This window comes from Zoogloea sp. GDB6, assembly GCF_056724105.1.
In genome coordinates this window covers 2114959-2172346 of record NZ_CM161497.1, presented here as the reverse complement: position 1 = coordinate 2172346, position 57388 = coordinate 2114959, and the positions used below count along the sequence as shown (strand labels likewise).

Annotated in this window: 49 protein-coding genes and 1 riboswitch (2 of these 50 running past the window's edge); of the genes, 29 read left to right on the top strand and 20 right to left on the bottom strand. The window is 66.7% G+C overall.

Annotated features, from left to right (window positions below):
• The 4 genes from AC1PQG_RS09860 to AC1PQG_RS09845 form a co-directional block, all read right to left on the bottom strand.
• Positions 1 to 385, bottom strand: partial view of a VOC family protein gene (locus AC1PQG_RS09860; RefSeq protein WP_481122388.1) — the 5' portion only. The gene continues 164 nt to the left of window position 1, outside the view; 385 of the gene's 549 nt are visible here — the first part of the coding sequence; the start codon lies at positions 383 to 385; its stop codon lies beyond the left edge, outside the window.
• A 5-nt stretch (positions 386 to 390) separates the two neighbouring features.
• Positions 391 to 1467, bottom strand: coding sequence for a 4-hydroxyphenylpyruvate dioxygenase (gene hppD, locus AC1PQG_RS09855; RefSeq protein ID WP_481122387.1), 1077 nt, complete (start codon positions 1465 to 1467; stop codon positions 391 to 393).
• A gap of 99 nt (positions 1468 to 1566) precedes the next feature.
• Entirely contained in the window at positions 1567 to 2802 is a 1236-nt protein-coding gene (locus AC1PQG_RS09850) for an MFS transporter (RefSeq protein ID WP_481122386.1), read from the bottom strand.
• A 70-nt stretch (positions 2803 to 2872) separates the two neighbouring features.
• On the bottom strand, positions 2873 to 3724 hold the full coding sequence (locus tag AC1PQG_RS09845; protein ID WP_481122385.1) for an IclR family transcriptional regulator: 852 nt from the start codon (positions 3722 to 3724) through the stop codon (positions 2873 to 2875).
• A 143-nt stretch (positions 3725 to 3867) separates the two neighbouring features.
• On the opposite strand from AC1PQG_RS09845, the gene AC1PQG_RS09840 reads away from it, so the two are divergent.
• Genes AC1PQG_RS09840 through AC1PQG_RS09830 form a run of 3 tightly spaced genes read left to right on the top strand, consistent with a single transcriptional unit; the run spans position 3868 to position 7391 of the window.
• On the top strand, positions 3868 to 4638 hold the full coding sequence (locus AC1PQG_RS09840; RefSeq protein WP_481122384.1) for an enoyl-CoA hydratase: 771 nt from the start codon (positions 3868 to 3870) through the stop codon (positions 4636 to 4638).
• A gap of 4 nt (positions 4639 to 4642) precedes the next feature.
• Positions 4643 to 6157 (top strand): 3-hydroxyacyl-CoA dehydrogenase, encoded by a 1515-nt coding sequence (locus AC1PQG_RS09835; RefSeq protein ID WP_481122383.1) that lies wholly within the window; start codon positions 4643 to 4645, stop codon positions 6155 to 6157.
• A gap of 31 nt (positions 6158 to 6188) precedes the next feature.
• Positions 6189 to 7391 (top strand): 3-oxoadipyl-CoA thiolase, encoded by a 1203-nt coding sequence (locus AC1PQG_RS09830; RefSeq protein ID WP_481122382.1) that lies wholly within the window; start codon positions 6189 to 6191, stop codon positions 7389 to 7391.
• A gap of 93 nt (positions 7392 to 7484) precedes the next feature.
• Here the strand turns inward: AC1PQG_RS09830 and AC1PQG_RS09825 are convergent, their stop codons facing one another.
• The 9 genes from AC1PQG_RS09825 to AC1PQG_RS09785 all read right to left on the bottom strand — a co-directional run bounded on the left by AC1PQG_RS09825 (position 7485) and on the right by AC1PQG_RS09785 (position 15136).
• A complete protein-coding gene (locus AC1PQG_RS09825; protein ID WP_481122381.1) occupies positions 7485 to 8810 on the bottom strand; it encodes a voltage-gated chloride channel family protein in 1326 nt (441 codons plus the stop codon).
• 78 nt (positions 8811 to 8888) lie between these two features.
• A riboswitch (Fluoride riboswitch) is annotated at positions 8889 to 8951 on the bottom strand.
• A gap of 88 nt (positions 8952 to 9039) precedes the next feature.
• Positions 9040 to 9594 (bottom strand): YbhB/YbcL family Raf kinase inhibitor-like protein, encoded by a 555-nt coding sequence (locus AC1PQG_RS09820; RefSeq protein ID WP_481122380.1) that lies wholly within the window; start codon positions 9592 to 9594, stop codon positions 9040 to 9042.
• A gap of 92 nt (positions 9595 to 9686) precedes the next feature.
• Positions 9687 to 10472, bottom strand: a complete 786-nt coding sequence (locus AC1PQG_RS09815) for a helix-turn-helix transcriptional regulator (RefSeq protein ID WP_481122379.1) — start codon at positions 10470 to 10472, stop codon at positions 9687 to 9689.
• A gap of 3 nt (positions 10473 to 10475) precedes the next feature.
• Positions 10476 to 10901, bottom strand: coding sequence for a VOC family protein (locus AC1PQG_RS09810; protein ID WP_481122378.1), 426 nt, complete (start codon positions 10899 to 10901; stop codon positions 10476 to 10478).
• A gap of 170 nt (positions 10902 to 11071) precedes the next feature.
• On the bottom strand, positions 11072 to 12820 hold the full coding sequence (arsA, locus tag AC1PQG_RS09805; RefSeq protein WP_481122377.1) for an arsenical pump-driving ATPase: 1749 nt from the start codon (positions 12818 to 12820) through the stop codon (positions 11072 to 11074).
• A gap of 16 nt (positions 12821 to 12836) precedes the next feature.
• Complete coding sequence (gene arsD, locus AC1PQG_RS09800) at positions 12837 to 13214, bottom strand: arsenite efflux transporter metallochaperone ArsD (protein WP_481122376.1); 378 nt, start codon at positions 13212 to 13214, stop codon at positions 12837 to 12839.
• Between the two features lie 18 nt (positions 13215 to 13232).
• Complete coding sequence (arsB, locus tag AC1PQG_RS09795) at positions 13233 to 14300, bottom strand: ACR3 family arsenite efflux transporter (protein ID WP_481122375.1); 1068 nt, start codon at positions 14298 to 14300, stop codon at positions 13233 to 13235.
• A 3-nt stretch (positions 14301 to 14303) separates the two neighbouring features.
• The gene (locus tag AC1PQG_RS09790) at positions 14304 to 14717 is read right to left on the bottom strand and encodes an arsenate reductase ArsC (RefSeq protein WP_481122374.1); all 414 of its coding nucleotides are present in this window, start codon (positions 14715 to 14717) and stop codon (positions 14304 to 14306) included.
• A 2-nt stretch (positions 14718 to 14719) separates the two neighbouring features.
• Positions 14720 to 15136 carry an ArsR/SmtB family transcription factor gene (locus AC1PQG_RS09785; RefSeq protein WP_481122373.1) on the bottom strand — a complete coding sequence of 139 codons (417 nt, stop codon included), beginning with the start codon at positions 15134 to 15136 and terminating at the stop codon, positions 14720 to 14722.
• Positions 15137 to 15351: 215 nt separating this feature from the next.
• Between AC1PQG_RS09785 and AC1PQG_RS09780 the strand changes: the two genes are divergently transcribed.
• The 4 genes from AC1PQG_RS09780 (at position 15352) to AC1PQG_RS09765 (ending at position 24388) form a co-directional block, all read left to right on the top strand.
• Positions 15352 to 15606 (top strand): hypothetical protein, encoded by a 255-nt coding sequence (locus AC1PQG_RS09780; RefSeq protein WP_481122372.1) that lies wholly within the window; start codon positions 15352 to 15354, stop codon positions 15604 to 15606.
• Positions 15607 to 16051: 445 nt separating this feature from the next.
• The gene (locus AC1PQG_RS09775; protein WP_481122371.1) at positions 16052 to 20323 is read left to right on the top strand and encodes a sulfite reductase subunit alpha; all 4272 of its coding nucleotides are present in this window, start codon (positions 16052 to 16054) and stop codon (positions 20321 to 20323) included.
• Positions 20324 to 20636: 313 nt separating this feature from the next.
• Positions 20637 to 23519, top strand: a complete 2883-nt coding sequence (locus AC1PQG_RS09770; protein ID WP_481122370.1) for an adenosylcobalamin-dependent ribonucleoside-diphosphate reductase — start codon at positions 20637 to 20639, stop codon at positions 23517 to 23519.
• Positions 23520 to 24070: 551 nt separating this feature from the next.
• Positions 24071 to 24388 carry a hypothetical protein gene (locus AC1PQG_RS09765; protein ID WP_481122369.1) on the top strand — a complete coding sequence of 106 codons (318 nt, stop codon included), beginning with the start codon at positions 24071 to 24073 and terminating at the stop codon, positions 24386 to 24388.
• An 86-nt stretch (positions 24389 to 24474) separates the two neighbouring features.
• Here the strand turns inward: AC1PQG_RS09765 and AC1PQG_RS09760 are convergent, their stop codons facing one another.
• From AC1PQG_RS09760 to czcI, 4 genes are all read right to left on the bottom strand, one after another.
• The gene (locus tag AC1PQG_RS09760) at positions 24475 to 27642 is read right to left on the bottom strand and encodes a CusA/CzcA family heavy metal efflux RND transporter (protein WP_481122368.1); all 3168 of its coding nucleotides are present in this window, start codon (positions 27640 to 27642) and stop codon (positions 24475 to 24477) included.
• Positions 27643 to 27657: 15 nt separating this feature from the next.
• The gene (locus AC1PQG_RS09755; RefSeq protein WP_481122367.1) at positions 27658 to 28974 is read right to left on the bottom strand and encodes an efflux RND transporter periplasmic adaptor subunit; all 1317 of its coding nucleotides are present in this window, start codon (positions 28972 to 28974) and stop codon (positions 27658 to 27660) included.
• Between the two features lie 9 nt (positions 28975 to 28983).
• Complete coding sequence (locus AC1PQG_RS09750; protein WP_481122366.1) at positions 28984 to 30291, bottom strand: TolC family protein; 1308 nt, start codon at positions 30289 to 30291, stop codon at positions 28984 to 28986.
• 121 nt (positions 30292 to 30412) lie between these two features.
• The gene (czcI, locus tag AC1PQG_RS09745) at positions 30413 to 30757 is read right to left on the bottom strand and encodes a cation efflux protein, CzcI family (protein WP_481122365.1); all 345 of its coding nucleotides are present in this window, start codon (positions 30755 to 30757) and stop codon (positions 30413 to 30415) included.
• Positions 30758 to 30947: 190 nt separating this feature from the next.
• Here czcI and AC1PQG_RS09740 point away from each other — a divergent pair, with 190 nt between their 5' ends.
• Positions 30948 to 31676, top strand: coding sequence for a CCXG family PEP-CTERM protein (locus tag AC1PQG_RS09740; protein ID WP_481122364.1), 729 nt, complete (start codon positions 30948 to 30950; stop codon positions 31674 to 31676).
• Between the two features lie 99 nt (positions 31677 to 31775).
• On the opposite strand, the gene AC1PQG_RS09735 is transcribed toward AC1PQG_RS09740, so the two are convergent.
• Positions 31776 to 32705, bottom strand: a complete 930-nt coding sequence (locus AC1PQG_RS09735) for a LysR substrate-binding domain-containing protein (protein ID WP_481122363.1) — start codon at positions 32703 to 32705, stop codon at positions 31776 to 31778.
• 261 nt (positions 32706 to 32966) lie between these two features.
• On the opposite strand from AC1PQG_RS09735, the gene AC1PQG_RS09730 reads away from it, so the two are divergent.
• The 3 genes from AC1PQG_RS09730 (at position 32967) to AC1PQG_RS09720 (ending at position 36975) form a co-directional block, all read left to right on the top strand.
• Positions 32967 to 33887 (top strand): dihydrodipicolinate synthase family protein, encoded by a 921-nt coding sequence (locus AC1PQG_RS09730; RefSeq protein ID WP_481122362.1) that lies wholly within the window; start codon positions 32967 to 32969, stop codon positions 33885 to 33887.
• Positions 33888 to 34049: 162 nt separating this feature from the next.
• Positions 34050 to 35492 carry an MFS transporter gene (locus AC1PQG_RS09725; RefSeq protein ID WP_481122361.1) on the top strand — a complete coding sequence of 481 codons (1443 nt, stop codon included), beginning with the start codon at positions 34050 to 34052 and terminating at the stop codon, positions 35490 to 35492.
• A 103-nt stretch (positions 35493 to 35595) separates the two neighbouring features.
• On the top strand, positions 35596 to 36975 hold the full coding sequence (locus AC1PQG_RS09720) for an OprD family outer membrane porin (RefSeq protein ID WP_481122360.1): 1380 nt from the start codon (positions 35596 to 35598) through the stop codon (positions 36973 to 36975).
• Between the two features lie 156 nt (positions 36976 to 37131).
• Here the strand turns inward: AC1PQG_RS09720 and AC1PQG_RS09715 are convergent, their stop codons facing one another.
• Positions 37132 to 38451: a hypothetical protein gene (locus tag AC1PQG_RS09715; RefSeq protein ID WP_481122359.1), complete on the bottom strand. Its 1320-nt coding sequence runs from the start codon at positions 38449 to 38451 to the stop codon at positions 37132 to 37134.
• A 363-nt stretch (positions 38452 to 38814) separates the two neighbouring features.
• On the opposite strand from AC1PQG_RS09715, the gene kdpF reads away from it, so the two are divergent.
• From kdpF to map, 16 genes are all read left to right on the top strand, one after another.
• A complete protein-coding gene (kdpF, locus tag AC1PQG_RS09710; RefSeq protein ID WP_481122358.1) occupies positions 38815 to 38907 on the top strand; it encodes a K(+)-transporting ATPase subunit F in 93 nt (30 codons plus the stop codon).
• Positions 38904 to 40700 (top strand): potassium-transporting ATPase subunit KdpA, encoded by a 1797-nt coding sequence (kdpA, locus tag AC1PQG_RS09705; protein ID WP_481122357.1) that lies wholly within the window; start codon positions 38904 to 38906, stop codon positions 40698 to 40700. The genes kdpF and kdpA overlap by 4 nt, the downstream gene beginning before the upstream one ends.
• 18 nt (positions 40701 to 40718) lie before the next feature.
• Complete coding sequence (kdpB, locus tag AC1PQG_RS09700) at positions 40719 to 42797, top strand: potassium-transporting ATPase subunit KdpB (protein WP_481122356.1); 2079 nt, start codon at positions 40719 to 40721, stop codon at positions 42795 to 42797.
• 14 nt (positions 42798 to 42811) lie between these two features.
• On the top strand, positions 42812 to 43387 hold the full coding sequence (kdpC, locus tag AC1PQG_RS09695) for a potassium-transporting ATPase subunit KdpC (protein WP_481122355.1): 576 nt from the start codon (positions 42812 to 42814) through the stop codon (positions 43385 to 43387).
• Between the two features lie 15 nt (positions 43388 to 43402).
• Entirely contained in the window at positions 43403 to 44275 is an 873-nt protein-coding gene (locus AC1PQG_RS09690) for a TorF family putative porin (RefSeq protein WP_481122354.1), read from the top strand.
• A 23-nt stretch (positions 44276 to 44298) separates the two neighbouring features.
• Positions 44299 to 44763: a PTS sugar transporter subunit IIA gene (locus tag AC1PQG_RS09685; RefSeq protein WP_481122353.1), complete on the top strand. Its 465-nt coding sequence runs from the start codon at positions 44299 to 44301 to the stop codon at positions 44761 to 44763.
• Positions 44764 to 44832: 69 nt separating this feature from the next.
• Positions 44833 to 45585 (top strand): amino acid kinase family protein, encoded by a 753-nt coding sequence (locus AC1PQG_RS09680; protein WP_481122352.1) that lies wholly within the window; start codon positions 44833 to 44835, stop codon positions 45583 to 45585.
• Complete coding sequence (locus tag AC1PQG_RS09675; RefSeq protein WP_481122351.1) at positions 45578 to 45874, top strand: hypothetical protein; 297 nt, start codon at positions 45578 to 45580, stop codon at positions 45872 to 45874. Before AC1PQG_RS09680 ends, AC1PQG_RS09675 begins: the two co-directional genes overlap by 8 nt.
• Before the next feature lie 9 nt (positions 45875 to 45883).
• Positions 45884 to 46084, top strand: a complete 201-nt coding sequence (locus AC1PQG_RS09670; protein ID WP_481122350.1) for a hypothetical protein — start codon at positions 45884 to 45886, stop codon at positions 46082 to 46084.
• An 85-nt stretch (positions 46085 to 46169) separates the two neighbouring features.
• Positions 46170 to 47804 (top strand): CorA family divalent cation transporter, encoded by a 1635-nt coding sequence (locus AC1PQG_RS09665; protein ID WP_481122349.1) that lies wholly within the window; start codon positions 46170 to 46172, stop codon positions 47802 to 47804.
• A 2-nt stretch (positions 47805 to 47806) separates the two neighbouring features.
• Positions 47807 to 50515: a two-component system sensor histidine kinase KdpD gene (kdpD, locus tag AC1PQG_RS09660; RefSeq protein ID WP_481122348.1), complete on the top strand. Its 2709-nt coding sequence runs from the start codon at positions 47807 to 47809 to the stop codon at positions 50513 to 50515.
• Between the two features lie 21 nt (positions 50516 to 50536).
• A complete protein-coding gene (kdpE, locus tag AC1PQG_RS09655; RefSeq protein ID WP_481122347.1) occupies positions 50537 to 51250 on the top strand; it encodes a two-component system response regulator KdpE in 714 nt (237 codons plus the stop codon).
• Between the two features lie 131 nt (positions 51251 to 51381).
• Complete coding sequence (locus tag AC1PQG_RS09650; protein WP_481122346.1) at positions 51382 to 51978, top strand: DUF2239 family protein; 597 nt, start codon at positions 51382 to 51384, stop codon at positions 51976 to 51978.
• Between the two features lie 219 nt (positions 51979 to 52197).
• Positions 52198 to 53037 carry an aldo/keto reductase gene (locus tag AC1PQG_RS09645; RefSeq protein WP_481122345.1) on the top strand — a complete coding sequence of 280 codons (840 nt, stop codon included), beginning with the start codon at positions 52198 to 52200 and terminating at the stop codon, positions 53035 to 53037.
• Positions 53038 to 53159: 122 nt separating this feature from the next.
• A complete protein-coding gene (locus AC1PQG_RS09640) occupies positions 53160 to 53387 on the top strand; it encodes a ParD-like family protein (RefSeq protein WP_481122344.1) in 228 nt (75 codons plus the stop codon).
• On the top strand, positions 53384 to 54190 hold the full coding sequence (gene map, locus AC1PQG_RS09635) for a type I methionyl aminopeptidase (RefSeq protein ID WP_481122343.1): 807 nt from the start codon (positions 53384 to 53386) through the stop codon (positions 54188 to 54190). Before AC1PQG_RS09640 ends, map begins: the two co-directional genes overlap by 4 nt.
• Before the next feature lie 99 nt (positions 54191 to 54289).
• Here the strand turns inward: map and ahpF are convergent, their stop codons facing one another.
• Entirely contained in the window at positions 54290 to 55840 is a 1551-nt protein-coding gene (gene ahpF, locus AC1PQG_RS09630; protein WP_481122342.1) for an alkyl hydroperoxide reductase subunit F, read from the bottom strand.
• A gap of 461 nt (positions 55841 to 56301) precedes the next feature.
• On the opposite strand from ahpF, the gene AC1PQG_RS09625 reads away from it, so the two are divergent.
• Positions 56302 to 57144 carry a DMT family transporter gene (locus tag AC1PQG_RS09625; RefSeq protein WP_481122341.1) on the top strand — a complete coding sequence of 281 codons (843 nt, stop codon included), beginning with the start codon at positions 56302 to 56304 and terminating at the stop codon, positions 57142 to 57144.
• Positions 57145 to 57227: 83 nt separating this feature from the next.
• Positions 57228 to 57388, top strand: partial view of a Do family serine endopeptidase gene (locus tag AC1PQG_RS09620; protein WP_481122340.1) — the 5' end (the start) only. It continues 1306 nt past the right edge of the window; the window shows 161 of its 1467 coding nt (coding positions 1–161); its start codon is at positions 57228 to 57230; its stop codon lies off the right edge, out of view.

Genomic DNA, 57388 nt, shown 5'->3' with positions numbered 1-57388 from the left:
CGTTGGGGTCGAAGAAGTAGATCGACTTGAAAAGGGTGTGGTCGATGGGGCCCAGCACATCGATCCCCTCGGACTCCAGCCTGGCTTTGGCAGCCAGCAGGGTGTCCACCGAATCCACCTCCAGCGCCAGATGCTGGACCCAGGCCGGGGTGTTGGGGTCGCGCCCCATCGGCGGCTGGGTCGGCAGTTCAAAAAAAGCCAGGACGTTGCCCTGCCCCGCGTCCAGGAACACGTGCATGTAGGGGTCGGGCTGCTTGGTGGACGGCACTTCGTTCTCGGCGATGGCCAGCACGAACTTCATGCCCAGGTGCTTTCCGTACCACTCCACCGTCTGCTTGGCGTCGATGCAGCGGTAGGCCGCATGGTGAATCCGCTTGATCAGCATTTCATCTACTCCGCAGTCAGTGCGCCACGCCGAAGCTGGTCGCGCTCCAGGGATTCGAACAAGGCCTTGAAGTTGCCCTCACCGAAGCCTTCGTCGTGCTTGCGCTGGATGAACTCGAAGAACACCGGCCCCAGCAGGGTCTCGGAAAATATCTGCAGCAGCAGGCGCAGCTCACCGCCGGCGGTGGAACCGTCGAGCAGGATGCCGCGCGCCTGGAGTTCCGGCACGGGCTCGCCGTGGCCGGGCAGCCGCTCCTCCAGCATCGCGTAATAGATGTCGTTGGGCGCGCTCATCAGTGGAATGCCGGCCATCTGCAGCGCGTCGACGCTGGCGATGAGGTCATCGGTGAGGAGCGCGACGTGCTGGATGCCCTCGCCGTTGAACTTCATCAGGAACTCCTCGATCTGCCCGGCCCCCTTGCCGGCCTCCTCGTTGAGGGGAATGCGGATCAGGCCATCCGGCGCCGTCATGGCGCGGGACGTGAGGCCGGTGTATTCCCCCTTGATGTCGAAGTAACGGATCTCGCGGAAGTTGAAGAGCTTCTGGTAGAAGCCGGCCCAGAACGCCATGCGGCCCCGATAGACGTTATGGGTCAGGTGATCGATGTGCGTGAAGCCGTAGCCCTTGGGGTGGCGCTCGACCCCAGGCAGGAACTCGAAATCGATGTCGTAGATGGACTTGCCGTCATCGAAGCGATCGATCAGGTAGAGCGGCGCGCCGCCGATACCCTTGATGGCCGGCAGGCGCAACTCCATCGGCCCAGTGGGGATGTCGATCGGCTGGGCGCCCAGCTCCAGCGCCCGCCTGTAGGCCCGGTGGGAATCCCGCACGCGGAAGGCCAGCCCGCAGGCCGACGGCCCATGCTCGGCGGCGAAGTAGCTGGCGATGCTGCCGGGTTCGCGATTGACGACGAAATTGATATCGCCCTGACGGTACAGCACCACGTCCTTCGAGCGGTGCTGCGCGACGAGGGTGAAGCCCATTTTCTCGAACAGGGGCTCCAGCACTTGGGGCGTGGGCGACGCGAACTCGACGAACTCGAAGCCCATCAAGCCCATCGGGTTGTCGAACAGATCCGGCATGAGCGCCTCCTCCCCGCTTTTGGGCAGGCTGAACATGGTCACGCCGGCCTGCCCTTCACGCTCTAGACAGCAGCCCTCGGTAGAAGCTCCCCGATTTTCTCAATGCCCCTGACGGGCACCCAACAAGGGAATGAAGCTCAACACCTGGGCGACGAGCAGCAGCCCGAAGGCGAGCTGCATCGCCAGCGCCGCCTCGAAGCCACCAGCGCGCAGACTGTCGAACAGACCGCCCAGCCCCCACTGCACCGCGAAGGCGCCGGCGAAGGCCAGCAGGTTGATGCTCGCCGTCGCCCGCCCGGACAGCTGCAGCGGAAACAGCCCGGCCACCACGCCGTACATCTGCGCGCTGGTCGCCGCGGTGACGCCGAGCAGCGCCCACAAAGCTAGCGTCGGCCCGATGCGGGCGATGATCAGCGCTTCCACCACCATCGTCAGGAACAGCCCGACCTGCATCAGGCGCAGCGGCGTCACGCCCCGGCGTGCCAGGCGGGCCATCAATGCGCCGATGGAGAGCTGCCCCGCCAGCATGCCGATGTTGAGCCAGAACAGGTGGTCGGCGGCATAGGCACGGGTGTAGCCGTTGGCGTGCATCAGGTAGGGCACCGCCCACAGGCCCTGCAGCGCCATGAAGCCGCCGGTGAAGAAGGCGGACTGCCCGGCGTAGCGCCAGAAGGCCGGCGTCTTCAGCACGCGGATCACCCCTTTCAGGGCCAGTTGCAGGCCGCCGCTCGCATGGGCCGGCTGCTCCGGGACACGGAAGAAGATCACCGCCGCCCCAACCGTCGCCAGTACCGCCACCGCCCAGAAGGCACCACGCCAGCCGATGTAGGGCAGCACCGCATGCAGCGGCACCGACACCGTCACCGCACCGAGGGCCCCGCTGGACATGATGAAGCCGGTCATCGAGGCCAGCCGCTCCCGCGGGAACCACTGGGTGAAGGCTTTCAGCCCGCCCATCAGGCAGGCCGACACACCAAGGCCGATCAGCCCGCGCCCGCTGGCCAGCGTCGGGAGATCCTGCCCCGTGGCGAACACCGCCGCCCCCAGCGCGGTGAGCAGCAGCAGGCCCACCTCGACGCGGCGCGGCCCGTAGCGGTCGAGGGCGATGCCGACCGGGATCTGGGCCAGCCCGAAGGCCAGAAAGTAGGTACTGGTCAGCAGACCCAGGTCGGCCGCGCTGAGGCCCAGCTCCCGCGTCAGGTCCGGCGAGATCACCGCGTTGACGGTGCGCATCATGTAGGACAGGAAGTAGCCCAGCGCGAAGGGCAGGAAGACCCGCCCGACCAGGAAGGCCCGCGACGGCGCCGGCATGGCGCACGCGGCCTCGGCCGTCATCGCTCCACTCCACGCGGAACTGCATCCAGGCCTTCGCCGGAGGGCTGCGCGAGCAGCACGGCCACCATGCTCAGGCCCGCCCCAGGTCGGCTTTCACCTTGTTGGCCAGCGCCACCAGGCGCGGGCCGATGTCCGCCTCCAGCCGCTCTCGCGGCAGCAGGAAGGCCGGGCCACCGCAGTTGAAGGCCATCGCCCGCTCCCCTTCCACGCCGAGCAGCGGCACGCCCACCGCGTGCACGTCCTTCTGCCATTCACCGGCCGACACGCAGAAGCCCCGCTCCTCGTAGGAGCGGAAGGCCTCCTCGATGCCGGCCTTGATGCGCGGCCAGTTCTCCTCGTCCTTCTGGCGGATGTGGTCCATCAGGTAATCCCGCTCGGACTGGGGCAGGCCGCACAGCAGCGCGCGTCCCATCGCGGTGGTGGCCAGCGGGATGCGCGAGCCCACGTCGAGGCGCAGCGTGACATTGGCAGTGCTGCGGCAGGTCTCGATGTACACCATGTTGAGGCGGTCCCGCGCACCGATGGACACCGAGGCCTGGGAATACTCGGCCAGTTCCTCCATCGCCGGCCGGGCGATCTGGCGCACGTCCAGGTTGGACAGCAGCGCATAGCCCAGGGCCAGCACACCGGAGGCCAGCTGATAGGTGCCGCGGCGTTCCGAATAGGCCAGGTAGCCGAGCTTGGTCAGCGTGTGCGTCAGGCGCGACACGGTGGCCTTCGGAATCCCCGCCCGCCGGGCCAGCTCCGCATTGGTCAGATAAGGCTCGCCAGGCCGGAAACAGCGCAGCAGCTCCAGTCCCCGTGCCAGCGCATTGACGAACTGGCGGTCCTTGCTCTCTTCGTCGTCATCGAACTTCTGGGTGTCGTCCATCGCCTTCTGCCGGCTCACAAGAATGAAGCCGAGGTTCGCACAGCGGAACATCTTCGTCAATTTTTCGGAACACAGATCCGCACAGCAGAACAAATCCCGTTTACAGCCCCCCAGAAACTCGCTAAGGTTTGCCAGTGTTCCATTTTTAAATACATTATTCCGCACAGCGGAACAAATACAAATCGGGGATAGGCATGAACGAAGTTGTCGTCGAACGCCCGGCGCCCCATGTGGCCGTGATCCGCATGAACCGCCCGGAAGCCCGCAATGCCCTCAACCAGGCCGTGCGCAGCGGCCTGGCCGAACACTTCGCAGCCCTGGGCGCCGATCCGGACATCCGCGCCATCGTCCTCACCGGCGGCGACACGGTCTTTGCCGCCGGCGCCGACCTGCGCGACCTGGCCGATCGGGGCGCCATCGAGATCCTGCTGCGCAACAACCACCTGCTGTGGCAGGCGATTGCCGACTGCCCGAAGCCGGTGATCGCCGCGGTCAATGGCCTCGCCTGGGGTGGCGGCTGCGAGCTGGCGATGCACACCGACCTGATCGTTGCTGGCGAAAGCGCGTCCTTCTGCCAGCCGGAGGTGAAGGTCGGCGTGATGCCCGGCGCCGGCGGCACCCAGCGCCTGACCCGCGCGGTGGGCAAGTTCAAGGCCATGAAGATGGTGCTCACCGGCCTGCCGGTGTCCGCGCGGGAAGCCGACGCGATGGGCCTGGTCAGCGAGGTGGTTGCCGACGCCGACGTGCAGGCCCGGGCGCTGGAACTGGCCGCGCTGATCGCCCGCCGCCCGCCGCTGGCCGTTACGCAGATCAAGGAAGTGCTGCTGGCCGGTGCGGACGCCGCCCTCGACACCGGCCTGATGCTCGAACGCAAGGCCTTCCAGCTGCTCTTCGCCAGCCGCGACCAGAAGGAAGGCATGCACGCCTTCCTCGACAAGCGCGAACCGGAATTCACGGGGGAATGAACACATGAGCACCACCACCGAAAACCTCGTGATGGGCATCGTCGGCACCGGCCTGATGGGTCGCGGCATCGCCCAGATCGCCGCCCAGGCCGGCATCGCCGTGCGCCTCTTCGACAATCGTGCCGGCGCTGCCGCTGAAGCCCGCGAGGCCATCGCCGCCACGCTGACCAAACTGGCCGACAAGGGCAAGCTCGACGCGGCCGCGCTGGACGCCGCCCTCGACCGCCTGCACGTGGCCGACGCCCTTGCCGGGCTGGCCGACTGCCGGGTCGTCGTCGAAGCCATCGTCGAGAAGCTCGACGCCAAGCGCGCGCTGTTCCGCGAACTCGAAGACGTCGTCAGCGACGACTGCCTGCTCGCCAGCAACACCTCGTCCCTGTCGGTAACGGCCATCGCCAGCGCCTGCCGGCTGCCCGGCCGGGTCGGCGGCTTCCATTTCTTCAGCCCGGTACCGCTGATGAAGGTGGTCGAGGTGATCGATTCGGAACTCGGCGAGGCCTGGGTCGGCGACACGCTCACGGCCCTCGCCCAGCGCGTCGGCCACCGCCCGATCCGCACCCGCGACACGCCGGGCTTTGTCGTCAATCACGCCGGCCGTGCCTACGGCACCGAAGCCCTGCGCATCCTCGGCGAGGGCATCGCCGAACCGGCCGCCATCGACCGCATCCTGCGCGCCGCCGGCTTCCGCATGGGGCCCTTCGAGCTGTTCGACATGATCGGGCTGGACGTCTCCCAGCCGGTGATGGAGTCGATCTACGACCAGTATTTCCAGGAGCCGCGCTACCGCCCGTCGCCGATCACGCGCCAGCGCCTCGCCGCCGGCCTGCTCGGGCGCAAGAGCGGTCGAGGCTTTTACACCTACGAAGACGGCGAAGCGGTCGTCGCGCCCGTCCCTGCCGCACCGGCTGTCGGCACCACGCCGATCTGGGTCAGCGCGCGCAATCCGCTGCTGCGCGAACAAGTGGTGGCGCTGCTACGTGCGGGCGGCGGCGTCATCGACGCCGGCGAACGGCCCACCTCCGCTTCGGCCTGCATCGTGCTGCCGGTGAGCGGCGATGCGACCACGGCGGTACTCGACGAGCAGCTCGATCCCCGCCACAGCGTCGCCCTCGATCCGATCCTGATCGACCGCCAGCTCACGCTGATGACCACGCCGATCACCGAGCCGGCCAGCCGCGACGCGGTGTGGGGCGCCCTCGGTAGTACCGGCCTGCCGCTGACGGTAATTCACGACAGCGCCGGCTTCGTCGCCCAGCGGGTGCTGGCGATGATCGTCAACATCGGCTGCGACATCGCCCAGCAGCGCATCGCCGCGCCGGCCGACATCGACGACGCGGTGACCCTCGGCCTCGGTTACCCGAAAGGCCCGCTGGCCCTCGGCGACAGCCTCGGCGCCGAGACCGTACTGCGCATCCTCAACGGCCTGCACGACTTCTACCAGGACCCCCGCTATCGCCCCAGCCCGTGGCTGCTCCGCCGCGCCCGCCTCGGCGTGTCCCTGCTGACGCCCGAAGCCTGAAACCGCCTATTTCTTATTGAGGACGACACTCATGCTCGACGCCTATATCTACGCCGGCCTACGCTCCCCGATCACCCGCCACGCCGGCAAGCTCGCCAACGTGCGCCCGGACGACCTCGCCGCCACGGTGATCCGCGAACTGCTGGCCCGCAGCAGCTTCAAACCGGAGGACATCGAAGATGTGGTCCTCGGCTGCACCTGCCAGTCCGGCGAGGACAGCCGCAACGTGGGGCGCCACGCCGCCCTGCTCGCCGGACTGCCCGCCAGCGTGCCCGGCCAGGCGATCAACCGCCTGTGCGGCAGCGGCCTCGCCGCGGTGCTCGACACGGCCCGCGCCGTGAGTTGCGGCGAAGGCCAGCTCTACGTGGCCGGCGGCGTGGAGAGCATGACCCGCGCGCCCTTCGTCGTCGCCAAGTCGGAGTCCGCCTTCGGCCGCGACTTCAAGGTCTTCGACACCACAATCGGTGCCCGCTTCCCGAACCCGAAGCTGATCGAAGCCTACGGCAACGACTCGATGCCCGAAACGGCGGACAACCTGGCCACGGAGTTCGGCATCGGCCGCGAGGAATCCGACCGCTTCGCCGCCGCTTCCCAGGCCCGCTACGCCGCCGCCAAGGCGGACGGCTTCTACGAAGGCGAGATCCTGCCCATCGCGGTGCCGACCGGCCGCAAGTCGCCGCCAGCAATGGTCTTCGAGGACGAGCATCCGCGTCCCGAAAGCACCTACGACAGCCTGTCCGGCCTCAAGCCGCTGTTCGCCGGTGGCGTGGTGACGGCCGGCAACGCGTCGGGCATCAACGATGGCGCCGCGGCGCTGCTGATCGGCAACGCGGCCATCGGCGACAAGTCCGGCACCCGCCCGCTGGCGCGCATCCTGGCCGGTGCGGTCAGCGGTGTGGAGCCGCGCATCATGGGCATCGGCCCGGCCCTGGCGATCCCGAAGGCGCTGGAGCGCGCCGGCCTGCGCCTCGCCGACGTGGATCTCATCGAGATCAACGAAGCCTTCGCCACCCAGGTGCTGGCCTGCCTCAAGCTGCTCGGCCTGTCCGCCATTGATCCACGGGTCAATCCCAACGGCGGCGCCATCGCCATCGGCCACCCCCTCGGCGCCTCCGGCGCGCGCCTGGCCTACAGCGCCGCACGGGAGTTGCACCGGCGCGGTGGGCGCTATGCGGTGGTCAGCCTGTGCATCGGCGTCGGGCAAGGCATTGCAGTGGTGCTGGAGCGGGTCTGAGGCAGCGGGAGGCGACGCCCTGACACAGGGCACCGACCTCCATCTGCACCAGGAAACCACAGGGCGATCAGGTGGTGGCGAACACAGTCAGTGCTACCGGTCCTGTTCAACATCTACCGTCACGTCATTGGCCTGAGCGCGCCGCGCCTTGCGGTAGGCGGGCAGCTCCCCGAGCTTCATCCCGGTCGGAGGCGGCCGGTGCTTGCCCTGCCCCACGCGCTGAGAGCGATAAATGCCCGTGTGCCCCGAGAAGAGATAACTCACCACGCAGGCGATCGCCGCGAACACGCCGATCTCGGCACCGAAGATCTCCATGGCCATCAGCGTCGAGGCAATCGGCGTATTGGCGGCGCCCGCAAAGACCGCAACGAAGCCGATGCCGGCCAACAGCGCGAACGGCATGTCGAGCAACGGGGCCAGCGCGTTGCCGAGCGTCGCGCCGATGTAGAACAGCGGCGTCACCTCACCGCCCTTGAAGCCGCTGCCCAGCGACGCGACCGTGAAGCCCAACTTGGCGATGAAATCGAGCGGCGACAGGGGATGCTGGAAGGCCTCGACGATCACCGGAATACCCAGGCCGAGGTAGCGATCCGCACTCGACCACCAGGCGACGGCGGCGATGAGCGCACCGCCGATCAGCGGCCGCAGCGGCGCGTAGGCGATGCGCGCCTTCATCCATCCGCCCAGCGCATGGGTCGAGTCGGCAAACAGCTTGCCGGCCAGGCCGAAAACCGCGCCGGCCAGGATCATCGCCACCAAGCCCCAGGCTGAGAAGGCGGGGATATGGGGAATGGCGTAATGGGTGTGCTGGATCCCCCACAGCAGCCCCACCTGCTCGGCCACGATGGCCGACACCGTGCAGGCCAGGATCGCGTCGTAATGCAGGCGGCCGATGGCCAGCACCTCCAGCCCGAAAATGGCGCCGGCGAGCGGCGTGCCGAACACCGACGAGAAGCCGGCGCTGATGCCGGCCATCAGGATGATGCGCCGGTCCGCGTGCCGCAGCCGGAACAGCTGCGTGAGCTGATCGGCGAGCGCGCCGCCCATCTGCACCGCCGTCCCTTCCCGCCCCACCGAGGCACCGAACAGGTGGGACACCACGGTCCCTCCCAGCACCAGCGGCGCCATGCGGAACGGGATGACCTTCTTCGGATCGTGGATCTCGTCGATCAGCAGGTTGTTGCCCGCCTCGACACGCTGCCCGAAACGCAGGTAAAGCCAGCCCACCGCGAACCCGGCCAGGGGCAGGAAGCCGATCAGCCACGGGTAGCGGAGGCGCGTGGCGGTGGCCCATTCCAGCGCGTACAGGAAGAAGGCCGAAGCCGTGCCCGCCAGGGCGGCAACGGCGCTGGCCAGCAGGATCCACTTCCCGAGATAGGGAAGCAGATCGATCTGTTCGAGTTGCTTGAGTCGTTTCATGCTTGTCCAGACAGTGGTTGGGGAGCTGGACAAGCGAACGGGCGTAAAAAATGCCCGCACCGCCCGGCTTGACCAGGAATCGATGCAGGCATCATCAGCCCCGAGGGCGGTTAAGGGAGGAATGCCATCTCCACTGGCCGGATTCTAACCGAGGCGCGGGCCGATCCGGAAGAGCGCTGGCGGACGAGGCGCCTTCCCGCCCTGGACCGGCCCGGAAGGTGCCCTCAACTCAACGCCCGTAGCGGACCGTGAGCGTCGCCTTGGCGATCATATTGGCGTGGATCATGAAGCCCGCCAGCGCGGCCGTCGCGTTGTCCGGCAGATCAATGCGCGAGGTCTTGAGTGCGTAAGCGGTGAAGACATAGCGGTGTGGCTGGTCGCCCGGTGGTGGGCAGGCGCCGCCGTATCCCGGCGTGCCGAAATCGGTCCGCAGCGTAGCGGCGTGGTCAGGGAGTCGCCGTGCCGTCACGTCCCCTGCCCCTTCGGCCAGGCCGGTGGCCTCGGCGGGGATGTTGATGACCACCCAGTGCCACCAGCCGGAGCCCGTCGGCGCATCGGGGTCATAGAGCGTCACCGCGATGCTCTTCGTTCCCGGCGGCAGGCCGCTCCAGGCCAGCGCCGGCGACACGTTGCGGCCAGCACAGCCGAAGCCGTTGAAGACCTGTTCGGCGGGCAGCCAGCCGTCGGCTTCGAGCACCGGGCTGGTGAGGCGGAATTCATCCGCGCTCGCCACGGCCGGCAGCACTACGAGCAATGCGGATGCAAGAATGGATTTCATGGACATTACGTGACTCCTCGTTTGATCGACGAGGCAATTCTCGATGTCCGGTGGCCTCAACCGTTAGCCCGATCCCTCCAAGGCTTGTGCGCCGCCCGTCACGCCGAGCGGAGATAGGACGGCAGGAATCCGTAGCGGGACTTGAAGGCCGCCGAGAAGCGGCTGTGGGAGTCGTAGCCGCAGCGCTGGGCGACCTCACCGACCGGCAGCTGCGTGGTCTGGAGCAACAGCATTCCCGTCTCCAGCCGGATCTCGCGGATCACGCCGCCGATCGTCAGGTCATGCTCGGCCAGGCGCCGGTGCAACGTGCTGGCGCTGGTGTGGCAGGCTTGGGCCGCCGTCTCCGCAGTCCAGTCCGCGTGCGGCCGGTTGGCGATGAGGCGCCGCACCCGGTCGGGCCAGCTCAAGGCCTCGCGGGGCCGCAGCACACAGCCCTGCTCCGCCAGCATCAGCAACACCTCCGCAACCCGATGCTGGCGCAGGCGCTCCGACACTTCCGGCGCTTCGATGGAACGGGCGGCCCGCCCGATGGCTTCGGCCAGCGGTCCATCGGGCGTGGTCACGAAGCAGCCATCCGGCCGCCGCCCGTCGAAGTCGTAAGCATGGGCACGCTGGAAGTCCCGGATCGCCGTGTCGCCGAACTGCAGCACGAGCGCCTCGTAACGGCCGTCCGGCGCGGGGTCGTTCACCACGTCCCACTGGGACCCGCGCACCAGCACCACCGCCGTGCCAGCCTTGAGGGTGATGGGCAAGCCACCGCCGTGGAGCGTCTTGATGCCGCTGCGCACGAGGATGAGCACGTCCTCGCGAACCGCGACCGTCGCGACGCGGTGCCGCACGCGGCTGGAGATGAAACAACTGGCGGGAAAACTACGTTCTTCCATGGGTCAGCGAGTGGCCGTGCCGCCATCCTCCGGAGCCACGGCCGGCTCATGGCACACCACGCAGAGCTTGTTCCCGTCCGGGTCCCGGAAATAGGCCCCGTAGTAGTTGGCGTGGTACTCGGGCCGCAAACCCGGCGCGCCCTCATCGGCCCCGCCGTGTTCAAGCGCCAGTGCATGGGCCCGATCGACCACCGCCCGGCTCGTCGCCAGCAGCGCCACCATCTGGCCGTTCCCGGCGCTGGCGGCCGCCTGGTCGTACGGCCGGCCGATCACGAACAGCGGCCGGGCGCCCGGCGCCGGCTCCCAGCCGGCCCACGGCCGCTGCGGATCGCAGAAGCGCTCGTGGAGCCCGAGCGCATCCATGAGCGGCCGGTAGAAGGCCAGCGCCTGCTCGAAGTGATTGGTACCCAGAAAGACATGTGACAACACTGGAACGCCTCCATCAGTCGCAAAGCGGCGTGCCGGCGAACCCAAGACAGGGTCAGCGCTGCGCGCCGCGGCATCGATAATGAATGAGTACGGACGCGCGGTGTTGCTCAGGCCCTGTCAAAGCTTGCGCATTTTCTTTCAGATGTCGGGCGCAAAACCGTCCGGCCTCCTCAACGAACCAGCTGCGCCAACCCTGCCTTGCCCACCGGTGCCTCGGCCAGCCAGGGAATCAGCGCGCAACGGCTTGCCAGCTCGTCTGCCACCCTCCTTACGAAAGGCACTTCGTAGCGGCCGCGCTGGCACAGCAGCGGGTCGGCGGTGCCACTGGCCAGCAGGGACTGGTTGATGACCCAGGCGTAGGGCGTGATGCCTGCCCGGGCCAGGTCACCCTGCAGGCGCTCGGCCTCGTGCACGGGCGTGGCTTCCGGCAGGGTGACGATCAGCACATGGGTGTAGGCCGGGTCGCGCAGCCGCGGCAGCAGCTGGCGCACCGACTCCGGCATGTCGCCCTGGGTGCGCATGACTTCCCGGTGGTAGGCCTCGGCGGCATCGAGCAGCAGGATGGTGTGGCCGGTCGGCGCGGTGTCGAGCACCACGAAACCGTCCTTGCCTTCATCCACGGTGCGGGCGAAGGCGCGGAAGACCGCAATCTCCTCGGTGCAGGGCGAACGCAGGTCTTCCTCCAGCATTGCCAGTCCACCGGCGTCGAGGCTCTTGCCGGCCTTGGCGAGGACCTCCGCGGTGTAGTCGGCCACCTCCCGGCGCGGGTCGATGCGCGTGACGGTCAGGCCGGGGATGGCCCCGTCGAGCGTGGCCGCCACGTGGGCCGCTGGGTCGGTGGTGGACAGCACGACCTTGCCGCCCCGCTGCGCGAGAGCCACGGCAATTGCCGCGGCGACGGAGGTCTTGCCGACGCCGCCCTTGCCCATGGTCATCACCACGCCGTGGCCGGAACAGGCCATCTCGTCCACCAGGCCGGCCAGGCCCGGCGGCAGCTTGGTGGCCGGCATGTCGCTCGATGTGGCGGGGGCTGCGGTTTCCGGATGAGCCATCACGCGCAGCGCGTCGAGTCCGACCGTGCCTTTCGGCAGGAAGGGAATCGTGCAGCCCGGCAATCTGGAGAGCTCAGCCGGCATCCGGGCCAGGGCTTCAGCGGCACGTTGCGACATGGCAGCGGCAATCGCGTCGTCGGTTTGTGCCGCTGCGAAAAGCCCGTTGATGGCCAGCATCTGGTTGCGGATACCCAGCTCCGCCAGCTCGCCCCGCGTGCGCTCGGCCTCCCGCAGCGATGCGACTTCCGGCCGACTGACCAAGATCACCGTGGTTTCCGTCGGGTTCGACAGGCGCGCCACCGTGGCCGCGTACAAGGCCTTCTGCTTCTCGAGGCCGGCCAGCGGGCCGAGGCAGGACGCACCACCGGTGGACGACGAGATGAACTCATCCCACGCAGATGGAAGCGTCAGCAGGCGCAGCGTGTGGCCGGTCGGCGCGGTGTCGAAGATGACGTGCTCGAAATCGGCCGTCGCCGCCGGATCGCCAAGCAGCTTGGAGAATTCATCGAAGGCGGCGATTTCCACCGTACACGCCCCCGAGAACTGCTCCTCCATGCTCTGGATGGCCGCCGCCGGCAGGATGCCGCGGTACGGGGCGACCATCCGTTCCCGGTAGGCATGGGCCGCGGCTTCCGGGTCGATATTGAGGGCGCACAGGCCCGGCGCGCCGGGAATGGCGGTCGGTGCCTGGCCCAATGCCACCCCCAGCACCTCGTCCAGATTGGATGCCGGGTCGGTGCTCACGATCAGTACCCGCTTGCCGGCCTCGGCCAGCGCCAGGCCGGTGGCGCAGGACAGGGACGTCTTGCCGACACCGCCCTTGCCGGTGAAGAACAGGTAACGCGTTTCGGTGTGTGGGAGTGCCATGGCTCGACTCCTCCGGTCAGCAGCAGCCGGACTTGGGATCGCAGCAGCCACCGGCCGCGCTGATCTTGATGCGCGGCTTCTCTTCCGTCTTCAGCACGATGCCGAGCTTTTGCACCAGCTGCTGGCGCGACGGATACATGCCGGTGGACACGATATGGCCGTCCACCGTGACGATGGGCAGGCGGTCCATGCCGGCTTCCATTTCCTTGAGCACCGCCGGATTGGCGGCGAAGGCCTGGGGTTCCTGGCCGAGGTTGTGGCGGGCAACCTCCACGCCGTGCTCCTCCACCCACTTCAGGTCGGCGGCGAACTGGGCCAGCACCGGGTCCACATCCACGCCGCACACACCGGTCGAACAGCACATGGCCGGATCGAACACTTCGAGCTTTTTCATGATGATCTCCTCGGAAAATCAGCGGGCCTCATACCAGCCCTTGGACGCATTGACGACCTTCACCACCAGCAGCATCACCGGCACCTCGATGAGGACGCCGACGACGGTGGCCAGCGCCGCGCCGGATTCGAAGCCGAACAGGCTGATGGCCGCAGCAACAGCGAGTTCGAAGAAGTTGGATGCCCCGATCAGCGCCGACGGACAGGCCACATTATGCTTCTCGCCGACGGTACGGTTGAGCCAATAGGCGAGCGCGGAATTGAAGAACACCTGGATGAGGATGGGCACCGCCAGCAGCGCGATGACCAGCGGCTGCTCCAGGATGGCCTTGCCCTGGAAGGCGAACAGCAACACCAGCGTGGCGAGCAGCGCCGAGATGGACCACGGCCCGATCTTCGCCATCGCTGCATCGAAGGCAGCCCGCCCCTTGGCCAGCAAGGCCTTGCGCCATAGCTGAGCCAGCACCACCGGAATCACGATGTAGAGCACCACCGAAGTCAGCAGCGTCGCCCACGGCACCGTGATGGCCGAGATGCCAAGCAGCAGGCCCACCAGCGGTGCAAAGGCGAACACCATGATGGCGTCGTTGAGCGCGACCTGGGACAGGGTGAACAGCGGGTCGCCGTCCGACAGCTTGCTCCACACAAAGACCATCGCCGTGCACGGCGCCGCAGCCAGCAGGATGAGGCCGGCCACGTAGCTGTCGAGCTGGTCCGCCGGCAGCATCGGCGCGAACAGGTTGCGCACGAACAGCCAGCCCAGCAGCGCCATCGAGAAGGGTTTGACCAGCCAGTTCACGAACAGCGTCACGCCGATGCCGCGCACGTGCTGCTTCACTTCGTGCAGCGCGCCGAAGTCCACCTTCACCAGCATCGGGATGATCATCACCCAGATCAGCAGGCCCACCGGCAGATTCACCTGGGCCACCTCCAGGCGGCCGATCGCCTGGAAGACACCCGGCGCGAGCTGTCCGAGCGCGATGCCGGCGACGATGCACAGGAAGACCCATACCGTCAGATAGCGCTCGAAGAAGCCCATCGGCACGCCTGCGGCGGCCTTGGCGGTCATTTCACATTGAACGGACATGGCTTACAGCTCCAGTGCGCTGCGGACCGCTGGCACCAGGGTGGCGCGGATCTCGTCGCGAACGCGGACGAAGCTCTCCAGCGGCTCGCCGTGCGGGTCGTGGAAAGGCATGTGCATGCGCGGCACCGGACGCGGGAAGATAGGACAGCTCTCCTTGGCGTTGTCGCAGACGGTCACCACCAGATCGATGCGCTCGTCCATCACCGCATCGATGGTCTTGGGGTAGAGACCATTGGTAGGCAGGCCGGCATCCTTTAGTGCGGCGATGGCGCCATCCGCCACCTTGGGCTGCGGCAGCGTACCGGCCGACAGGGCGCGGAGCTGACCGGCCAGTTCATGATTGAGGATGGCTTCGGCCATCTGGGAGCGACAGGAGTTGCCGGTGCATAGCACCAGTACGGTCTTGAGTTGGGACATGGTCATTGTTCCGGCTGGTCGGCTTGTTCGTCGGGCTTACAACACGCTGCGGCGGCTGAATCGGCTGAAACGCCATTAGCCGGATTTCTGCGCTTGGCGATGGTGTCGCAGGCGGCGGCCTTGGGCAGACAGGCCTCGCCCTGGCAGCAGTTGTGGGTCAGGAAGGCGATGAGCTCGTCCATCGTCGCAAACTCGGCCGAGTAGCGGATGAAGCGGCTCTCCTTCTGCCCGCGGATAAGGCCCACACGACTGAGGTGGGCCAGGTGAAAGGACAGGGTTGGCGCTGGCAACCCCAGTTGTTCTCCGATCGCACTGGCGAACACCCCATCCGGCCCGGCCTCCACCAAGAGGCGGAAGATACTCAGGCGGGACTCGTGGCCCAGGGCGGCGAGAAGCTCGGCAGCATTTATCGTTTCCATAGTTCCAATATTATATAAATATAAAATGACGGTTATGAAGTTTTTGTTGCAGGGCCAGTGCGGCCAATCCGTTGACGTACGCTTCGGCTGGGCGGCCTGTCACGGATTGGTCATCGTCCGGTTCCGAACATGAAATATGCACTCCGTACTGTGCGTGCTTTTTAAGAAATACGATAAAAATGTCGGAGACGATCATCGCAACGAATCTTCCCCCGTTGACGCACAGTCTGGCTCCGCTTGCCGATGCGTCCCGCCACCCGCACCGTCCGCTGTTGGAGGACGTCCATGCGCGCCAGCTGCAACTCCGGGCCCTCCTCGCCGTCACGCTGGACGAGCAAGGCGGCGTACTCAGAACACAATCGCAGGAGATGCGCGAGGGCTTCCTGCTGACCTGCTCCGTGATGGGCGAAGAGGTCCGCCAGCTCGCCCAGGTGCTGCATGTGCGCCTGAGCGCGAGTCAGGCGGCCTGAGCCGCCTCCAGACGCATCAGCACGGATGCGCCAGCATGCGGGGAACCCCCAGCAGGCCGGCCACGACCGAGCGTGAGCAACCCAATCTCCTGCTCGCAGCTCACCTCGCCATCCGGATCGGGACACACGAGCCCCCCCAACGCCATTAATCCATCTGGCGAGCGCACCAAACCGGTGTTTGAGGACGCTCGCCCGTCGCTTTGTTGGTGCGTCGAATTGCCCGTAAATCGGCCTTGCACCCCGTTCCAGCGCCGTATTCAGACAAACATGCCAATGGCACAGGAGTTGCTTTGAATATGCACAGATCCAGACAGATCCTTGGGGAATGCCCGATGTAGGGCGTGATCCCGACAGGACAACGGCGTCCGCATACTCCCTCCATCGTCTCAGCACGATGGAGGGAGTATGCGGACGCTTTTTTTTTGCTCGGTAAGGAATGAATGCAATGACCTCGGCTTCTGTGAACACGGTGTGCCCCTATTGCGGGGTCGGTTGCGGGATGTCCCTGGAGGTCCAGGATGCCAAGGTGGTCAAGGTCTCCGGCATCAAGAGTCATCCGACCAACTTCGGACGGCTGTGCACCAAGGGCTCCACCAGCGCCCAGGCCTTGCGGGAGTCCGGGCGCATGGAAGCGGCTTTCATGCGTACCGACAGGCAACGCGATCCAATACAGGTCAGGATGGATGAGGCCATCACCCAAACCGCCAAGCGCCTGAAGGCCATCCTCGACCAACACGGCCCCGACGCAATTTCCCTCTATGTTTCCGGCCAGATGTCACTGGAGGCGCAGTACCTCGCCAACAAGCTGGCCAAGGGCTACATCGGCACCAACCAGATCGAGTCGAACTCGCGCCTGTGCATGGCCAGCGCGGGCAGCGGGTACAAGCTCTCCCTGGGGTCCGATGGCCCGCCGGGCTCATACCAGGACTTCGACCAGGCCGACCTGTTCTTCGTGATCGGCGCCAACATGGCCGATTGCCACCCGATCCTGTTCCTGCGGTTGATGGACCGGGTCAAGGCCGGTGCCAAATTGATCGTGGTCGACCCGCGCCGCAATACCACAGCCGACAAGGCCCATCGGTTCATGCAGATCAAGCCGGGCACGGACCTCGCCCTGCTCAACGGCCTGTTGCACCTGTTGCACGTGGGCGGCTACACCGATGCCGGGTTCATCGAGCAATTCACCGAGGGCTGGGAGGCGATGCCCGACTTCCTGGCCGACTACACGCCGGAGAAGGTCAGCGCCATCACGGGCATTGCCGAGGCCGACATCCGCGAGGCCGCCCGGATGATCGGCGAGGCCAGGGCCTGGATGAGTTGCTGGACCATGGGGCTGAACCAGAGCACCCACGGCACCTGGAACACCAACGCCATCTGCAACCTGCATCTGGCCACCGGCGCGATCTGCAAGCCGGGCAGCGGGCCGTTTTCATTGACGGGCCAGCCTAACGCCATGGGCGGGCGCGAGATGGGCTACATGGGGCCAGGCCTGCCGGGCCAGCGCGCGGTGCTGGTCGAGGACGACCGCCATTTCGTCGAGGACGTCTGGGGGGTACCACGCGGCACGCTGCACACGCGCCTGGTGGGTGGAACGGTGGCGATGTTCGAGCGCATGGCCGCGGGCGACATCAAGGCCTGCTGGATCATCTGCACCAACCCGGTGGCTACGGTGGCCAACCGGAAGAACGTGATCGCGGGCCTGGAGAAGGCCGAACTGGTCATCGCCCAGGACGCCTTCCTCGACACCGAGACCAACCGCTATGCGGACGTCCTGCTGCCGGGCGCGCTGTGGGCCGAGGCCGAAGGCGTGATGATCAATTCCGAGCGCAACCTGACGCTCATGCAAAAGGCCGTCGAGCCCCCCGGCCAGGCGCTGCCAGACTGGCAGATCATCGCCCGCGTGGCCTGCGAGATGGGCTACGCTCACGCCTTCAGCTACGCCAGCGCCGAGGCGGTCTTCGAGGAGATCAAGCGTTTCTCGAACCCCAAGACCGGCTACGACATCCGTGGCGCCAGCTATGCCCGCCTGCGCAAGACGCCGCTTCAGTGGCCGTGCCCGCCGGGCGACGCCGCGGACCGCCACCCGATCCGCTACCTCAACGACGGCATCAGCCAGAAGCTGAAGATCAGGAACGACGGCACCCGGCCGCCCATCGCCTTCGCCACCCCCAGCGGCAGGGGTGTGTTCTTCGCACGCCCCCATGCCGCCCCCGCCGAACTGCCCGACACCGATTTCCCCTTCGTGCTCAACACCGGCCGTCTGCAGCACCAATGGCACACGCTGACCAAGACCGGCAAGATCCCGACGCTGCTCAAGCTCAACCCCGGCCCTTTCGTGGAGATCCATCCAGAGGACGCGGCCGCGCTGGGCATCCATGACAAGGACCGTGTCGAGATCCGTTCCCGCCGTGGGCGTGCCGTGCTGCCCGCCGTCGTCACCGACCGCGTGCGTGCCGGCAATTGCTTTGCGCCATTCCACTGGAACGACGTGTACGGCGAGCACCTCGCCATCAACGCGGTTACCAGCGACGCCATCGACCCGCTGTCGCAACAACCCGAATTCAAGTTCAGCGCCGTGGCGCTGTGCCGCCTCGCCCCGGAGCCCTCGCTCACCCTCGACGTCGAAACATCCGCACCGACGGGTAAGCCCACACTCCGGAACGCCGTTCTGGCGACGGTCGGCGTTCCGGCTGGAGCGACGAGCCCGACAAACATTCAAACCAGGGAGCACCACACCATGCAAATCAACGCGCTGGCCCGACTGCTGGGGGTCGAAGCCACTCCGGCGCCCCCCCTGGAGCTGCACGAGCAGCTCTACCTCCAGGGTTTCCTGAGCGGCCTGCAGAGCGAGGAAGCACGCCAGCTGGGCGGTGTGCCAACCCTGCCCGCGACGGCTCCGCTGGAGCCGGCGAAACGGGCCCTGGTGGATGGTCTCCTGGCAGGCCTGTTCTCGCGGACCTGGCTACCGTCCGACACACCGCGAGCGCTCGGGCTCACCGACGCCCCGCCTCTCGAAGCGACGCATCCGGCAATGGAGCCCCCGGTCGAACCCAAGGCAGTCACAATCTTGTGGGCATCCCAGACCGGCAACACCGAAGGCTTCGCAGGCGAATGCGCCAGGCAATTCGAAAGCGAAGGCCGGCGCGTGACGCTGCTGAGCATGGACGCCTGCAAACTGGAACAGATTCCCCCGGATACACCATTGCTCCTGCTGACCAGCACCTTCGGCGATGGCGATCCGCCCGACAACGGCGCCGCATTCTGGCAGGCCCTGCAATCCGATGCGGCGGCCCGACTGAAATCGAACCCCTTCGCCGTACTGGCCTTCGGCGATTCCAGCTACGACCAGTTCTGCGGCTTCGGCCGCAAGCTCGACGCACGCCTGGAAGCGCTGGAAGCCCCTCGCCTGACTCCCCGCGTCGATTGCGAACCCGAATACCAGTCGTCGGCAGCCGCTTGGCTGGCTTCGGTCAGTCAGGCGCTGAAGGCGCTGAGCCCCACTGCCCGATCGTTACCCGCAGCACAAGCCGTGCTGGCGATGGCGGGCGACGGCAAAGCCACCCTGCCCGAGCCAGCCCAGGACGCCAGGAAGCCCTCGTCCTTCAGCAAGCAAAATCCCCTGCGCACCCGGCTGTTGGTGAATCGGTTGCTCAACGTCGAAGGCTCAAGCAAGGAAACGCGGCAGTTCGCCTTCGACCTCAAGGACTCCGGTCTCGGCTACGAGGCCGGTGACGCCCTCGGCGTGTGGCCCACGAACTGCCCCGAGCTGGTGGCCGACATGCTGACCGCCCTGAAGCTGCCGGCCTCCGCACCGGTCTCGGTCATGGACGTGGGCGACATGCCGATAGCGGAAGCCCTGCTGCGCCACCAGGATATCGCAAGAGTCACGACCGACATGCTGGGCTTCATCCGCGAACGCTCCGGCAGCCCGGTGCTTGCCGACCTGCTCAAGCCCGAGCATGCGCACGACCTCAAGCAATGGCTATGGGGGCGCCAGATCGTGGACCTGCTGGAAGAATTCCCCATCCAGGTCACGGCCCAGGAATGGATCGCCGCGCTCAAGCGGCTGCAGCCGCGCCTTTACTCGATATCTTCCAGCCCCAAGGCGCAGATCGACGAAGTGCATCTCACGGTTTCGACCGTCCGCTACGCGCACAAGGGCAAACCCCGGCGCGGCGTCTGCTCCACCTTTCTGGCCGATCGGGCCGGCGAGGTCGACATACCTATCTTTGTCCAGAAGTCGGCGCACTTCCGCCCCCCCAACGGCAAGGAAACACCCATGATCATGGTGGGGCCCGGGACAGGTATCGCACCGTTCAGAGGTTTCCTGCATGAACGCCGCGCCCGCGGCGACAGCGGGCGCAACTGGCTGTTCTTCGGAGAGCAGCAAGCGGCCACCGATTTCTACTATCGCGATGAACTGGAGGGCATGCACCAGGACGGCCTGCTCACCCGACTCAGCCTGGCCTTTTCACGCGATCAGGACAAGAAGATCTACGTCCAGGACCGCATGCGCGAACAGGGGGGGCAACTGTGGGCCTGGTTGCAGGAAGGCGCCCATTTCTACGTATGCGGCGATGCCGGCCATATGGCCAAGGATGTCGATTCGGCCTTGAGGCAAATCGTCCAGGAACATGGGGCCATGGCGATGGATGCCGCAACGGAGTATGTGGCGCAGATGGCGAAGGAGAAGCGATATGTCCGCGACGTCTATTGAGGATGCGGCGATACTGCAACGTGCATCTCACTAGTGGAGCGAAGAGTAACCACCCTTTTTATAGGGTTTCTGATCATATCTTCCAATGCCGCTATTTGTTCCGCCAAATCAAGGCTCTGGGGTGCTTTGCGGGGAAAATTTCTTGATTTTCAGCGCCAGAAACACTACTAAATGTAGTAGAAAATTTCTTTTTATCGCACCGTTGACTTTTGTAAGTATATGATTTTAAACAACTAAAATATTTTGCCAATTTCCCGCCTTGGAGTAAGCTATGCGCCGCTTCAGATCACTACCAATAAGCCATCCAAGAGCCATGACCGCCACCACAAAAAACGCCAAAGCCCAGCCCGCATCTGCCGCCACGCTCGAATCGCAGGATATCTCCGGCGAAGTTCTGCTCGAGAAATACGCCAAAGGTAACGAGCAGAGTGTTGGCGACGTGCGCGCTCGTGTCGCCCGTGCGCTGGCCTCCATCGAGGTCGAAGAAAAGCGCGCCCATTGGGAAGCCAAATTCCTCGAAGCCCAGGAGCGGGGCTTCGTGCCCGCCGGCCGTATCAACTCCGCCGCCGGCACCAACCTCGCCGCGACCCTGATCAACTGCTTCGTGCAGCCGGTCGGCGACTCGATCACCGAATCCGTGGATGGCCGTTGCGGCATCTACACCGCCCTCGCCCAGTCCGCCGAGACCATGCGTCGCGGTGGCGGCGTCGGCTACGACTTCTCCTCCATCCGCCCGAAGGGCGCGATGGTGCGCGGCACCCAGTCCAACGCCTCCGGCCCCGTCTCCTACATGCGTGTGTTCGACCGCTCCTGCGAGACCGTCGAATCCGCCGGCTCCCGCCGCGGCGCCCAGATGGGCGTGCTGCGCTGTGACCACCCGGACATCGAGGAATTCATCCACGCCAAGGACCACGGCGACCTGACCAACTTCAACGTATCCATCGCCGTGACCGACCTGTTCATGCAGGCCGTGGAAAACGACGGTGACGTGGAGCTGGCCCACAAGGCCGAGCCGTCCAGCGACATCAAGGCCGCCGGCGGCTACAAGCGCGAAGATGGCCTGTGGGTGTACCGCAAGGTGCGCGCCCGCGACCTGTGGGACCAGGTCATGCGCTCCACCTACGATCACGCGGAGCCGGGCATCCTGTTCCTCGATCGCATGAACAAGGACAACAACCTTTACTACTGCGAGACCATCGAGGCCACCAATCCCTGCGCCGAACAGCCGCTGCCGTCCTACGGCTGCTGCTGCCTGGGCTCGATCAACCTGACCCTGTACGTGAAGGACGCCTTCAGCGACAAGGCCAGCTTCGACTTCGCCGGCTTCGCCAAGACCGTCGAAACGTCCATCCGCATGCTCGACAACGTGCTTGAGGCAACCCACTGGCCGCTGGAGCAACAGCACGCCGAAGCCCAGTCCAAGCGCCGCGTCGGCCTCGGCTTCACCGGCCTCGGCAACGCGCTGGCCATGCTGCGCCTGCGCTACGACACCGACGCCGCCCGCGAGATGGCCACCAAGATCTCCGAGTTCATGCGCGACCAGGCCTACCTGGCCTCCGTCGATCTGGCCAAGGAGCGTGGCGCCTTCCCGCTGTTCAACGCCGACATGTACCTGTCCGGCGGCAACTTCGCGTCCCGCCTGCCCAACGAGGTGAAGGACAAGATCCGCAAGCACGGCCTGCGCAACTCCCACCTGCTGTCCATCGCCCCCACCGGCACGATCAGCCTGGCCTTCGCCGACAATGCCTCCAACGGCATCGAGCCGCCGTTCTCCTACACCTACACCCGCAAGAAGCGGATGGCCGACGGCACCTTCAAGGAATACGCGGTCGAGGATTACGCATGGCGCCTGTACAAGCACCAGGGCGGTGACGTCTCCAAGCTGCCCGAGTACTTCGTGACCGCGCTGGAAATCTCCGCCAAGGCCCACAAGGACATGGTCGCGGCCGTTGCCCCGTACATCGACACCTCCATCTCCAAGACGGTGAACGTCCCCGAGGACTACCCCTACGCGGAGTTCGAGAACCTCTACCTGGAAGCCTGGAAGTCCGGCCTGAAGGGCCTGGCCACCTACCGGCCCAACAGCGTGCTGGGCTCCGTGCTGTCCGTTACGCCGAGCACCGAGCAGAAGCAGCCCCACGACCTGGAAATCTCCGACGACACCAACCGCCGCCTGTCCATCAAGAACCTGCCGGCACCGGTGCTCTCGTCCCTGCGCTGGCCGGGCCGCCCGGACCTGCCGGATGGCAACTCCGCCTGGACCTACATGCTCAACACCCCGCAGGGCAATTTCGCGCTGTTCGTGGGCCACATGGATCCGGTCGAGGACAGCCCCGCCAAGGGTGCCTTCCCGTTCGAAGTGTGGGTCAACGGTGCCGACCAGCCCCGTGGCCTGGGTGCCGTCGCCAAGACCCTGTCGATGGACATGCGCGCCAACGACCGTGGCTGGCTCAAGCTCAAGCTCGAAACCCTGGCCAAGACCGTCGGCGAAAAGTCCTTTGAAATGCGCTTCCCGCCCCATGGCGAGCAGAAGCTGATGCCAGGCGTCGTGTCCGCCTTCGCCCAGGTTGTCCGCTACCGCTGCGAAAAGCTGGAAGCCCTCGACGGTGACCTGCCGACCCCGGTGCTCGACAGCGTGTTCTCCCTGCAGGAGCCCAAGACCGGCACCGACGGCACCCTGTCCTGGACTGTCGACATCCAGAACCCGGCCACCGGTGAAGACTTCGTGCTCGGCCTGAAGGAAATCACCCTGCCGGACGGCGTGACCCGCCCCTACTCCATGTGGCTGTCGGGCAACTACCCGCGCGCCCTGGACGGCCTGTCCCGCATCCTGTCCCTCGACATGCGCGTGATGGACCCGGCCTGGATCGGCATGAAGCTGCGCAAGCTGATCGACTACCCGGAACCCCTGGGCGACTTCATGGCCTTCGTGCCCGGCACCCGCCGTCAGCAAAACTGGCCGTCCACCGTGGCCTACCTGGCTGCGCTGATCATCCACCGCTACGCAATGCTGGGCGTGCTCGACGAAGCAGGCTACCCGACCCGCGAAATGGGCATCCTCGAGTCCCCGCGCGACGACAACGAGCCCAAGCTGATGCAGGGTGCGCTGTGCAACGAGTGCGGCAACCACTCGGTGATCCGCAAGGACGGCTGCGACTTCTGCACCGCCTGCGGCGCGGTAGGGACCTGCGGCTAAGCTGTGCGTCACACCATGATTTGAAAGTCCGCATCGAAGCAGACTCATTCAGCGGAACTTCCTGACCCAGGAAGTTCCGCTTTTTTTGGTGGGCAAAGGGGCTCATTCACATCTCTGATGAACGCCCAACAGACCACAGGCAATAATCGATGCCCGACGTAAGCTTGGGAGAACAAGGCATCATGAAACCGATACTGTTGATAGCGTTCGTCACGACCTGCACCTTGCTCAGCGGCTGCATCATCGCAGACCCCTATCATGGAGGCCCCGGCCGGGAGGGGCGCGGTGGCTACGGGCACCCGCATGGTGACCACCGGGATGATGACGGCGGACGCTACGGGAATGACCATGGGCGTGACCATGACGACGGCCGCGATCGCGATAGAGACCGTGAGCGGGATTACCGTCGAGACTGAACGCCGGCTCCGTCCCCAGGAAGGAGTGGCTTCGACAACGGACACGAGACGTCCGAACCTCCTGCGTCAACGCAGTGGATTTCGAAACGTTAAGACATTGGGGCAAACGGCCTCTTACGCAAGGGAGTTAAACGCATGAACAAGATTATCGCGGGTTTCATGGCTGGTCTGTTTTCTGTTGGCATGGCTTACGCTGAAGCTCCCGCTCAACCGGCCGCCGGAGCCGCGGCAGCACCCACCGCCTCGGACTGTGAAGCCAAGGCCGTAAGCAAGGCTGGCAAGCCCCTCGCCGGCGCAGCCAAAGCTGCATTCATGAAGAAATGCGAGGGTGGCGCGACGACGGCCAAAGCGCCTTCATCCTGTGCGGACAAGGCAGTCGGCAAGAACGGGAAGCCCCTGGCTGGCGCGGCCAAAACCGCATTCATGAAGAAATGCGAAGCTGACGCCAAGTAAGCCGGCAGTCTCTTAACAACGGGGCGCCGGCATCAAGCCGGCCTCCGCAAGGCCCATCTCCCTGGGGATGGGCCTTTGTCATGTCATCAGTCGGTCGCAGTGGCCGGCCTCATCGCCACGCCACCTTCCTGCGCCTCCCTGGCATGCACCAGCCGATACAGCAGCGGCAGCACCAGCAAGGTCAACGCAGTCGAAGACAGGATGCCGCCGATGACCACCGTGGCGAGGGGACGCTGGACTTCCGCGCCGGTTCCGGTGGCGAGGGCCATGGGGATGAAGCCCAGCGACGCCACCAGAGCCGTCATCAATACCGGACGCAAGCGGGTCAGCGCGCCGTCGTGGATCGCCTCGTCCAGCGAACGCCCTTCCTCGCGCAGGTTGCGGATGAAGGCGATCATCACCAAACCGTTGAGCACCGCCACGCCGGACAGGGCGATGAAGCCGACGCCCGCCGAGATGGACAGCGGAATGTCGCGCAGCCATAGCGCAGCGATTCCGCCCGTCAGTGCGAAGGGAATGCCGGAGAACACCAGCAGGCCATCCTTCACGTTGCCGAACATCGCGAACAACAGGATGAACACCAGCAGCAGCGCCACGGGCACCACGATCTTCAGGCGCTGGGATGCCGACTCCAGCTGCTCGAAGGTGCCGCCCCAGGCCGTCCAGTAGCCCACCGGGACCGGCACCTCGCCCAGCCGCACCTGCGCCTCGCTGACGAAGGTGCCTATGTCGCGTCCACGCACGTTGGCGCTGACCACCACACGGCGCTTGCCGTTCTCCCGGCTGACCTGGTTGGGGCCCGGTGCCAGATCGAGGCTCGCCACCTCGCCGAGCGGGATGTAGCTCGTCCGCCCTTCTCCGCTCCCGCGTGGCAGCGCGATGGGCAGACGCCTGAGCGCTTCCGGATCGGAGCGCAGTGCCTCCGGCAGGCGCACGACGATGTCGAAGCGGCGATCGCCCTCGAACACGGTGCCCGCCTCCTGGCCGCCGATCGCCGTGGACACCGCGTCCTGCACGTCGCCGACGTTGAGGCCGTAGCGCGCCGTCTTGTCCCGGTCGATGTTGACGGTCAGCACCGGCAGGCCGGTCGTCTGCTCCACCTTCACCTCGGACGCGCCGGGGATCTTCTCCAGCAGCGCGGCGATCTTCCCCGCGGTCTCGTTCAGCACCGCCATGTCGTCGCCGAAGACCTTGATGGCCACGTCGCTGCGCACGCCGGAGATCAGCTCGTTGAAGCGCAGCTGGATCGGCTGGGAGAACTCGTAGGCGTTGCCCGGCATCCCGTCGGCGACCTTCTGGATCTCCGCCAGCAGCGCCTCGCGGCTCCGCCTCGGCTCGGGCCACTGGGATTCCGGCTTGAGCATGATGTAGCCGTCGGAGATGTTGGGCGGCATCGGATCGGAGGCGATCTCGGCCGTGCCGGTGCGGGCAAAGACCCGCTCGATCTCCGGAAACTCGGCCTTCAACCGGGTTTCCAGCCGCTGCTGCATCTCGACGGATTGGGACAGGCTGGTGCCGGGAATGCGCAGAGCCTGGATCGCAAAGTCGCCTTCGTTGAGGCTGGGCACGAACTCGCTGCCCATGCGCGTGGTGAGCAGACCGGACAGCACGATCGCCACCGCCGTCACCGTCAGCACCACCGGCTTGTTCGCCATCACCAGCGTCAGCACCGGCTCGTAAGCCCGCCGTGCGGCGCGCATCAACCCGTTCTCCTTCTCGGCCACCTTGTCGCCGATGAACAGCGCCACGGCCGCCGGGATGAAGGTCACGGACAAGATCATCGCGCCGATCAGCGCCGTGACCACCGTGAAAGCCATTGGATGGAACATCTTTCCCTCGACGCCGGCGAGGGCGAAGATCGGCAGATAGACGACCATGATGATCAGCTGGCCGAAGAGCAGCGCCCGCCGCGCCTCCTTCGAAGCCGCGAAAACCTCATGAAAGCGCTCCGTCCGGCTCAGTGGCCGGCCGTGGCGTGCCTGCGCGTGGGCCAACCGCCGCACGCAGTTCTCGACGATGACCACGGCGCCGTCGATGATGATCCCGAAGTCGAGGGCGCCGAGGCTCATCAGGTTGGCGCTGACCCGGTAGCCGACCATCCCCGAGAAGGTGAACAGCATCGACAACGGGATGACCATCGCGGTGATCAGCGCCGCGCGGATGTTGCCGAGGAACAGGAACAGGATGACGATCACCAGGATCGCCCCTTCGAGCAGGTTCTTCTTCACCGTCTCGATGGCCTTGTCCACCAGCACCGTGCGGTCATAAACCGTCACCGCATGGATGCCCGGCGGCAGGTTGCGGTTGATCTCCGCCATCTTCTGGTCCACCGCGCGGGAGACGGCCCGGCTGTTCTCGCCTATCAGCATAAACACCGTGCCGAGCACCACCTCGCGGCCATTGTCGGTTGCCGCGCCGGTACGCAGCTCGCGGCCGATGCCCACCTCGGCCACATCGCGGATGCGGATCGGCACGCCCTGCACATTGCCGAGGATCACGTTGCGGATGTCCTCCGGCGTACGCAGCTGGCCCGGCGCACGCACCAGGTACTGCTCGCCACGCTTCTCGATGTAGCCGGCGCCGGCATTGCCGTTGTTGCGGTCGAGTGCCGTGACCAGATCCTGCAGCGTGAGCCCATAGGAGGCGAGCTTCTCGGGGCTCGGCGCCACCTGGTACTCCTTCGCGAAACCGCCGATGGAGTTGATCTCGGTCACGCCCGCCACGTGGCGCAACTGCGGCTTGATGATCCAGTCCTGGATCTCGCGCAGGTCGGTCGGCGTGTAGGCCGTGCCGTCCAGCTTGCGAGCGCCCTCCCCGGCCTCCACGGTCCACAGGTAGATCTCTCCCAGCCCCGTCGAGATCGGCCCCATGGCCGGCGTGATGCCCGCCGGCAGTTTCTCCCTGGCTTCCTGGATACGCTGATTGACGAGCTGCCGCGCGAAGTGGATGTCGGTCCCGTCCTTGAAGATGACCGTCAGCTGCGACAAGCCATAGCGGGACAGGGAGCGGGTCTGCTCCAGGCCGGGCAGGCCGGCCATCACGGTCTCCACCGGGTAGGTCACCCGCTGTTCGACCTCCAGCGGCGAATAGCCCGGTGCCGCGGTGTTGACCTGGACCTGCACGTTGGTGATGTCCGACACCGCGTCGATGGGCAGGCGCTGGTAGTTGTAGAGGCCCAGCGCAGCCATGCCCAGCACGGCCAGCAGAACCAGCCAGCGGTGCTCGATGGCGAGGCGGATGATGCGTTCAAACATGGCGTCCTCCTCCCGTCAGTGCGCGTGCTCGGCGCTGCCCTTGCCGAGCTCCGCCTTCAGCACGAAACTGCCCGACGCCGCGTAGGCGGTGCCGGCCTTGAGCCCATCCACCACCTCCACCCGCCTGCCGTCGGCGCGGCCGAGCTTCACCGGCTGGGCGCTGAAGCCGTCCTTCACCCGCACGAACACCACCGGCTTGTCTTCCATGCTCTGCACCGCGTCGGCGAGCACGCTCACCGCCACCTCGGTTTCGCCCGACACCACATCCACATTGACGAACAGCCCCGGGCGCCAGGCCATCTTCGGGTTGGCCAGCGTCACCCGCGCCTTGGCGGTGCGCGTGTCCTGTCCGAGCAGCGCGCCCACGTAGGAAATCCGGCCCTCGGCGCTGGAATCGAAGGCCGTCGCCCGCACGACCACCTTCTCGCCGACCCGCACGATGTCCAGATCCTTCGCCGGCACGACGATCTCGGCCCACACCGATGACAGGTCCGACAGGGTGAAGATGCTGGCGTCCTCCTTCACCGCCTCGCCGAGCGCGATGTGTTTCTCCACCACGATCCCGTCGAAGGGCGCGCGGATCTCGTAGCGGTTGAGGCTGCCCGCACCCGCCGCGCTGGCGCCGAGCGCCACCAGCTTCTGCTGGGCGTTGGCCACGGCAATCTCTGCCTCGCGCAAGGCTTGCTGCGCAGCGAGGTAATCCTGCTCGGCCGAGATCTTCTCCTGCCACAACTGCTTCTCGCGGGTGTAGGTGGACTTGGCGAGGGCCAGGCGCCGCTGGGCGGCCAGCAACTCGCTGCGCAGCTCCGACAGCCCGGTGCTGGCGATCACCGCCAGCACCTGCCCGCGTTTGACGGCCTGGCCCAGATTGGCGGGCACGCTTTCCACCACGCCGGCCAGCCTGGGCACCACGTGGGCGGTGCGATCCTCGTTGAAACGGATCTCGCCGGGCAGCTGGTTGCTGCTGCGGATGCGTGCTGGCGCGGCCTTGTCGATGCCGATGCCGGCCGACTGGATCTGTGCATCGCTCAGCGCAATCGTCTCGTCGTGGGCTTCGCCTTCGGCGTCGGTCTTCCCGGCGTGATGTTCGGCGTCGCCGTGCGCACCGGCATCCGCGTGGGCGTCACCGCTGCGGCTGCCGTGATGCTCCTTGTCGTCGTGGCCATGGGCTTCGGTGTGGGCAGCCACCGCGGCGGATTCGCCGGCCGGTTCTGCCGGGGCCGTGCCGAGAATCCAGCCACCTGCGGCGATACCGCCGATGACAATGGCGGCGATGGCGACGGCCTGCTTGCGGTTGAGTCTGGGTGTGGTCGATTTGAGGGAATTCTTCATGAAGGGCTCCTACGGACGGTCGGCCATCACGGACGACGGCGAAGTGATGGCGCCCAGCACGCGCTCCAGATCGGCGGCGGTGCGGTGGGCATCGGAGAGACTCTTGAGGTACTGGGCGCGAGCCTGGAAGAAGGTGCGCTGGGCATCGAGCACTTCGAGGAAGCTGAACTTCCCGAGCTCGAAGCCCTTGCTGGCCGCGTCGTAGGCGCTGCGGGCGCCGGGGAGGATCTCCTGCTGGAGCGTCCGGACGTCGGCCAGCAACGCCTTCAAACGCTCCTGGTTCTGGCTGGCGTCGGCACCCAGGCGCAATTCGGCGGCGCGCAGCTCGTCCCGCGCCTTGTCGGCCCGCCGCAACGCCTCAAGCAGCGTGCCCTGGTTGCGGTCGAACAGCGGGAACGGGACCGAGAAGCCGACGATGGCCTGGTTGCGCCCCAGCTCCTCCGCCCGCTTGGCGCCCACGCTCACCGTCACATCGGGAAGGCGGCGGGCCTTCTCCAGCTCGGCCTGGGCGGTGAAGCGCGCCACCTCATGGCGCCAGCGGAGCAGCGCTGGCGCCGCCTCGAGACGGCGGGCCAGCGCGTCGTCGGAGAGCAGCCCCGGCAATGCGTCGGTACGCCCTTCCGCCAGGCTGAAGCGTGCTTGAGCGCTGCCCCAGGTGGCGGCCAGGCGCTTGCGCGCGACAGCCAGGTCGGCGCGCGCCTGGTTCAGCTCGATCCGCGCAGCGGCCTCGGCAACCCGCGCCCGGGTCTCCTCCACCGGCGAGACCTTACCGGCCGCCACGCGCCGCCCCGCGGCCAAGGTGGCGCGCCCGGCCAGCGCAAGCAGGTCATCGGCCTGCTGGACGCGCTCCTGGGCCACCAGCACATCGAAGAACGCGCCAACCACCGTCGCGCGGGTTTCGAGACGCCGGGCGGCAAGGTCGGCGGTCGCCACATCCCGACCGCGCTCGGCGGTGGCGACGCGCGCGGCGCGCTTGCCGCCCAGCTCCAGCCTCTGCCCAAGCTGGACGGTGGTGCTGCGGGTCGCGCGGTTCTGGGTATCCTCGATGCTCGTCGAGATCTCGGGGTTGGGTAGCAGCCCCGCCTGGATCACCGCACCCTCGACGGCGCGCAGCTCGTTCGTGGCGGCCGACAGTTCGGGATTGGCGGACAGGGCGAGGCCGAGCGCCGCGTCGAGGCTCAAAGGCCCGGTCGGCTCGGCAGGGTTAGCCATGGCAGCTGCGGGAGCGACCGCTGTGCCGGCTTCGGCCCGCGCAGCGCCTGCCGTCACGGCAAGGGCGCATAGCAGCGCGAGCGCAATGCTTGATTGGGATTGCATCCGATTCTCCAGTGATGAAAGACACGTGGGGGAATCGGCGGGACGTCATCCAGCAGGGCCGGACGAACGCGCGGCTAGCGCCGCAGGGGATGCGCAGCTAAAGAAGATCCGCTCCCGCCGATCAGGCGGAAGCAGTCCAGTTGGGGCGTTCGGGCAGCTCGCCGGGCGGCGAGGTGAGGAAGTGCGGCGGGCAAGGCAGTCTCACGACCCCCGCAGCAGCCGGAGCGGCGTCAAGCAGACCGGTCAGCGCCGACGCGCAGCCCGCATGGCAGAAAGCACAGTCCTCGTCGATGGCGGATGGCAGCTTCTTCGTGTCCTTGGCCCCGGCGTCGCCGTGATGCTCATGCTGATGATGGCCGAAGTGCTGCGACGGCGCCGACTCATGCTGGCAATAGGCGGCCGCCACCGACCAGGTGAACTGGAGCGGCAGGAAAACCAGCAGGAAGACGGCGAGCCAGCGACGCATGGGGGCGAATGGTAGCAGAGAGGGCGCCCGACATGAGGAACAAACACGCTCTGCGCGCCGGAATGCCGTTGAAGTACATCCCGATCGATATGTCGGCGGGCTCTCCTTCACATCGATCATGACGAAACTCACGCCAGATCACGCGCTCACCGGATGCCCGTGATAGGCAGCACAGTTCAAGGTGTGCCAGATGGATAGACTGCGTCCCATCCTGAATCCCGCCGGTATGTCCGCGATGCGCTTCTCCTCCGTCAGCAAGCTCTGCTCCGTCCTGGCCCTGTCCGCCCTGTCCCTGGTCACCCAGCAAGCCAACGCCAGCCTGATCACGATGGATACGCGCTATTCGACCAGTTCCGCACTGCCGACCGCCGACGACTATCGCACCACCATCGACCAGTTGGCCGCCTCGGCCCCCACCGCGGGCTACGGCAGCACCACGCTCGCGTCCTTCGACGGCGTGTCGAATCAAAGCGTGTTCGGTGGCTCGAACAGCAACATCGCCTTCCGCTACGACGTCATCTTCAGCTCGGCGGACAGCGGTGCGTGGAATTTCCGCATTGGCCCCGACTTCGGCAACGGCGGCGCCGTCTTCCTCGACGGCACGCTGATGGGCTTCAAGACCAACGACATGTGGTGGAGCGGCTCCTATGCGTTGACCACCCAGGATTTCGAGTTCCTCGCCAGCCTGACTACCGGCAACCATCTGCTGCAGATCTACGGCCTCGAGAACTGCTGCGACGGCAGCCAGCAAGCCCAGTTCCTGACGCCTGGCGGCACGGCTTACACGTCCTTCAGCAGCACCGACGGCCACAACCCGAATGCCGTACCGGAGCCGGGCAGCCTGCCGCTGATCATGGGTGCCGGCCTGGCCCTCGCCGGCTGGCAGCGTCGCTTCCGGCAGCAGCAAGCCTCCAAATAAGCCGATGCGCCCAACGGGGCGCAAGGCTTCGTGATCCAACGCAAGAGAGCCCGCATTTGACGGGCTCTCTTGCCGTTTACGGGTGCCAACGGCAGGCGCTCATGCGGACGCCAGCAGCGTGCCCTCCGCCGGATTGGCCGCCAGCAACGCGGCGATCTCCCGCGTCACCTGCATCACCGTCCGGGTGGCGAGCGTCAGCTCCCCGTGGGGCGACATGGCCAGCGCCAGGTAACGGGGCACTTCCGGCTCCACCAGCTTGGCTGCCTGCAGGCGGCAGTGCTTCATGGCTGCGGCAATCGCGTAAGGCCCGAGCAGCGCATAGGCGCTGCCATCCGCGGCGATCTGGGTCTGCAGGCTGAGGCTGTCCGCCTCGGCGACCACGTTCAGGCTCACGCCGTGCTGGGCGCTCAACTGGTCGAACTGGTCGCGCCAGCTGTTGGGCCGGCAAAACATCACCAGCGGCAAGCCATCCAGCGCCGAGAAGGCCACCGTCGGCCCCGCCGTCAAGGCGTCGCCGGCCGCGCTGACCAGGTAGGTCGGCGCTTCCGACAGGTAGATGTCGCCGTTCCTGGCCAGCGGACTGTGGCGGAACAGGATCGCCAGATCCACATTGCCGTTCTCAAGCCAGGTTTCGAGCTGGGCGCCCTGCCCCTCGCGCACGCTCAGCTGGATCAGCGGATAGCGTTCCCGCAAGCGGTAATACAGCGTGCTGACCAGCGGGTGCGCGGTGGACGGCAGGATGCCGATGCGCACCGTGCCAATCGGCTTGCCGGCGGTGGTACGGATGTCGTTGGAGAGCTGCTCGGTGCTGGTCACCCAGGTGCGCACCTTGGGCAGGATGCGCTGCCCCAGTTCGGTCAGCACCACGCCCCGGCCGGTGCGCTGGAACAGGCGTCCGCCGCATTCGTCTTCAAGCTCGCCGATCTGCCGGCTCACATGGGGCTGGCTGGTCCGGTAGGCCACCGCCACCTTGCTCAGGCTGCCCAGCTCCACCGCGTCGAGAAACAGCTTCCACGCCGAATAGTCCATTTCCGACCTCGCCAAGATCCATGTCTGATCAGTATAGCTGAAATACAAGAATTGCCTCTTCCGGCATATCAGACCCCTTCCTATACTGCAGCCATGCTCGATGACCGACACGGCAAGAGCTGAACAAGTCGTTGAATAAACTGCGTTTAATGGCCTAAAAGCGGCATCCCGAAAATGCCTTCCGGATTCCCCCGGAGCACTCGGGCTGCGGCCAGCGCAGGCGATCGACGACCACTCCACCTACCAAAGAGGAAATACATCATGACCCTGGATCTTCGTGGCCTCGTTCCCGCCCCCGTCACCCCCTTCACCCGCGACGGCGCCGTCGATCACGACGCCATCCAGCGCCTCGGCTCCTGGCTCGGCGGCATCGACGGCGTCAAGGGCCTGGTGGTGCTCGGCCATGCCGGCGAAGGCACCTTCCTGTCCCAGGACGAACAGGCGGCAGTCATCGAGAGCTTCGTGAAGTCCACCGACGGCCGCCTGCCGGTGATCGCCGGCATCACGCTGGAAGGCACCGCCGTCGCCGCCGAGGAAGCCAAGCGTGCCGTCAAGGCCGGGGCTGCCGCCGGCCTGGTCTACCCGTCCCACGGCTGGCTGCGCTTCGGCTACCAGAACGGCGCGCCGCAGGACCGTTACCGCGCCATCTACGAAGAGAGCGGCCTGCCGCTGATCCTTTTCCAGTACCCGGACGCCACCAAGGCCACCTACGACCTGCAGACCCTGCTGGACATCTCCGCCCAGCCCGGCGTCTTCGCGATGAAGAACGGCGTGCGCAACATGCGCCGCTGGGACGTGGAGATCCCCATTATCCGCCGCGAACGCCCCGAACTGCAGATCCTCACCTGCCACGACGAGTACCTGCTGCACACCATGTTCGACGTGGATGGCGCGCTGGTCGGCTACGGCAACATCGCGCCGGAACTGCTGATCGAACTGATCAAGGCCGGCAAGGCCAAGGACTACCCGAAGGCCCGCGCGATCCACGACCAGCTGCTGCCGGTGACCCGCAACGTCTATCACCGCGGCTCCCACATGGAAGGCACCGTCGCGCTGAAGCACGCGCTGGTCGCCCGCGGCATCCTGGACCACGCCACCGTGCGCTCCCCGCTGCTGCCGCTGGCCGAAGGCGCCGACGTGGAGATCGCCAACGCGATGCGCGCCGCCGGCATCGTGCGCTGATCCCACCGGGGATCTCAGGCGACGCAGGCCGGCGTCGCCGGGCAGTCGGCAGAGCCGGCCGACTGCCCATCAGGCTGGAGTGTTACCGTAGCCGCCCTCTGGGGATTCGATCCCCCGGGGGCGCGCACCGAGCACCTATATAAGAAAGAGACTGGAGACAAAATGGACACCAAAGTGGCCGCTTTGGGGGCGGACATCGCCCCTCCGGCGGAACAGCACCTGGCCGCCAATCAGCAAGGGCGCGCGGCGCAACTGCTCTTCCGCATCGAGAACGTGCCCTTCTGCCGCTGGCACACCAAGGCCCGCGTCATCATGGGCAGCGCGACCTTCTTCGACGCCTTCGACGCGCTCTCGCTGGCCTTTGTGATGCCGGTGCTGGTCGGCCTGTGGCATCTCGGCCCGACCGAGATCGGAGTGCTGATCGCCGCCGGCTACCTCGGGCAGGTCATCGGCGCGCTGCTGTTCGGCTGGCTCGCCGAGCGCCGCGGCCGCGTGCCGAGCGCCACCCTGGCGGTCGGCATCATGTCGGTGATGAGCGTCGCCAGCGCCTTCACCGGCAACTTCCAGATGCTCTTCATGGCCCGCTTCGTCCAGGGCATCGGTGTCGGTGGCGAGGTGCCGGTCGCCGCGGCCTACATCAACGAGCTGTCCCAGGCCCACGGGCGCGGCCGCTTCTTCATCCTCTACGAGCTGATCTTTCCGCTGGGCCTCCTCGGCGCCGCGCAGATCGGCGCCTTCGTCGTGCCGCGCTTCGGCTGGGAATACATGTTCCTGATCGGCGGCATTCCCGGCATCCTGATCGCCACGCTGATCCTGCGCCTGTCCGAATCGCCGCGCTGGCTGATCGCCAAGGGCCGCCTCGACGAGGCCGAGCGCATCATCGAACAGCTGGAAGCCGCCACCACCAAGCGGAACCTCGACCCGGCACACGACCGCATCGAAGTCGACGCCCGCCTGGCCAGCCTGCAGGCCGGCTTGCAGAACCCGCGCAAGGCCTCGTGGAAGGAACTCTTCTCGCCGATCTATCGCGGCCGCACGCTGATCGTGTGGGTGTTGTGGGCCAGCAGCTACTTCGTCGCCAACGGCATCAACAACTGGCTGCCCAGCCTCTACAAGACGGTCTATCACCTGCCGCTGCAGGAATCCCTGCACATGGCCTCCATCTCCAACGTGCTGAGCACCTGCGCCGTGCTGGCCTGCGCCTTCCTGATCGACCGGGTCGGCCGCCGCCGCTGGGCGATGGGCTGCTTCGTGCTGAGCGGCGCGCTGCTGGCCACGCTGGGCATCCTGGGCGCCGACGATCCCCGCTCGGTGATGCTGCTGGCCTCCTCGGCCTACGCGGTGATGGGCACCACGACGGTGATGCTCTACCTCTACACCCCCGAGATCTACCCGACCCGCATGCGTGCCATCGGTACCGGCCTCGCCACCTCGTGGCTACGCGCCGCCTCCGCCGCGGCACCGGCCATCGTCGGCGTGGTGCTGAGTGGACAAGGGGTTGCCGCGGTCTTCCTGATGTTCGCCCTCACCACCATCGTCGGCCTGATCGCCGCCACCCGCATGATTGAAACCACCAATCGTGCGCTGGAGGAAATCTCTCCCTAAGCCTCCGGGGAAGCACCACATCGACATCGCGATACATGCGGCCCGCAAGGGCTGCAGGGACGGTATCGCCCTGGAAAAGACACAGGATTGGATTGGGGACACCATGCAATTCACAACATTCATCGACAGACGCACCCGCGCGATGCTCGCCGCCGGCCTCTGCGGCGGCTGCCTGCCGCTTGCCGCGCTGGCCGACGACGACGCCCAGGAACTGGAACTCAAGGCCCACGGCGTTTACTGGGCCGACAAGGGCCTGGCCTACCCGACCGCCAAAACGCCCAAGCCGCAACCCGCCGCCTACGAACAGAGCGCGCTGGGGCTGGAACTCAACTACCGCTCGCCCTACTTCCTGGGCGGCGTGGCCGGTTTCGACGCGTCGGTTTATAGCGTCAACCGGCTCGGCGACAGCGGCGTGCCGACGACCCAGCTGGTCGAAGTGGGCAACAACGGCCGCCTGGAAAACGGCTACCAATCCCTCGGCCAGGCGCTGCTCAAGCTCCGGCTCGGCGACAAGGCCGTCGTCAGGCTCGGCCGCCAGTTCCAGGACAGCCTGCTGCTGAAGAGCACCACCAACCGCGCGGTGCCCGACACCTATTCCGGCGTCAGTGCCATGCTGCGGCCAGCCGACGGAGTGAAACTCTTTGGCGCCGTGTATGACCAGTACCGCAGCCGTACCACCGGCGAGTTCGTACATTTCAGGACCGAGGCGAGCGGCCGCAATGGCATCGACTACATCGCCGTCCTCGGCGGCAATTACGTGCACGGGCCGCTGGAGCTGACCGCCGAGTACCTGAACGCCAAATCCTATCTGGCCAAGAGCGCGCTGATCGCCGCCTACACGATTCCGCTCGGCACCGACCGGCTGAGGCTGTCCGGCGGCTATCTCACATCCCGCGACGCCGGCTCCCTGTTCGTCTGCGGCGCCGAAAAGGACATGGACTGCGCCGGCAGCGGGCGCATCTCCAACCGGGGCAGCGGCGCCTACGTGGAAGTGGCATGGACGATCCGCGACTTCACCGTCGGCGGCGCTCTGACCAAGATCAGCGGCTTCTGGATAGAAGACAACTACGCCGTCGATGCGGACCGGACCGGGGCGCTGACCCAGGACCCGGGCACCAATCCCTTCCCGACCCAGGCCGTCGTCGGCCCGGACTTCACGAACCGGGACGAGACCGCCGCCCAGATCCGCGTCGCCTACGACTGGAAAGCCCTGGTCCCTGGCCTGAAAACCGCCTACCGCTACGTCCGCGGCACCGGCGCCCGCAGCAGCAACCTGGTCAACAACGTGGATGGCCGGGAGCAGTACCGGGAGCTGGATGCCCGCTACGAACTGCCCTTCGTGAAGAACGTCAGCCTGCGCTACATGTTCATGACCTACGACTCCCAGGCCGACGGGCGCACCACGAGCCAGACCCTCAACGGGCTGACCCGCCAGGACTGGCGCCAGCACCGCTTCTACATCGATTACAGCTACCGCTTCTGAAGCGGCGGCACGCAGCGAATCCCTGTGCAGTAGCTTGCCTCCCCGCCCGTCGGCGGGGAGTTTTTTTGCGCGGTGGACGCTGCCGGGAAAATTCTCCCTTCGCCAAGGAGCCCGCCGCCGGCACCATGTGCCGTGGGCGACGTTCCGGGTGAAGCCTCACTGGCCCTGCGGATACCACAGCACCGCCTGGCGCTGGCCGTCCTTCGTCGAGCTGCCCGCCGCCACCGCCCGCCCGCAGCCATCGATAGCCACCGAAGCGCCCCGCTCGTCACCGGCCGTTCCCCACTGCCAGGCGCGCAGCACCGCACCGTCATTGCGTACCTTCAGCAGGAATAGATCACTCGCTCCCGCCGGCGCCTTGCCGCCGATGAAGGAGCCCGTCGTCTCGCCGAACAGGAACAAATTGCCCTGGCTGTCGAGCTTCGCGTCGCTGAGCCACTCGGCGCCGCTGGTCCCGAGTTGGGCGCTGGTGATCACCGAGCCGTCCAGCGGATTGATGCGCGCCACGAAGACGTCCGTATTGCCGATGCTGACGCCGCCGCGGAAGGAGCCCATCACGGTACCAAGCATCAGCACGCTGCCGTCGGACAGAGGCTTCAGGAAGGCCACGTTGTCGACGCCGGACGTCGTGTAGCGCGCCGTCCATACCGTCGTTCCGTTGCCGTCCAGCTTGCGCACGAAGGCGCCACGATTGCTGCCGCTGGTCACCACCCCGCCGATGAAGACGGAACCATCCGGCGCGACGGCCAGACTCGACGCGTAGTCCTGCTCCTCGCTGTTCGAACGGTGACTCCATACCGTCGCAATCGACGAGGCGTCGCCGGGCCGGCCGGCCCGCAACCGGTAAGCGGAGGAGTCGGCCCAGGCGGCCACGTAATTGGTGGGAATGTAATCGTCGTTGTAGCCGCCGATGTAGAGATCGCTGTCGGACGTGGCCACCAGGCGCCGCGGATGCTGCGGGAACTCATCTCCGAACTGGGTCAGCCCCCAATCGCCCGACGGACGGTTGGCATCGGTGCTGGCCACGAAGGCGTCGAACTGGCCCCGGTTAGCCGTCCCGGCGAGAACGCCCGTGGTACGTCCCACCGCAAACAGGGTGCCCGATGCGGTCAGTGCCAACGCCTCCACCACGTCCGCACCCGGCGAATCGAAGCGCGAGCCGCTGTCGAACTGCAGATCGCCGGTATTCGACAGCATGCGGACCATGCCGCGGGCGTTGCCGGCCGGCTCCAGCGAGGTCTGGCCGACCACACCGCGGTCGTAGCCGGCGAGCCAGATCCGGTTACTGCCATCGACCAGCACATCGTTCCATTCGCTGGCGCCGGCGTCCGCCGGATGCAGCGTCGCCTCGGCAGGCAGCGCGACGCAGACCTGAGGGGGCCCGCCTGGCGGTGTCGCAGCACCACCGCCTCCGCCACCACAGGCGTTCAAAAGGGAGAGAAGCGCGACGGCCAGGGCCGTGCGGTGGAGTTTCATTCTTGAGTGGACCAATTTGACCCTTTCTTGCGAGCTGGGGGAAATCACTAGGCACGAAGTATTCGGCGGCGGAAGCCATACGGTCTATGACCCACTTAACACCGACGGCATACCCACAAAACACGCAGGGATATGCAAAAAGAGCATTGCCGGCAGTCCGCATCCGGCGGATTTTTACAAGTCCTTTATCCCGCAGCGCCCCCTTTTTCGAAGCTTTTGATACCGCCTTCCCTAGCATGACGGTGTCGATTCCTTCGATCCGAAAGGGGAAATCATGGATCTCATCTATCTCGCCGCCATCGCCGCCTTCCTGGCCTTGATGGTCGGCATGGCGGTCGGCTGCGACCGCCTGGGAGGCCGCAAATGAACGGCCTTTACATCGTCGGCGGCCTCGTCGCCATCGCACTGCTCATCTATCTCGTGGCCGCGCTGCTCAAACCGGAGGACTTCTCATGACCTCCCATGCCTGGCTCCTGCTGGGGACCTTCCTGGCCATCCTGCTGCTGACAGCCAAACCCCTCGGCATCTATGTCGCGAACGCGATGGAGGGCCGCCTGCGCGCCGTCCGCCCCCTCGAAAACCTCGTCTACCGCCTGTGCGGCATCCGTGCCGACGAGGAAACCGGCTGGCTGCGCTATGCGCTGGCCCTCCTCATCTTCAATGCGCTGGGCGTCGTCGCCGTGTATGGGCTGCAACGCCTGCAGGCCGTGCTGCCGCTGAACCCGCAACAGATGGCGGCCGTAGCCCCCGATTCCGCCTTCAACACCGCGGTGAGCTTCGTCACCAATACCAACTGGCAGGGCTACGGCGGCGAATCGACGATGGGCTACCTGGTCCAGATGCTCGGCCTGGGCGTGCAGAACTTCCTGTCCGCGGCCACCGGCATCGCCGTCGTCTTTGCGCTGATCCGCGGCATCGCCCGCCACAGCGCCGCCACCGTGGGCAACGCGTGGGTCGACCTGACCCGCGCCACGGTCTGGGTGCTGCTGCCGTTATCCGTGTTGATGGCGCTGTTCCTGGCCGGCCAGGGCGTGATCCAGAACTTCTCGCCCTACCAGGACGTGACGACGGTAGAAACGACCCACTACGACGCGCCCCGCCTCGATTCGTCCGGCCAGCCCTTGAAGGACGACAAGGGCAACGCGCTGACCGACCCCGCCGAGACCCGCGTGCAGACCCTGCCGATGGGGCCGGTCGCGTCCCAGGAAGCGATCAAGATGCTCGGCACCAACGGCGGCGGCTTCTTCAACGCCAACTCGGCCCACCCCTACGAGAACCCCACGCCGCTGACCGACTTCGTGCAGATGCTGGCGATCTTCCTGATTCCAGCGGCGCTGTGCGTCAGTTTCGGTCGGCTGGTCGGCGACAGCCGCCAGGGCTGGGCCGTGCTTGCCGCGATGACGCTGATGTTCGTGCTGGCCGCCTGGGCCGCCATGAGCTTCGAGCAACAAGGCAATCCGCAGCTCGCCGCCCTCGGCGTCGACCAGTCGACCAGCGCGCAGCAGGCCGGCGGCAACATGGAAGGCAAGGAGACCCGCTTCGGCATCGCCGACTCAGCCCTCTTTGCCACCATCACCACCGCCGCCAGTTGCGGCGCGGTGAATGCCATGCACGACTCCTTCACGCCTCTCGGCGGGCTGGTTCCGCTGGTCAACATGCAGCTTGGCGAGGTGGTCTTCGGCGGTGTCGGCACGGGGCTCTACGGCATGCTGGTGTTCGCCATCCTGGCCGTCTTCATCGCCGGCCTGATGATCGGCCGCACGCCGGAATACCTAGGCAAGAAGATCGAGGCCTACGAGATGAAGATGAGTTCCATCGCCATTCTCGTCACGCCCCTCCTCGTCCTGCTCGGCACCGCGCTGGCGGTGATGGCGGAAGCCGGCCGCGCCGGCATCGCCAACCCCGGCGCCCACGGTTTTTCGGAAATCCTCTACGCGCTGACCTCCGCCGCCAACAACAACGGCAGCGCCTTTGCCGGGCTGTCCGCCAACACGCCCTTCTACAACGTGCTGCTGGCCGTTGCCATGTGGTTCGGCCGCTTTGGCGTGATCGTGCCGGTGCTGGCGATGGCCGGCTCGCTGGCGGCCAAGAAGCGCATCCCCACCGGCGCCGGCACCATGCCGACCCACGGCCCGCTGTTCGTCACCCTGCTGATCGGCACCGTGCTGCTGGTCGGCCTGCTCAACTACGTGCCGGCGCTGGCGCTCGGCCCCGTCGTCGAGCACCTGATGCTGTGGCTCGGCGCCTGAGCCAAGGAGAAGACCACCATGAGCAAGAAGACCTTCACCCTGTTCGACCCCGCCCTGGCCCTGCCTGCCGTCGGCGAAGCCTTCCGCAAACTCAACCCGGCCGTGCAGTGGCGCAACCCGGTGATGTTCGTGGTGTACGTCGGCAGCATCCTGACCACCCTGCTCGCCGCCCAGGCCCTCACCGGCGACGGCGAGGCGCCCGCCGGCTTCATCGTCGCAGTGGCCCTGTGGCTGTGGTTCACCGTGCTGTTCGCCAACTTTGCCGAAGCGCTGGCCGAAGGCCGCAGCAAGGCCCAGGCCGCGTCCCTGCGCGGGCTCAAGAAGGAGACCTGGGCCAAGAAGCTGCTCGAACCCCATTACGGCGGCAAGTGGCAGCTCGTCCAGGGCACCGACCTGCGCAAGGGCGACGTGGTCGTCGTCGAGGCCGGCGGCCTGGGCCATTCGGTGATTCCCGCCGATGGCGAGGTGATCGAGGGCGTCGCCTCGGTGGACGAATCGGCCATCACCGGCGAATCCGCGCCGGTGATCCGCGAATCCGGCGGCGACTTCTCGGCCGTAACAGGCGGCACCCGGGTGCTCTCCGACTGGATCGTGATGCGGGTGACCGCCAACCCCGGCGAAACCTTCGTGGACCGCATGATCGCGATGGTCGAGGGCGCCAAGCGCCAGAAAACTCCCAACGAGATCGCCCTGACCATCCTGCTGGTGGCGCTGACCATCGTCTTCCTCGGCGTCACGGTGACGCTGCTGCCCTTCTCCCTGTTCAGCGTGGACGTGTCCGGTGCCGGCCGCCCGGTCGGCATCACGGTCCTCGTCGCCCTGCTGGTGTGCCTGATCCCGACCACCATCGCCGGCCTGCTATCGGCCATCGGCGTGGCCGGCATGAGCCGCATGATGCAGGCCAACGTGATCGCCACCTCCGGCCGGGCGGTGGAGGCCGCCGGCGACGTGGACGTGCTGTTGATGGACAAGACCGGCACGATCACCCTCGGCAACCGCCAGGCCTCCGCCTTCCTGCCCGCCGAGGGCGTCAGCGAGGCCGAACTGGCGGACGCCGCCCAGCTCGCCTCCCTCGCCGACGAGACGCCGGAGGGGCGCAGCATCGTGGTGCTCGCCAAGCAGAAGTTCAACCTGCGGGAACGGGACATCCACGCCCTCGACGCGCACTTCGTCCATTTCTCGGCGCAGACCCGCATGAGCGGCGTGGACCTGGGCAGCAAGCAGATCCGCAAGGGCGCTGCCGATGCGATCCGCCGCCACGTGGAAGGCCTGGGCGGCCACTTCCCGGCCACCGTCGCCACCCGCGTGGACGAAGTGGCGCGCCGCGGCAGCACGCCGCTGGTGGTGGCCGACGGCAAGCAGGTGCTCGGCGTCATCGAGCTGAAGGACATCGTCAAGGGCGGCATCAAGGAGCGCTTCGCCGAACTGCGCCGGATGGGCATCAAGACCGTGATGGTGACCGGCGACAACCGGGTCACCGCCGCGGCCATCGCCGCCGAAGCCGGCGTCGACGACTTCCTCGCCGAAGCCACGCCGGAAGCCAAGCTGGCCCTGATCCGCCAGTACCAAGCCGAGGGCCGCCTGGTGGCGATGACCGGCGACGGCACCAACGACGCCCCGGCCCTCGCCCAGGCCGACGTGGCCGTGGCCATGAACACCGGCACCCAGGCCGCCAAGGAGGCCGGCAACATGGTCGACCTGGACTCCAACCCGACCAAGCTCATCGAGGTGGTCGAGACCGGCAAACAGATGCTGATGACCCGCGGCTCGCTGACCACCTTCAGCATCGCCAACGACATCGCCAAGTACTTCGCGATCATCCCGGCGGCCTTCGTCGGCACCTACCCGCAGCTGGCCGCCCTCAACGTCATGGGCCTCGCCAGCCCGGCCTCGGCGATCCTGTCGGCGGTGATCTTCAATGCGCTGATCATCGTCTTCCTGATCCCGCTGGCCCTGAAGGGCGTGCCCTACCGCCCCCTCGGCGCCGCCACGCTGCTGCGCCGCAACCTGGCCGTCTATGGCCTCGGCGGCATCCTGGTGCCCTTCGTCGGCATCAAGCTGATCGACGTCCTGCTGGCCGCCAGCGGCCTGGCCTGAACCGGAGAAGAACCATGAAAACCCTGCTGCGCCCCGCCATCAGCCTGTTCGTACTGCTCAGCGCGCTGACCGGCATCGCCTACCCGCTCGCGGTGACTGGTATCGCCCACCTCGCCTTTCCCGACCAGGCCGCCGGCAGCCTGATCCTGCAGGACGGCAAACCGGTCGGCTCACGCCTGATCGGCCAGAACTTCAGCGATCCGGCGCACTTCTGGGGCCGCCCGTCGGCCACCGCCCCGCAGCCCTACAACGCCGGTGCATCGTCAGGCTCCAACCTGGGCCCCTTGAACCCCGCACTGACCGACGCGGTGAAGGCCCGCATCGCCACGCTGCGGGCCGCCGATCCGGCCAACCACGCCCCGATCCCGGCCGACCTGGTCACCGCCTCGGCCAGCGGCCTCGACCCCCACATCAGCCCAGCTGCCGCCACGTGGCAGGCAAGCCGCGTCGCCCGGGCCCGCGGACTGCCTGAAGCGGAAGTGACGAAGCTCATCGACGCCCACACAGCGGGCCGCCAATGGGGCGTGTTCGGCGCACCCCGCGTGAATGTGCTGGAACTCAACCTCGCGCTCGACGCGCTCAAGCACTGACAGAAAGCCTCGACCATGTCCCTGCAAGCCAGAACACGTATTGCCACCGCCGCCGCGCTCTTCATCGCGACCTGCCCGCTCGCCGCCCACGCTGAACCGGACGCAGCCACAAGCACCGCAGCGCCGCTCACCGCCAACATCGGGCTCGTCTCCAGCTACCGTTTCCGCGGCCTCGATCAAACCTTCGGACGCCCGGCGGTCCAGGGCGGCTTCGACTACGCCCACCCATCCGGCTTCTACGCCGGCAACTGGAACTCCAACGTCAGCAGCGGCGCCGGCTATCCCGAAGGCAGCCTCGAGATGGATTTCTACGGCGGCTACAAGACCACCCTCGGCGACTTCGGCGTGGACGTGGGCGGCCTGTATTACTACTACCCCGGCTCGCGCCTCGACCATGCCTTCGCCGGCGTGAACCAACGGCATCCCAGCAGCACAGCCAACGGCAACGTAGACAACGGAGAGGTCTACGTTGCCGGCAGCTGGCAGTTCCTTACGCTGAAGTACTCCCACACGCTCACCGATTATTTCGCCATGCCCGGCACCCGTGGCACGGGCTACCTGGACCTGTCGGCGTCCCATGACCTGGGCGGGGGCTACACGCTCGGCGCCCACGTCGGGCGCCTCTTCATGCGCGGCTTCGCTTACACAAACACAGACGGCTCGCACTATGACGGCGGTTACACCGACTGGCGGCTCGGCATCACCAAGGATCTCGCCGGCTGGATTGTCGGCGCCGCTTATGTGGGCACCACTGCCGAGGGGCGCTGCGGCAACGGCGAGTTCTATTGCTTCAGCAGCAGCCTGGCCAGCGACGGCTCCGCCAGCGGTTCGCGCAGCCGCGATGCCGGCCGCGGCATCGGGGTGCTGTCCGTGACCCGCAGCTTCTGAACGGACAGAAGGAACTGACGATCATGCTCTCTCTCGCCGACATCCTGCTTCCGGAAGACATCCTGCTCGATCTGGACGTCACCAACCCCGCCGCGCTGTTCGATGCCATCGGCCGGAACATGCAACGCTGGCACGGGCTCGCGCGCGTACCTGTGGCCGAAGTCCTCGGCCAGCGCGAAGCGCTGGGCTCCACCGCGCTCGGCCAGGGCGTGGCGATTCCCCACGGCCGGCTGGCCGGGTTGCGCCAGACCCATGCTGCCTACGCCCGACCACGACGGCCGCTGCCCTTCAACGCGCCGGACGGCAAGCCTGTGACGGATTTCGTCGTGCTGCTGGTGCCGGAACGGGCCACCGAAGAGCACCTGGGCATCCTCGCCGGCATCTCCGGCCTGTTCACCGACCCGCGTTTCCGCGAAGCCCTGCATGCCTGCACCGACCCGCACGAAATCAGGTCCCTGTTCCGCTCCTGGCAGCCCACCGCGGCCTGATCCGTAATGCGTACCGAGTCAATCCCGGCCACAGGCCGGACCGAACCTGCAAGCGACGTACGTGCGCAGGTGCTGGCCGAACTGCTGCCCTACATCCATGCCTGCCGGAACCAGCTCTTCGTGGTCGATTACGCCTGCGGCAGCATTCTTGATCCGGTCACCTGGAACAGCCTCGGCCGCCACCTTGCGCTACTCCAGCTGATCGGCCTCCGGCTCATCGTCGTGCATCGCTCCAGTGCCCTCAATACCCGGCTGGTTGCGCTCCTGAACCGGCACGGCGCACGGGCTGCCGGGCTGTCCGGCGTCGATGACGGCATGCTGCGACTACACCCTGCGAAGCTGTCCCTTGGCCACGACGCCGGCCTGGAGGCCGGTGCCGTCAACCATGCGCTGCTCGACCTGTATCTGGATGCCGGGCTACTGCCCGTCATCCGTCCGATCGGCGTTGCGCCCGATGGTTTGGCTTGCCCCACGGACGGGAGCCGGTTGGCCTCTGCTCTGGCCGTGCACTTGCAGGCCAAGAAGCTGATCGTACTGGGAGACAACCCTCCACCGATCGATCGGAAAGGCAGCCCAGCGCACCGCCTGTCGGTTTCCGACGCCGCATCGCTGGCCACCATTCCCGCGCACATCGTCGACGCACTGGCGGCGGGCATCCCTGCCGTCCATCTTCTCGATATCCGACACCCTGAAACCCTTCTGGTCGAACTACTGACCCCATTCATCGGCGGCACGCTGATCCTGCCCGATGCGGCAGCCGGCGTTCTTTCCCAAAGCGAGCGTTACCTGGCCCCTGTCACCGAAGGAGATAAGCATGAATGAGCTGTGCATCGGCATCGTCGTCAGGAACCGCGCATACGCAGTCGCCACCCGCGGCACGGACAATGCCACCAACATTATCGGCTTTCCGGGCTCGCCGCTGGGACGCGAAACCTTGCGTGTATTCCTTGCCGGACAGGAATGCCCCATGCGCCTGGCCGTCGCCGGAGACGGTGCGATCGGCGTCGCACTGGCGATCAGTCCGACAGCCCAGTGCAACGTTTACATCCTCGATGCGGAGCCCGAAGCCCATCCGGCACGTCTGGCCTCGTACGCCTCAAGGGCCCTGTGAGCCATGCCGGTGCACGTCTGCCCCGTCTGCGGTGCCCGCCACGTGGTATCGAGTGTGCTGCACCTTCTCGCCTATCGCCGCAACCTGACCTGTTCGCCAAGCTGCAAGGCGGCATTCGGCCAACAGGTGCGGCGGCGCATCCTGGCCGAAATGGCTGAAAGCGCAGAGCGCCGACGCCTGTCCGAGCGCCATCAGGTGAGCGAGGGCTAGCGTGTTGTTCGTCGAACGGAAGAGAATCGCGGTCTCGCGCCCCGGCGCGCCGTTCGTACGAACAAGACCTATAAAAGGAGACGCGATGCTCTCGCAACCGGACCACGTGGTCCGCCATTTCCGGGACGTGCTCGTCTGGCCGGTCCAGATCAAGCCGGGCTTCACGGGGGAGAACGTGGCCCGCATCCACGAGAGGATCACCGGCAGCGGCCATTGGGCACCGGTGGACGACGAATTCACCACCGACCCGGCCGACTTTCAGGAGCGCCACTACAAGGAGTTCGTGGCCTTCCTGCCCTACGTCCAGCGCTTCCTGTATGGAGACGGGCGCTCGGCGACCGGCGACGGCCCGCCCAACCGCTCGGCGCCGATGGCGGTCTACCGGCGCACCGACGTGGCCGGACTGAAGGTCGTGCTGCGGCCCGGCGACGCCCCCATCTCGCTGCGCATCGCCCACGTGGATCTCTACCTTTTCCTCGATCTCGATGTGGCGATGCTCAACGTGGAAGTGGCCGCCGACGACCTGCCGCTGGCCACCGCGCTGGAACTGCTGTACCGCTTCGGGCGCGCCTATCCGACCGGCTGGGATAGCAGCGGCCAGGGCGTGCACAACGTCCACCGCACCGAACTCCTCGACCGGGATGGCCGCGTGCTCGCCACCTCCGACTCAGAGAGGCGGGAGCGCTACCTGCGCTTCGTCTGCGAGCACCGCACGCCCTGCGTTGGCGCCCTGTGGGCCTGCCTGCTGCGCCCGCTGGTGCAGGACGCCGAGCGCGGCGACGGCGACCTGAGCTACCGGCTGCTCGAGTACTACCGCATGCCGATGATGGCCTACCTGGCCCTCGACGAGCCGCGCAGCCTCAGCCGCGAGGACTTCATCCGCATCGGCTTCGTGGCCAACCTGCCGTCCCGCGACCCGGTGCCGGCCAAGGACCCGGCAGTGATCCGCTTCGAGCGCCTGCACTGCGAAGACCGCTTCTGGACCGATTCCGACGACGGCCCAAACAGCCGCTTCATCTGCACCGGCAACGCGCTGGTGCTGGTGGGCGAAGCCGGCTCCGACTACTTCCGCGATCCCGAACACGGTTTCCTGGCGCGCTTCCGCCACCAGTACTTCCTGGTCTTCCTCATCGCCCACTTCCACCGCGCCGCGCTGCTGTCCTTTTCCGACGGCCTGGCCAGCGCCGTGAACGAGCTCGACATCCGCAACAGCGAATCCGTGCGCCGCTTCAAGCGCCGCATCCGCCAATCCTTCGAGGCCTTCCTGCGCTTCACCCACCGCTACTGGTTCCACGAGGTCTCCGAGCAGGGGCTCGTTCAGGCCCTGTTCCAGCGCACCACGCGCCTGCTGCGCAACGACGAGCTGTTCGGCCACGTGAAGGACCAGATGCGCGAGATGAGCGCCTACCTCGATAGCGACAGCCAGCGCCGCCAATCCGGCACCGTGCTGCGCCTGACCGTGGTGACCATCTTCGGCCTGATCGCCACCGTCGTCACCGGCTACTTCGGCATGAATTTGTTCAACTTCCCCGAGGTGCCGGGCACCTACAAAATGGTCCAGCTGGGGCTAGTCAGCGCCAGCACGCTGACCCTGGTGCTGTTCGCGGTAGCCCGCTCCAAGCGCCTGTCGGACTTCCTTGAGGCACTCTCCGATGAGCGCCTTCCCCGCGAAGCCAAGTGGAGTGCCCTCGGCCGCGTCTTCAAGCGGATGGAGCCCTAGGCATGCCCGGCCCCGACGCCCCTACCGACCGCCCGGACCCGGACGCCCTGCTGGCCCGCCTGCAGGCCGACGAGGCCCGTGCCCGGCGGGGCCGCCTGAAGATCTTCTTCGGCGCCAGCGCCGGGGTCGGCAAGACCTGCGCGATGCTGGCCGCCGCACGCCAGCAGCTCATCCAGGGTGTGGACGTGGTGATCGGCGTCGTAGAAACCCACGGGCGCATGGAAACCGAAGCGATGGCCGACGGCATCGTCCGCATTCCGCCTCGCCAGATACCCTACCGGGAGCGGGTGCTGCCCGAGTTCGACCTGGACCGGGCGCTGGAGCGCAAGCCCGCCCTGATCCTGGTGGACGAGCTGGCCCACACCAACGTGGCCGGCTCCCGCCATCCCAAGCGCTGGCAGGACGTGGAGGAGTTGCTGGCAGCCGGCATCGACGTGTATTCGACGGTGAACGTCCAGCACCTGGAGAGCCTCAACGACGTGGTCAGCGGCATCACCGGAATCCGCGTGTGGGAGACAGTGCCCGACCGGGTTTTCGACGAGGCCGACGAGGTCGTGCTGGTGGATCTGCCTCCGGACGAGCTGCTGCAACGCCTGCGGGATGGCAAGGTGTACCTGCCCAACCAGGCGGAACGGGCGATCCGCAACTTCTTCCGCAAGGGCAACCTGCTGGCACTGCGCGAACTGGCCCTGCGCCGCACCGCCGACCGCGTGGACGAGGACGTCCAGCAGTACCGCCGCGACAAGTTCGTGTCGCCGGTCTGGCAGACCCAGGACGCCCTGCTCGCCTGCATCGGTCCTGAAGCTGGCGGCGAGAAGATCGTGCGCAGCGCAGCCCGCCTCGCCGGGCGCCTCGAAGCCCCGTGGCACGCGGTATACATCGAGACACCAGAGCGCCAGCGCCTGCCCGCCGCCGCCCGTGACCGGACACTGAAGACCCTGAGGCTTGCCCAGGACCTGGGTGCCGCCACGGCCACCCTCGCCGGCGCCCAGGTGGAGACGGAAGCCGTGCGCTATGCCCGCACCCACAACCTCTCCCGCCTGATGGTCGGCCAAGGCGCGCCACGGCGCTGGCGCTTCTGGGAGCGCGGCATCGCCGAACGCATCGGCCGCCTCGCCCCCGACCTGGACGTGATCCAGGTGGCCCGCACCGAACACACGCTTCCCGACGCCGAGCCTCCAACCGTGGCAGTCCCCGGCGGCACGACATGGCGTGCCTACGCGCTGAGCGCCGCGGCCTGCAGCCTCGCCGGCCTCATCGCGATGCCGCTCCATGCCCTGGTGGACCTGGCCAACATCGTGATGGTCTTCCTGCTGGCGGTGGTGCTGGTGGCCGTCCGCCTGGGGCGCGGACCGGCCGTGCTGGCGTCCTTCCTCAGCGTGGCGATCTTCGACTTCTTCTTCGTCCCGCCGCGCCTGTCCTTCGCGGTCAGCGACGTCCAGTACCTGATGACCTTCGCCGTGATGCTGGTGGTCGGTCTGGTGATCGGCCAGCTCACCGCCGGCTACAAGCATCAGGCCCACGTGGCCGGCAGCCGCGAGAACCGCATGCGGGCCCTCTACGAGATGTCCCGCGACCTGTCCGGCGCGCTGCTGCCCGAGCAGATCGCCGAGATCGGCGAGCGCTTCCTGGCAGCCGAAATGAATGCCCGCGCCGCCTTCGTGCTCGCCGACGAAGAAGACCGCCTGACCGCTCCGCTGTTCGCGTCAGCCGGCCTGCCCGAGATCGACCCCGGCGTCGCCCAGTGGGCCTTCGACCACTCGGAGGCTGCCGGCCAGGGCACCGACACCCTGCCCGCCAGCCCCCTGCTCTACCTGCCCCTCAAGGCACCGATGCGCCTGCGCGGCGTACTGGCCCTCGAACTGCGCGACCCGGGCCGCCTGCTGGAGCCCGAGCAACGCCGCCTGCTGGACACCTTCGCATCCCTGATCGCCATTGCGCTGGAGCGCGTCCATTATGTGGATGTCGCCCAGCACACCACCGTTCAGATGGAATCCGAAAGGCTGCGCAACTCCCTGCTGTCGGCCATCTCCCACGACCTGCGCACCCCGCTCAGCGTGCTGATCGGTCTGGCCGACTCCATGTTCCTGACCCAGCCGCCGCCCACCGCAGCCCAGGCCGGCATCTCCCGCCAGCTGCGCGAGCAGGCCCTGCGCATCAACGCCCAGGTGGACAACCTGCTCGACATGGCGCGCCTGCAGGCCGGCCGCATCCAGCTCAACCGCCAGTGGCAACCGCTCGAGGAAGTCGTCGGTAGCGCCCTCAAGAGCCTGCGCCCGATCCTCGCCGGCCACCAGGTGCGGGTCGAACTGGACGAGGATCTGCCCCTTGTGGAAGTGGACTCGGTGCTCATGCAGCGGGTGTTCTGCAACCTGCTGGAAAATGCCGCCAAGTACACGCCGGCCGGCAGTCACATCTGTATCCGTGCCCACGGGACGGCGCAACACATGGAAATCCGCGTCGAAGACGACGGCCCCGGCCTGCCTGCCGGACGGGAGGAAAGCCTGTTCAAGAAATTCGAGCGCGGCGAGCAGGAAGGCAGCACACCGGGCGTCGGCCTCGGCCTGGCAATCTGCCGGGCCATCGTCGAGGCCCACGGCGGCCGCATGCACGCTCGCCCGGGCAGCCAGGGCGGCGCCTGCTTCGTATTCACGCTGCCCATCGGCACACCGCCTGTCCTCGTCGAGGACGAGGACGACCGCGCCCCCTGATGCAACAAAAGGAAGACAACCATGCCCGAGCCGAGCCCCCGCGTCATCGTCGTCGAGGACGAATCCCAGCTGCGCCGCTTCGTGCGCCTGGCCCTGGAGAGCGAAGGCTGTGAAGTCCATGAGGCCGACGGCGTCAAACGCGGCCTCATCGAAGCCGGCACCCGCAAGCCGGACCTGCTGATCCTCGACCTCGGCTTGCCGGACGGGGATGGCATCGAGCTGATCCGCGAGCTGCGCACCTGGTCGGAGATCCCGATCATCGTGCTGTCGGCCCGGACCGCCGAGACCGAGAAAGTCGCCGCTCTCGACGCCGGTGCCGACGACTACCTGACCAAGCCCTTTGGTGCCGCCGAGCTGCTGGCCCGCGTGCGCGCCCACCTGCGGCGACGCTACAAGTCGGGCGGCAGCGGGCTGAGCCAGGCGAGCTTCGGAACGGTCAAGATCGATCTGGGCAAGCGCCTCGTCGAGAAGAACGGCGCTCCGCTACACCTGACCCCGATCGAGTTCCGCCTGCTCGCCTACCTTGTGTCCAACCCGGACTGCGTGCTGACCCACCGGCAGTTGCTGAAAGCCGTGTGGGGCCCGTCCCACATTGAGGACGCCCACTACGTGCGGGTCTACATGGGGCATCTGCGCAAGAAGATCGAAGACGATCCCACGGACCCGGACCACATCGTCACTGAACCGGGGGTCGGTTATCGCTTCGTCGCGGAGGCCCCTGCCCGCGATACCTAGCCTGCCGACAGGCCGCCAAGCACATGGCCAATAGTGGGATGGGCGATGTCGTTTATTTATACCCGGATTTTATTTGCAATTTATTTTAATCCGGGTAATATTAAAGGCAGATCAACTCATCCAGCCCGACCATGTCCTTATCCAGCCCCACGACCTACACCACCTTTGACGGCCCGCGACGCATCGCCGGCGGCAGCCTGCAGGACAACGCCCTGGCCGCCAAGCGGGCGCTTGAAGCCGCCACGAGCGGCGCCGTGCTCACCTTCGATGACAGCACCGGTCGCCTGGTGGACATCGACTTCCGCGGCAGCGACGCCGACATGCTGGCCCGCCTGGCTCAGCGCACCGCCCCCGCCGTAACCGAGGCCGAACCCGCCAGCGAAGCCCGCGGCCGCGGCCGCCCCCGGCTGGGCGTCATCGCCCGCGAGGTCACGCTGCTGCCCCGCCACTGGGACTGGCTGACCACCCAGCCCGGCGGCGCCTCGGTCACCCTGCGCAAGCTGGTGGACGAAGCACGCCGGGCCAGCGCGGGACAGAACGACCGCCGCCAGGCCCAGGAACGCGCCTATCACTTCATGTCCGCGCTGGCCGGCGACCTGCCCGGATTCGAAGAAGCCTCCCGTGCCCTGTTCGCAGACGACCAGCCGGCCTTCCAGCAGCGCACCGACACCTGGCCAGCGGATCTGCGCGACCACGCCCGACGCCTGGCCTTCGGCGACACGGCCTGAACGTGGCCCCACGGCCGGCAAGCCCGCCGGCCATCGCGGTGACCGGACGGCATATCCGGCCGTGTTTCGGCAATTCACGGAACATCGGCGGACGAGCGCGCTCCAACGCGGGAGCCGCACCGGAGCCCTCCCCGGCGCGCGGCTCTGCATGACCATAGCCCCGCAGCACGGGGCGATCCGTTCCTCAAAACGACCAACAAGACACGCCAGGAATCCTTCATGACACAGCAGACCACCCTTGCCCCGACCATCAGCCTCGCCAATGGCGTCGCCATGCCGCTGCTCGGCCTCGGCACCTGGCCGATGAACGACCAGGAAGCCGCCCGCACCGTCGCCGAAGCCATCGGCCTGGGCTACCGCCTGATCGACACGGCAGAGAACTACGGCAACGAACAAGGCGTCGGGGAAGGCATCCGGCGCTCGGGCATCCCCCGCGACGAAATCTTCCTTACCACCAAGTTCAACCGCCAGTGGCATAGCGTTGCCGGTGCGCGGGAAGCCTGCGAGGCCAGCCTGAAGCGGCTGGGCGTCGATTACATCGACCTGCTGCTGATCCACTGGCCGAACCCGGACCAGGACCGCTATGTGGACGCCTTCCACGGTCTGGTCAAGCTGCTGGAGGCCGGCCTGGTCCGCGCTATCGGCACCTCCAACTTCAAACCGCAGCACTTGCAGCGCCTCTTCGACGCCGGCCTGGTGCCCCACCACAACCAGATCCAGCTCGACCCCTATCACCGCCGCGACGACCTGCTGGCCATCCATAAGGAACGCGGCATCACCACCGGCGCCTGGCGCCCCCTCGGCTGCGGCAACGCGATGCTGACCGACCCGGTAATCACCGCCATCGCCGAAGCCCATGGTCGCACCGCCGCCCAGATCGTCCTGCGCTGGATCGTCCAGCAAGGCATCGTGACGACGCCCAAGTCCGCCAACCCGACCCGGCTGGCCCAGAACCTCGCGCTGTTCGACTTCACGCTGTCGGACGCCGAAGTGGCCGCCCTCAATACCCTGGACCGCCCCGATCCGACGATGCTGAACGCCGACGTCTTTGGGCACTGAAACCCGGAGGCTGCAGCCTCCACGCCGCCCATGAACGCCCCCGTGCCCGCTTGCCGGGCGCAGGGGCCGGAAAGCTGCTAATATATGAAACAGCTACAAACCATATATTAGAAATCCGAACCATGGGCATCGTCAAAATCTCCGAACAGATGCATGAGAACCTGCGTCTGACGAGCGGCGCGCTGAGCCGCTCCATCAACGCGCAGGCCGAGCACTGGCTGCGTGTCGGCATGCTGGCCGAGCTGAACCCCAACCTCCGCTACGGCGAAATCTGCCAGCTGCTGATCCAGGCCGAGCAACAGACCGTCGACGCAAACGCTTTGGCCACCGAAACGGGAGTGGCCGCATGAGAGCCCTGAAAACAGTGCCCATCCGCTCCAAGGAAGAGATCGCCCTGTCCCGCCACGCCGGCGGCCTGGCTGCCGACGTGCTGCGGATGATTGGCGAATACGTCAAACCCGGCGTCAGCACCGACGAACTCGATCAGCGTTGCCACGACTACATCGTCAATGAGCTCAAGGCCATCCCGGCCAACGTCGGCTACCACGGCTACCCGAAGACGGTCTGCGCGTCGGTCAACCACGTGATCTGCCACGGTATTCCGTCGGACAAGAAGCTGAAGAACGGCGACATCGTCAACATCGACGTAGCCGTCATCAAGGACGGCTGGTTCGGCGACACCAGCCGCATGTACTACGTCGGCGAACCCGGCATCCTCGCCCGACGGCTGGTCCGCACCACCTACGAGGCGATGGTCGCCGGCATCCATCAGGTGCGCCCCGGCGCCACGCTGGGCGACGTGGGGTACGCGATCCAGACCGTCGCCCATCGGGAAGGCTTCAGCGTGGTGCGTGAGTACTGCGGCCATGGCATCGGCGACATCTATCACGACGAGCCGCAGGTCCTGCATTACGGCAATCCGGGTCAAGGGCTGCGCCTCGAACCCGGCATGGTGTTCACCATCGAGCCGATGATCAACGCCGGCCGCGCCGCCACCCGCCAGCTGCCGGACGGCTGGACGGTGGTCACCAAGGACCGCTCCCTGTCGGCCCAGTGGGAACACATGGTCGCCGTCACTGACACGGGCTTCGAGGTGCTGACCCCGTGGCCGGACGGCTACGGCGATTACCCGGCGATCCTGCCGCCGGCCTGAACGCGTAAGCCACACACGCAGAAAAAAGCCGGAGCTTGCGGCTCCGGCCCTGGTCAGTCTGCTCAAGCGGCCGCCGGAACCCCGGCGGCCGTTTCACATTCAGGCGACCGAACTGCGGATCAGGTGATCGAAGGCGCTGAGGGAGGCCTTGGCGCCCTCGCCCATCGCGATGACGATCTGCTTGTACGGCACCGTGGTGCAGTCGCCGGCCGCAAAGACGCCCGGCACCGAGGTCTGGCCCTTGGCATCGACGACGATCTCGCCGCGGTCGGACAGCTCGACCGTGCCCTTGAGCCAGTCGGTGTTCGGCAACAGGCCGATCTGCACGAAGATGCCTTCGAGCTCGACAAGCTTCTCCTCGCCGCTGACGCGGTCCTTGAAGCGGATGCCGTTCACCTTCTGGCCGTCGCCGGTCACTTCGGTGGTCTGCGCCTGGGTGATCACCGTCACGTTGGGCAGGCTGTTGAGCTTGGTCTGCAGCACCGCGTCGGCACGCAACTGGTCGGCAAATTCGAGCAGCGTCACGTGGGCGACGATGCCGGCCAGGTCGATGGCCGCTTCGACGCCGGAGTTGCCGCCGCCGATCACCGCCACGCGCTTGCCCTTGAAGAGCGGGCCGTCACAGTGCGGGCAGAAGCACACGCCCTTGGCCTTGTACTCCTTCTCGCCGGGCACGTTCATCTCGCGCCAGCGGGCGCCGGTGGACAGAATCACCGTCTTGCCCTTCAGGGATGCACCGTTCTCGAGCTGCACCTCGACCACCTTGCCCGGAATCAGCTTGGTGGCGCGCTGCAGGTTCATCACGTCCACCTCGTACTGCTTGACGTGCTGTTCAAGCGCAGCGGCGAGCTTGGGCCCTTCGGTCTCCTTCACGGAGATGAAGTTCTCGATGCCGAGGGTATCCATTACCTGGCCGCCGAAGCGCTCCGCCACCACACCAGTGCGGATGCCCTTGCGTGCCGCGTAGATCGCCGCCGCCGCGCCGGCCGGGCCACCGCCGATCACCAGTACATCGAAGGCATCCTTCGCTGCGATCTCTTCCGCCGCACGGGCAGCCGCGCCAGTATCCAGCTTGGCGACGATCTCCTCGATGGTCATGCGGCCCTGGCCGAACTCCTGGCCGTTGAGGAAGACCGTCGGCACGGCCATGATGCGGCGCTCATTCACCAGATCCTGGAACAGCGCGCCGTCGATCATCGTGCTGGTCACGCCCGGGTTGAGCACGGCCATCAGGTTGAGCGCCTGCACCACGTCCGGGCAGTTATGGCACGACAGGGAGATGAAGGTCTCGAAGTCGAAGCGGCCCGGCAAGGCCTTGATCTGCTCGATCACCGCCGCCTCCACCTTGGGCGGGTGGCCACCGGTCTGCAGCAGCGCGAGGATCAGGGACGTGAACTCGTGGCCCATCGGAATGCCGGCAAAGTGGATGCGCGGCGCCTCGCCCGGCACCGTCACGCCGAAGGACGGGCGCAGGCTGTGGGTACCGTCCTCGCGCAGCGAGACCTTGTCGGACAATTCGGCAATATCGACGAGCAGGCCACGCAGCTCCTGTGCCTTGGCGCTGTCGTCAAGGGAAGCGACCACCTCGATCGGGCGCTGCAGCTTCTCGAGATAGGCCTTGAGTTGGTTCTTGATATTGGCGTCGAGCATGGTCGTGTCCTTTTATATGAACGTCGTTCAGGCCCCCATGCCTGAACGGTGAATGGACACATCATATCGATGGAAAATACATTGCTCCAATTGATTGATGAAATCGATTCGATATCAGTTTTCTATCGATCTGAATGCGCCCCCCGATACCTGTCTCTTCGGCTGCCGAAGCCTCAATATCATTAAGCCTCATTGTCGGAAATCATCGTTTTACGCAGGCGCTCGCAAGCCCTAGGATACGGCCCCTTGCACCCAGACGCCCGACGCACAAGGATATCGATCCCCTTCCCGCGAGCAGCCCCATGTCACCCCACGGTAGCCACCTCCATTCGCAGCACAAATCCGGCTCAAGCGACACGGCCCCATACCGCCTCATCGTCCGGGCATTCCAGGACTGGCTGCAGCGCGAAACCACCGCAGCGGGCGCCGCAAACCCGCCGCCCACCCCTTAGGAAAACGCCATGCATCCCTTTCGTGTCGCCGCCTTGACGACGCTGGCCATGCTCGCCTTCGCCGCCAACTCCCTGCTGTGCCGGCTCGCGCTACGTGACGGCCACATCGATGCCGCCAGCTTCACCGCTCTGCGCGTCTGCTCGGGCGCACTGGTCCTGTGGCTGCTGCTGCGTCTGCGCGGCGGCGCTACAGGGACGACCCACGGCAGCTGGCCCTCAGCGCTGGCACTGTTCGTCTATGCGGCGGGTTTTTCCTTTGCCTATCTGAGCCTGTCCGCCGCCACAGGCGCGCTACTACTGTTCGGTGCCGTGCAGGCGACGATGATCGGCTACGGCCTGTGGCACCGGGAGCACCTCAAGCGCATGCAAAGCATCGGCCTGTTACTCGCCGCCGCCGGCCTCGTCGCGCTGGTCCTGCCCGGCCTGTCGGCGCCACCGCTGGTCGGATCGCTGCTGATGACGCTGGCCGGTGTCGCCTGGGGCGTGTATTCGCTACGCGGCCGCGGTGGCAGCGACCCGGCAGCCAGCACCGCCGGCAACTTCGCGCGGGCCGCCCCGATGGCGCTGGGGCTCAGCCTGGTCACGCTGTCCCAGGCGCAGACGGACAGCGCTGGCATCGCCTACGCCCTTGCCTCGGGCGGGCTGGCCTCCGGCATCGGCTACGTGATCTGGTACATGGCGATGCCCCAGCTGCGCGCCGCCAGTGCAGCGAGCGTACAGCTCAGCGTGCCGGTCATCGCCGCCCTGGGTGGCGTACTGTTCCTCGGCGAGGCGATCACCCCGCGCCTGGTGTATTCGTCCATCGCCATCCTCGGCGGCATCGCGCTGGTCATCAGCGGGCGACGGCGCTAAGCACCATTTCTGACACGGCTTCAGGCGATAATCGCGGCGACAACACCAACATAGCCCGCGCAGCGCCTCGGAGGGAGGCCGTCATGAACTTCATCACCCCCGCAATTACGGCCAGCCTGCTTGCCGCAGCGCTTGGCTGCTCAGGCATTGCAACGGCAGCATCCGCGACTCCGCCGGCCGGCGAAGCACCGGCCTCGGTCGCCACCGTCGGCGTCCCCGACTTCTCGCAGATCACCCGGCGCTA

What these genes read in the sequence shown, in the direction of transcription:
- hppD (WP_481122387.1), bottom strand. Translation starts at nt 1,467, where the DNA reads ATGCCGGATCTGTTCGACAACCCGATGGGCTTGATGGGCTTCGAGTTC.
- AC1PQG_RS09850 (WP_481122386.1), bottom strand. Translation starts at nt 2,802, where the DNA reads ATGACGGCCGAGGCCGCGTGCGCCATGCCGGCGCCGTCGCGGGCCTTC.
- AC1PQG_RS09845 (WP_481122385.1), bottom strand. Translation starts at nt 3,724, where the DNA reads ATGTTCCGCTGTGCGAACCTCGGCTTCATTCTTGTGAGCCGGCAGAAG.
- AC1PQG_RS09840 (WP_481122384.1), top strand. Translation starts at nt 3,868, where the DNA reads ATGAACGAAGTTGTCGTCGAACGCCCGGCGCCCCATGTGGCCGTGATC.
- AC1PQG_RS09835 (WP_481122383.1), top strand. Translation starts at nt 4,643, where the DNA reads ATGAGCACCACCACCGAAAACCTCGTGATGGGCATCGTCGGCACCGGC.
- AC1PQG_RS09830 (WP_481122382.1), top strand. Translation starts at nt 6,189, where the DNA reads ATGCTCGACGCCTATATCTACGCCGGCCTACGCTCCCCGATCACCCGC.
- AC1PQG_RS09825 (WP_481122381.1), bottom strand. Translation starts at nt 8,810, where the DNA reads ATGAAACGACTCAAGCAACTCGAACAGATCGATCTGCTTCCCTATCTC.
- AC1PQG_RS09820 (WP_481122380.1), bottom strand. Translation starts at nt 9,594, where the DNA reads ATGTCCATGAAATCCATTCTTGCATCCGCATTGCTCGTAGTGCTGCCG.
- AC1PQG_RS09815 (WP_481122379.1), bottom strand. Translation starts at nt 10,472, where the DNA reads ATGGAAGAACGTAGTTTTCCCGCCAGTTGTTTCATCTCCAGCCGCGTG.
- arsA (WP_481122377.1), bottom strand. Translation starts at nt 12,820, where the DNA reads ATGGCACTCCCACACACCGAAACGCGTTACCTGTTCTTCACCGGCAAG.
- arsD (WP_481122376.1), bottom strand. Translation starts at nt 13,214, where the DNA reads ATGAAAAAGCTCGAAGTGTTCGATCCGGCCATGTGCTGTTCGACCGGT.
- arsB (WP_481122375.1), bottom strand. Translation starts at nt 14,300, where the DNA reads ATGTCCGTTCAATGTGAAATGACCGCCAAGGCCGCCGCAGGCGTGCCG.
- AC1PQG_RS09790 (WP_481122374.1), bottom strand. Translation starts at nt 14,717, where the DNA reads ATGTCCCAACTCAAGACCGTACTGGTGCTATGCACCGGCAACTCCTGT.
- AC1PQG_RS09785 (WP_481122373.1), bottom strand. Translation starts at nt 15,136, where the DNA reads ATGGAAACGATAAATGCTGCCGAGCTTCTCGCCGCCCTGGGCCACGAG.
- AC1PQG_RS09775 (WP_481122371.1), top strand. Translation starts at nt 16,052, where the DNA reads ATGACCTCGGCTTCTGTGAACACGGTGTGCCCCTATTGCGGGGTCGGT.
- AC1PQG_RS09770 (WP_481122370.1), top strand. Translation starts at nt 20,637, where the DNA reads ATGACCGCCACCACAAAAAACGCCAAAGCCCAGCCCGCATCTGCCGCC.
- AC1PQG_RS09765 (WP_481122369.1), top strand. Translation starts at nt 24,071, where the DNA reads ATGAACAAGATTATCGCGGGTTTCATGGCTGGTCTGTTTTCTGTTGGC.
- AC1PQG_RS09760 (WP_481122368.1), bottom strand. Translation starts at nt 27,642, where the DNA reads ATGTTTGAACGCATCATCCGCCTCGCCATCGAGCACCGCTGGCTGGTT.
- AC1PQG_RS09755 (WP_481122367.1), bottom strand. Translation starts at nt 28,974, where the DNA reads ATGAAGAATTCCCTCAAATCGACCACACCCAGACTCAACCGCAAGCAG.
- AC1PQG_RS09750 (WP_481122366.1), bottom strand. Translation starts at nt 30,291, where the DNA reads ATGCAATCCCAATCAAGCATTGCGCTCGCGCTGCTATGCGCCCTTGCC.
- czcI (WP_481122365.1), bottom strand. Translation starts at nt 30,757, where the DNA reads ATGCGTCGCTGGCTCGCCGTCTTCCTGCTGGTTTTCCTGCCGCTCCAG.
- AC1PQG_RS09740 (WP_481122364.1), top strand. Translation starts at nt 30,948, where the DNA reads ATGGATAGACTGCGTCCCATCCTGAATCCCGCCGGTATGTCCGCGATG.
- AC1PQG_RS09735 (WP_481122363.1), bottom strand. Translation starts at nt 32,705, where the DNA reads ATGGACTATTCGGCGTGGAAGCTGTTTCTCGACGCGGTGGAGCTGGGC.
- AC1PQG_RS09730 (WP_481122362.1), top strand. Translation starts at nt 32,967, where the DNA reads ATGACCCTGGATCTTCGTGGCCTCGTTCCCGCCCCCGTCACCCCCTTC.
- AC1PQG_RS09725 (WP_481122361.1), top strand. Translation starts at nt 34,050, where the DNA reads ATGGACACCAAAGTGGCCGCTTTGGGGGCGGACATCGCCCCTCCGGCG.
- AC1PQG_RS09720 (WP_481122360.1), top strand. Translation starts at nt 35,596, where the DNA reads ATGCAATTCACAACATTCATCGACAGACGCACCCGCGCGATGCTCGCC.
- AC1PQG_RS09715 (WP_481122359.1), bottom strand. Translation starts at nt 38,451, where the DNA reads ATGAAACTCCACCGCACGGCCCTGGCCGTCGCGCTTCTCTCCCTTTTG.
- kdpF (WP_481122358.1), top strand. Translation starts at nt 38,815, where the DNA reads ATGAACGGCCTTTACATCGTCGGCGGCCTCGTCGCCATCGCACTGCTC.
- kdpA (WP_481122357.1), top strand. Translation starts at nt 38,904, where the DNA reads ATGACCTCCCATGCCTGGCTCCTGCTGGGGACCTTCCTGGCCATCCTG.
- kdpB (WP_481122356.1), top strand. Translation starts at nt 40,719, where the DNA reads ATGAGCAAGAAGACCTTCACCCTGTTCGACCCCGCCCTGGCCCTGCCT.
- kdpC (WP_481122355.1), top strand. Translation starts at nt 42,812, where the DNA reads ATGAAAACCCTGCTGCGCCCCGCCATCAGCCTGTTCGTACTGCTCAGC.
- AC1PQG_RS09690 (WP_481122354.1), top strand. Translation starts at nt 43,403, where the DNA reads ATGTCCCTGCAAGCCAGAACACGTATTGCCACCGCCGCCGCGCTCTTC.
- AC1PQG_RS09685 (WP_481122353.1), top strand. Translation starts at nt 44,299, where the DNA reads ATGCTCTCTCTCGCCGACATCCTGCTTCCGGAAGACATCCTGCTCGAT.
- AC1PQG_RS09675 (WP_481122351.1), top strand. Translation starts at nt 45,578, where the DNA reads ATGAATGAGCTGTGCATCGGCATCGTCGTCAGGAACCGCGCATACGCA.
- AC1PQG_RS09665 (WP_481122349.1), top strand. Translation starts at nt 46,170, where the DNA reads ATGCTCTCGCAACCGGACCACGTGGTCCGCCATTTCCGGGACGTGCTC.
- kdpD (WP_481122348.1), top strand. Translation starts at nt 47,807, where the DNA reads ATGCCCGGCCCCGACGCCCCTACCGACCGCCCGGACCCGGACGCCCTG.
- kdpE (WP_481122347.1), top strand. Translation starts at nt 50,537, where the DNA reads ATGCCCGAGCCGAGCCCCCGCGTCATCGTCGTCGAGGACGAATCCCAG.
- AC1PQG_RS09650 (WP_481122346.1), top strand. Translation starts at nt 51,382, where the DNA reads ATGTCCTTATCCAGCCCCACGACCTACACCACCTTTGACGGCCCGCGA.
- AC1PQG_RS09645 (WP_481122345.1), top strand. Translation starts at nt 52,198, where the DNA reads ATGACACAGCAGACCACCCTTGCCCCGACCATCAGCCTCGCCAATGGC.
- AC1PQG_RS09640 (WP_481122344.1), top strand. Translation starts at nt 53,160, where the DNA reads ATGGGCATCGTCAAAATCTCCGAACAGATGCATGAGAACCTGCGTCTG.
- map (WP_481122343.1), top strand. Translation starts at nt 53,384, where the DNA reads ATGAGAGCCCTGAAAACAGTGCCCATCCGCTCCAAGGAAGAGATCGCC.
- ahpF (WP_481122342.1), bottom strand. Translation starts at nt 55,840, where the DNA reads ATGCTCGACGCCAATATCAAGAACCAACTCAAGGCCTATCTCGAGAAG.
- AC1PQG_RS09625 (WP_481122341.1), top strand. Translation starts at nt 56,302, where the DNA reads ATGCATCCCTTTCGTGTCGCCGCCTTGACGACGCTGGCCATGCTCGCC.